At 68.2% G+C, this 53,534-nt stretch carries 61 protein-coding genes, 1 tRNA gene and 1 pseudogene (2 of these 63 cut by a window edge); 38 read left to right on the plus strand and 25 right to left on the minus strand.

Annotated features, from left to right (window positions below):
- The 10 genes and pseudogenes from NO878_RS11685 to fer form a co-directional block, all read left to right on the plus strand.
- Positions 1-165 carry the 3' portion of an ABC transporter substrate-binding protein gene (locus NO878_RS11685; protein WP_256406171.1) on the plus strand. 1,461 nt of this gene lie to the left of the window's left edge, so the window shows 165 of its 1,626 coding nt (coding positions 1,462-1,626); its start codon lies beyond the left edge, outside the window; it ends in the stop codon at positions 163-165.
- 11 nt (positions 166-176) lie between these two features.
- Entirely contained in the window at positions 177-1,124 is a 948-nt protein-coding gene (locus NO878_RS11690; RefSeq protein WP_256406172.1) for an ABC transporter permease, read from the plus strand.
- A 61-nt stretch (positions 1,125-1,185) separates the two neighbouring features.
- Positions 1,186-2,229 (plus strand): ABC transporter permease, encoded by a 1,044-nt coding sequence (locus tag NO878_RS11695; protein WP_256406173.1) that lies wholly within the window; start codon positions 1,186-1,188, stop codon positions 2,227-2,229.
- Complete coding sequence (locus tag NO878_RS11700; protein ID WP_256406174.1) at positions 2,229-3,266, plus strand: ABC transporter ATP-binding protein; 1,038 nt, start codon at positions 2,229-2,231, stop codon at positions 3,264-3,266. The genes NO878_RS11695 and NO878_RS11700 overlap by 1 nt, the downstream gene beginning before the upstream one ends.
- Positions 3,263-4,204, plus strand: a pseudogene (locus NO878_RS11705) (ABC transporter ATP-binding protein); the annotation flags it as partial. The gene NO878_RS11700 and the pseudogene NO878_RS11705, both read left to right, overlap by 4 nt.
- 71 nt (positions 4,205-4,275) lie before the next feature.
- A complete protein-coding gene (locus NO878_RS11710) occupies positions 4,276-4,752 on the plus strand; it encodes a DUF7974 family protein (RefSeq protein ID WP_256406176.1) in 477 nt (158 codons plus the stop codon).
- A gap of 34 nt (positions 4,753-4,786) precedes the next feature.
- Positions 4,787-5,398, plus strand: coding sequence for a tRNA (pseudouridine(54)-N(1))-methyltransferase TrmY (gene trmY, locus NO878_RS11715; RefSeq protein ID WP_256406177.1), 612 nt, complete (start codon positions 4,787-4,789; stop codon positions 5,396-5,398).
- Between the two features lie 48 nt (positions 5,399-5,446).
- Positions 5,447-5,519, plus strand: a tRNA-Pro gene (locus NO878_RS11720).
- Positions 5,520-5,709: 190 nt separating this feature from the next.
- Entirely contained in the window at positions 5,710-6,168 is a 459-nt protein-coding gene (locus NO878_RS11725) for a hypothetical protein (RefSeq protein WP_256406178.1), read from the plus strand.
- A 203-nt stretch (positions 6,169-6,371) separates the two neighbouring features.
- Positions 6,372-7,022 (plus strand): ferredoxin Fer, encoded by a 651-nt coding sequence (gene fer / locus NO878_RS11730; RefSeq protein ID WP_256406179.1) that lies wholly within the window; start codon positions 6,372-6,374, stop codon positions 7,020-7,022.
- A gap of 17 nt (positions 7,023-7,039) precedes the next feature.
- On the opposite strand, the gene NO878_RS11735 is transcribed toward fer, so the two are convergent.
- Together NO878_RS11735 and NO878_RS11740 are read right to left on the minus strand one after the other, a co-directional pair.
- On the minus strand, positions 7,040-7,924 hold the full coding sequence (locus NO878_RS11735; protein ID WP_256406180.1) for a hypothetical protein: 885 nt from the start codon (positions 7,922-7,924) through the stop codon (positions 7,040-7,042).
- A gap of 50 nt (positions 7,925-7,974) precedes the next feature.
- Complete coding sequence (locus NO878_RS11740; RefSeq protein ID WP_256406181.1) at positions 7,975-8,859, minus strand: hypothetical protein; 885 nt, start codon at positions 8,857-8,859, stop codon at positions 7,975-7,977.
- A gap of 92 nt (positions 8,860-8,951) precedes the next feature.
- On the opposite strand from NO878_RS11740, the gene NO878_RS11745 reads away from it, so the two are divergent.
- The gene (locus NO878_RS11745; RefSeq protein WP_256406182.1) at positions 8,952-9,569 is read left to right on the plus strand and encodes a DNA polymerase V family protein; all 618 of its coding nucleotides are present in this window, start codon (positions 8,952-8,954) and stop codon (positions 9,567-9,569) included.
- Here NO878_RS11745 and NO878_RS11750 read toward each other — a convergent pair.
- Complete coding sequence (locus tag NO878_RS11750) at positions 9,545-10,576, minus strand: disk-shape morphogenesis protein volactin (protein ID WP_256406183.1); 1,032 nt, start codon at positions 10,574-10,576, stop codon at positions 9,545-9,547. The two genes, NO878_RS11745 and NO878_RS11750, sit on opposite strands and share 25 nt — an antisense overlap.
- Before the next feature lie 132 nt (positions 10,577-10,708).
- Positions 10,709-11,641, minus strand: a complete 933-nt coding sequence (locus tag NO878_RS11755; RefSeq protein ID WP_256406184.1) for a cell division protein CdpA domain-containing protein — start codon at positions 11,639-11,641, stop codon at positions 10,709-10,711.
- 112 nt (positions 11,642-11,753) lie between these two features.
- Between NO878_RS11755 and NO878_RS11760 the strand changes: the two genes are divergently transcribed.
- Positions 11,754-13,034 (plus strand): hypothetical protein, encoded by a 1,281-nt coding sequence (locus tag NO878_RS11760; RefSeq protein ID WP_256406185.1) that lies wholly within the window; start codon positions 11,754-11,756, stop codon positions 13,032-13,034.
- Positions 13,035-13,074: 40 nt separating this feature from the next.
- Positions 13,075-13,653: an NUDIX hydrolase gene (locus NO878_RS11765; protein WP_256406186.1), complete on the plus strand. Its 579-nt coding sequence runs from the start codon at positions 13,075-13,077 to the stop codon at positions 13,651-13,653.
- 44 nt (positions 13,654-13,697) lie between these two features.
- Here the strand turns inward: NO878_RS11765 and NO878_RS11770 are convergent, their stop codons facing one another.
- Positions 13,698-15,632, minus strand: a complete 1,935-nt coding sequence (locus NO878_RS11770; protein WP_256406187.1) for an aldehyde ferredoxin oxidoreductase family protein — start codon at positions 15,630-15,632, stop codon at positions 13,698-13,700.
- A gap of 126 nt (positions 15,633-15,758) precedes the next feature.
- Between NO878_RS11770 and NO878_RS11775 the strand changes: the two genes are divergently transcribed.
- The 3 genes from NO878_RS11775 to NO878_RS11785 all read left to right on the plus strand — a co-directional run bounded on the left by NO878_RS11775 (position 15,759) and on the right by NO878_RS11785 (position 19,527).
- Positions 15,759-16,112, plus strand: a complete 354-nt coding sequence (locus tag NO878_RS11775; protein ID WP_256406188.1) for a VanZ family protein — start codon at positions 15,759-15,761, stop codon at positions 16,110-16,112.
- 54 nt (positions 16,113-16,166) lie between these two features.
- A complete protein-coding gene (locus NO878_RS11780) occupies positions 16,167-17,237 on the plus strand; it encodes an archaeosine biosynthesis radical SAM protein RaSEA (protein ID WP_256406189.1) in 1,071 nt (356 codons plus the stop codon).
- A 91-nt stretch (positions 17,238-17,328) separates the two neighbouring features.
- Entirely contained in the window at positions 17,329-19,527 is a 2,199-nt protein-coding gene (locus NO878_RS11785) for a hypothetical protein (protein ID WP_256406190.1), read from the plus strand.
- Here NO878_RS11785 and purQ read toward each other — a convergent pair.
- Positions 19,524-20,216, minus strand: a complete 693-nt coding sequence (purQ, locus tag NO878_RS11790) for a phosphoribosylformylglycinamidine synthase I (RefSeq protein WP_256406191.1) — start codon at positions 20,214-20,216, stop codon at positions 19,524-19,526. The two genes, NO878_RS11785 and purQ, sit on opposite strands and share 4 nt — an antisense overlap.
- A complete protein-coding gene (gene purS, locus NO878_RS11795) occupies positions 20,213-20,464 on the minus strand; it encodes a phosphoribosylformylglycinamidine synthase subunit PurS (protein WP_256406192.1) in 252 nt (83 codons plus the stop codon). Before purS ends, purQ begins: the two co-directional genes overlap by 4 nt.
- 94 nt (positions 20,465-20,558) lie before the next feature.
- Between purS and NO878_RS11800 the strand changes: the two genes are divergently transcribed.
- Positions 20,559-20,690: a hypothetical protein gene (locus tag NO878_RS11800; protein ID WP_256406194.1), complete on the plus strand. Its 132-nt coding sequence runs from the start codon at positions 20,559-20,561 to the stop codon at positions 20,688-20,690.
- On the opposite strand, the gene NO878_RS11805 is transcribed toward NO878_RS11800, so the two are convergent.
- Positions 20,691-21,704, minus strand: coding sequence for a phosphoribosylaminoimidazolesuccinocarboxamide synthase (locus tag NO878_RS11805; protein WP_256406195.1), 1,014 nt, complete (start codon positions 21,702-21,704; stop codon positions 20,691-20,693). It abuts the gene before it with no gap.
- Between the two features lie 85 nt (positions 21,705-21,789).
- On the opposite strand from NO878_RS11805, the gene NO878_RS11810 reads away from it, so the two are divergent.
- A complete protein-coding gene (locus tag NO878_RS11810; RefSeq protein WP_256406196.1) occupies positions 21,790-22,413 on the plus strand; it encodes a methyltransferase domain-containing protein in 624 nt (207 codons plus the stop codon).
- On the opposite strand, the gene NO878_RS11815 is transcribed toward NO878_RS11810, so the two are convergent.
- Together NO878_RS11815 and NO878_RS11820 are read right to left on the minus strand one after the other, a co-directional pair.
- Positions 22,414-22,845: a type IV pilin gene (locus tag NO878_RS11815; RefSeq protein ID WP_256406197.1), complete on the minus strand. Its 432-nt coding sequence runs from the start codon at positions 22,843-22,845 to the stop codon at positions 22,414-22,416.
- Positions 22,846-22,861: 16 nt separating this feature from the next.
- Positions 22,862-24,232, minus strand: coding sequence for a DUF7094 domain-containing protein (locus NO878_RS11820; RefSeq protein WP_256406198.1), 1,371 nt, complete (start codon positions 24,230-24,232; stop codon positions 22,862-22,864).
- 129 nt (positions 24,233-24,361) lie between these two features.
- Between NO878_RS11820 and NO878_RS11825 the strand changes: the two genes are divergently transcribed.
- The 4 genes from NO878_RS11825 to NO878_RS11840 all read left to right on the plus strand — a co-directional run bounded on the left by NO878_RS11825 (position 24,362) and on the right by NO878_RS11840 (position 28,285).
- Complete coding sequence (locus NO878_RS11825) at positions 24,362-25,552, plus strand: helix-turn-helix transcriptional regulator (RefSeq protein ID WP_256406199.1); 1,191 nt, start codon at positions 24,362-24,364, stop codon at positions 25,550-25,552.
- A 41-nt stretch (positions 25,553-25,593) separates the two neighbouring features.
- Positions 25,594-26,385 (plus strand): electron transfer flavoprotein subunit beta/FixA family protein, encoded by a 792-nt coding sequence (locus tag NO878_RS11830; protein ID WP_256406200.1) that lies wholly within the window; start codon positions 25,594-25,596, stop codon positions 26,383-26,385.
- A complete protein-coding gene (locus NO878_RS11835) occupies positions 26,382-27,341 on the plus strand; it encodes an electron transfer flavoprotein subunit alpha/FixB family protein (protein WP_256406201.1) in 960 nt (319 codons plus the stop codon). The genes NO878_RS11830 and NO878_RS11835 overlap by 4 nt, the downstream gene beginning before the upstream one ends.
- A 101-nt stretch (positions 27,342-27,442) precedes the next feature.
- On the plus strand, positions 27,443-28,285 hold the full coding sequence (locus NO878_RS11840; protein ID WP_256406202.1) for a polyprenyl synthetase family protein: 843 nt from the start codon (positions 27,443-27,445) through the stop codon (positions 28,283-28,285).
- Here the strand turns inward: NO878_RS11840 and NO878_RS11845 are convergent.
- The gene (locus NO878_RS11845) at positions 28,282-29,397 is read right to left on the minus strand and encodes a DUF373 family protein (protein ID WP_256406203.1); all 1,116 of its coding nucleotides are present in this window, start codon (positions 29,395-29,397) and stop codon (positions 28,282-28,284) included. The genes NO878_RS11840 and NO878_RS11845 overlap by 4 nt on opposite strands.
- Positions 29,398-29,478: 81 nt before the next feature.
- On the opposite strand from NO878_RS11845, the gene NO878_RS11850 reads away from it, so the two are divergent.
- Positions 29,479-29,679, plus strand: a complete 201-nt coding sequence (locus tag NO878_RS11850; RefSeq protein WP_256406204.1) for an HVO_0649 family zinc finger protein — start codon at positions 29,479-29,481, stop codon at positions 29,677-29,679.
- On the opposite strand, the gene NO878_RS11855 is transcribed toward NO878_RS11850, so the two are convergent.
- The 7 genes from NO878_RS11855 to NO878_RS11885 form a co-directional block, all read right to left on the minus strand.
- Positions 29,669-31,579 (minus strand): DUF2070 family protein, encoded by a 1,911-nt coding sequence (locus NO878_RS11855; RefSeq protein ID WP_256406205.1) that lies wholly within the window; start codon positions 31,577-31,579, stop codon positions 29,669-29,671. The genes NO878_RS11850 and NO878_RS11855 overlap by 11 nt on opposite strands.
- Before the next feature lie 40 nt (positions 31,580-31,619).
- Positions 31,620-32,168, minus strand: a complete 549-nt coding sequence (locus tag NO878_RS11860) for a GMP synthase subunit A (protein ID WP_256406206.1) — start codon at positions 32,166-32,168, stop codon at positions 31,620-31,622.
- Positions 32,169-32,214: 46 nt separating this feature from the next.
- The gene (locus tag NO878_RS11865) at positions 32,215-32,781 is read right to left on the minus strand and encodes a DUF7097 family protein (protein ID WP_256406207.1); all 567 of its coding nucleotides are present in this window, start codon (positions 32,779-32,781) and stop codon (positions 32,215-32,217) included.
- 32 nt (positions 32,782-32,813) lie between these two features.
- Positions 32,814-33,971 carry a multicopper oxidase domain-containing protein gene (locus tag NO878_RS11870; RefSeq protein ID WP_256406208.1) on the minus strand — a complete coding sequence of 386 codons (1,158 nt, stop codon included), beginning with the start codon at positions 33,969-33,971 and terminating at the stop codon, positions 32,814-32,816.
- A gap of 122 nt (positions 33,972-34,093) precedes the next feature.
- Positions 34,094-34,261, minus strand: coding sequence for a DUF8143 family protein (locus tag NO878_RS11875; RefSeq protein ID WP_256406209.1), 168 nt, complete (start codon positions 34,259-34,261; stop codon positions 34,094-34,096).
- Positions 34,262-34,471, minus strand: a complete 210-nt coding sequence (locus NO878_RS11880) for a zinc ribbon domain-containing protein (protein ID WP_256406210.1) — start codon at positions 34,469-34,471, stop codon at positions 34,262-34,264.
- A 62-nt stretch (positions 34,472-34,533) separates the two neighbouring features.
- Positions 34,534-35,493: a hypothetical protein gene (locus NO878_RS11885; RefSeq protein ID WP_256406211.1), complete on the minus strand. Its 960-nt coding sequence runs from the start codon at positions 35,491-35,493 to the stop codon at positions 34,534-34,536.
- Positions 35,494-35,661: 168 nt separating this feature from the next.
- Here NO878_RS11885 and NO878_RS11890 point away from each other — a divergent pair, with 168 nt between their 5' ends.
- Genes NO878_RS11890 through NO878_RS11900 form a run of 3 tightly spaced genes read left to right on the plus strand, consistent with a single transcriptional unit; the run spans position 35,662 to position 37,135 of the window.
- The gene (locus NO878_RS11890) at positions 35,662-36,399 is read left to right on the plus strand and encodes a hypothetical protein (RefSeq protein ID WP_256406212.1); all 738 of its coding nucleotides are present in this window, start codon (positions 35,662-35,664) and stop codon (positions 36,397-36,399) included.
- The gene (locus tag NO878_RS11895; RefSeq protein WP_256406213.1) at positions 36,399-36,752 is read left to right on the plus strand and encodes a DUF192 domain-containing protein; all 354 of its coding nucleotides are present in this window, start codon (positions 36,399-36,401) and stop codon (positions 36,750-36,752) included. The genes NO878_RS11890 and NO878_RS11895 overlap by 1 nt, the downstream gene beginning before the upstream one ends.
- A 44-nt stretch (positions 36,753-36,796) precedes the next feature.
- Complete coding sequence (locus NO878_RS11900) at positions 36,797-37,135, plus strand: cupin domain-containing protein (protein ID WP_256406214.1); 339 nt, start codon at positions 36,797-36,799, stop codon at positions 37,133-37,135.
- 7 nt (positions 37,136-37,142) lie between these two features.
- Here NO878_RS11900 and NO878_RS11905 read toward each other — a convergent pair whose 3' ends face one another.
- The 3 genes from NO878_RS11905 to pyrH all read right to left on the minus strand — a co-directional run bounded on the left by NO878_RS11905 (position 37,143) and on the right by pyrH (position 39,722).
- The gene (locus NO878_RS11905; RefSeq protein WP_256406215.1) at positions 37,143-37,316 is read right to left on the minus strand and encodes a hypothetical protein; all 174 of its coding nucleotides are present in this window, start codon (positions 37,314-37,316) and stop codon (positions 37,143-37,145) included.
- An 88-nt stretch (positions 37,317-37,404) separates the two neighbouring features.
- On the minus strand, positions 37,405-39,009 hold the full coding sequence (gene lysS / locus NO878_RS11910) for a lysine--tRNA ligase (protein ID WP_256406216.1): 1,605 nt from the start codon (positions 39,007-39,009) through the stop codon (positions 37,405-37,407).
- Positions 39,006-39,722 carry a UMP kinase gene (pyrH, locus tag NO878_RS11915; RefSeq protein ID WP_256406217.1) on the minus strand — a complete coding sequence of 239 codons (717 nt, stop codon included), beginning with the start codon at positions 39,720-39,722 and terminating at the stop codon, positions 39,006-39,008. Before pyrH ends, lysS begins: the two co-directional genes overlap by 4 nt.
- A 126-nt stretch (positions 39,723-39,848) precedes the next feature.
- Between pyrH and NO878_RS11920 the strand changes: the two genes are divergently transcribed.
- The 3 genes from NO878_RS11920 (at position 39,849) to NO878_RS11930 (ending at position 42,330) form a co-directional block, all read left to right on the plus strand.
- A complete protein-coding gene (locus NO878_RS11920; protein WP_256406218.1) occupies positions 39,849-40,631 on the plus strand; it encodes a molybdopterin synthase in 783 nt (260 codons plus the stop codon).
- 216 nt (positions 40,632-40,847) lie between these two features.
- Positions 40,848-41,102 carry a DUF7123 family protein gene (locus NO878_RS11925; RefSeq protein ID WP_256406219.1) on the plus strand — a complete coding sequence of 85 codons (255 nt, stop codon included), beginning with the start codon at positions 40,848-40,850 and terminating at the stop codon, positions 41,100-41,102.
- 100 nt (positions 41,103-41,202) lie between these two features.
- Complete coding sequence (locus tag NO878_RS11930) at positions 41,203-42,330, plus strand: site-2 protease family protein (RefSeq protein WP_256406220.1); 1,128 nt, start codon at positions 41,203-41,205, stop codon at positions 42,328-42,330.
- Here the strand turns inward: NO878_RS11930 and thiL are convergent.
- Entirely contained in the window at positions 42,327-43,196 is an 870-nt protein-coding gene (thiL, locus tag NO878_RS11935; RefSeq protein ID WP_256406221.1) for a thiamine-phosphate kinase, read from the minus strand. The two genes, NO878_RS11930 and thiL, sit on opposite strands and share 4 nt — an antisense overlap.
- Positions 43,197-43,286: 90 nt before the next feature.
- Between thiL and NO878_RS11940 the strand changes: the two genes are divergently transcribed.
- The 5 genes from NO878_RS11940 (at position 43,287) to yqeC (ending at position 46,629) form a co-directional block, all read left to right on the plus strand.
- Positions 43,287-44,321, plus strand: a complete 1,035-nt coding sequence (locus NO878_RS11940; RefSeq protein WP_256406222.1) for a lysylphosphatidylglycerol synthase transmembrane domain-containing protein — start codon at positions 43,287-43,289, stop codon at positions 44,319-44,321.
- A 40-nt stretch (positions 44,322-44,361) separates the two neighbouring features.
- Positions 44,362-44,817, plus strand: a complete 456-nt coding sequence (locus NO878_RS11945; protein WP_256406223.1) for a 30S ribosomal protein S19e — start codon at positions 44,362-44,364, stop codon at positions 44,815-44,817.
- Positions 44,818-44,898: 81 nt separating this feature from the next.
- Positions 44,899-45,258, plus strand: coding sequence for a DNA-binding protein (locus NO878_RS11950; protein ID WP_256406224.1), 360 nt, complete (start codon positions 44,899-44,901; stop codon positions 45,256-45,258).
- A 4-nt stretch (positions 45,259-45,262) separates the two neighbouring features.
- Entirely contained in the window at positions 45,263-45,883 is a 621-nt protein-coding gene (locus NO878_RS11955) for a DUF7411 family protein (protein WP_256406225.1), read from the plus strand.
- A 20-nt stretch (positions 45,884-45,903) separates the two neighbouring features.
- A complete protein-coding gene (gene yqeC, locus NO878_RS11960) occupies positions 45,904-46,629 on the plus strand; it encodes a selenium cofactor biosynthesis protein YqeC (RefSeq protein WP_256406226.1) in 726 nt (241 codons plus the stop codon).
- On the opposite strand, the gene NO878_RS11965 is transcribed toward yqeC, so the two are convergent.
- The 3 genes from NO878_RS11965 to hisS all read right to left on the minus strand — a co-directional run bounded on the left by NO878_RS11965 (position 46,626) and on the right by hisS (position 49,488).
- Positions 46,626-47,249 carry a molybdenum cofactor guanylyltransferase gene (locus NO878_RS11965; RefSeq protein WP_256406227.1) on the minus strand — a complete coding sequence of 208 codons (624 nt, stop codon included), beginning with the start codon at positions 47,247-47,249 and terminating at the stop codon, positions 46,626-46,628. The genes yqeC and NO878_RS11965 overlap by 4 nt on opposite strands.
- A 101-nt stretch (positions 47,250-47,350) precedes the next feature.
- The gene (truA, locus tag NO878_RS11970; protein ID WP_256406228.1) at positions 47,351-48,148 is read right to left on the minus strand and encodes a tRNA pseudouridine(38-40) synthase TruA; all 798 of its coding nucleotides are present in this window, start codon (positions 48,146-48,148) and stop codon (positions 47,351-47,353) included.
- Positions 48,149-48,189: 41 nt separating this feature from the next.
- Positions 48,190-49,488 carry a histidine--tRNA ligase gene (hisS, locus tag NO878_RS11975; RefSeq protein ID WP_256406229.1) on the minus strand — a complete coding sequence of 433 codons (1,299 nt, stop codon included), beginning with the start codon at positions 49,486-49,488 and terminating at the stop codon, positions 48,190-48,192.
- Positions 49,489-49,766: 278 nt separating this feature from the next.
- On the opposite strand from hisS, the gene NO878_RS11980 reads away from it, so the two are divergent.
- The 4 genes from NO878_RS11980 to NO878_RS11995 all read left to right on the plus strand — a co-directional run.
- Positions 49,767-50,762: a hypothetical protein gene (locus NO878_RS11980; RefSeq protein WP_256406230.1), complete on the plus strand. Its 996-nt coding sequence runs from the start codon at positions 49,767-49,769 to the stop codon at positions 50,760-50,762.
- Positions 50,759-51,568, plus strand: a complete 810-nt coding sequence (locus NO878_RS11985; protein WP_256406231.1) for a mechanosensitive ion channel family protein — start codon at positions 50,759-50,761, stop codon at positions 51,566-51,568. The genes NO878_RS11980 and NO878_RS11985 overlap by 4 nt, the downstream gene beginning before the upstream one ends.
- Before the next feature lie 257 nt (positions 51,569-51,825).
- Positions 51,826-52,782, plus strand: coding sequence for an AEC family transporter (locus tag NO878_RS11990; RefSeq protein ID WP_256406232.1), 957 nt, complete (start codon positions 51,826-51,828; stop codon positions 52,780-52,782).
- 84 nt (positions 52,783-52,866) lie between these two features.
- Positions 52,867-53,534 carry the 5' portion of a hypothetical protein gene (locus NO878_RS11995; RefSeq protein ID WP_379823202.1) on the plus strand. Its footprint extends 49 nt past the window's final position, so 668 of the gene's 717 nt are visible here — the first part of the coding sequence; it begins with the start codon at positions 52,867-52,869; its stop codon lies beyond the right edge, outside the window.

The following is a 53,534-nucleotide window of genomic DNA, read 5'->3' on the forward strand; positions in this document are numbered from 1 at the left end:
ATCGTCGCGGATGCCCCCGTCGCTTTCGTCCGGTTCAACAAGCGTCTCGACGCCTACCGCTCCGAGCGACTAGACGGCTTTCGCACCTACCCGCTCGATACCGGCGAGTTCACCGCTATCTACGCCCCCTGGGCCGACACTTACACCACGATGGGGGGCGGGTGATCGACCGGCCGATGTCGCTCCGACGGTACGTCCTTCGGCGGGCGCTTCTCACGCTTCCCGTGCTCTTTGGCGTCTCCGTGTTCACCTTCGCCCTCGTGAAGTTCCTCCCCGGCACGCCCGTCGACTATCTCCTCCAGTTTCAGGAGGCGACGCCCGAACTCCGGGCATCGTTGCGCGCCCAATATCACCTCGACGAACCGCTCTACCGACAGTACGCGCTCTGGCTGTGGGACGTCCTCCATCTCGACTTCGGTGACCGAGTCGTCTCCGACCGGAGCGTGCGCGCCGCGCTCGCGGCCCGCCTGCCCGAAACACTCGCCCTCGGCGGTGCCGCCCTCCTCGTTGCCCTCCTCGTCGGGGTGCCGACCGGTGTTCTCGCCGCGGTGAACCGGGGCGGGCCGATAGACGAGGGCAGTCGGATCGCCGCGCTCGCCGGCATCGCCACCCCGAACTTCTGGCTCGGCCTCCTGTTGATTCTCCTGTTCGGCGTCCATCTGAACCTCGTCCCCGTGATCCCCCCCGTCGCACCGCTTTTCGCCCCCGAATCCCTCGCCTTTCTCGCCCTGCCGGCGATCACCCTCGGCACCGCCTCGGCTGCGCTGTTCACCCGACTCACCCGCTCGGCCGTCGGCGAGGAACTCCGGAAGGAGTACGTCCGCACCGCCCGCGCGAAAGGCCTCGATGAGCGGACCGTAATCGTCAAACACGTCCTGCGTAACTCGCTGATTTCGGTCGTCACCGTCGCCGCCGTCCAGGTGGCCGTCCTCCTCGACGGTGCCGTCGTCATCGAACGGGTGTTCTCTTGGCCCGGCCTCGGCCGCCTGCTCGTCCGTGCCATCCTCCAGCGGGACTTCCCCGTCGTCCAGGCCGTCGTGTTGCTGGTTGCCGTCGGCGTCGTCGTCGCCAACCTGCTCGCGGACGTGGTCTACGCCTGGCTCGATCCGCGGATTCGCTACTGACCATGCTCGGACTCCCACTCACCGCCGACCTGTCCGCTCCAAACGCCCGAGGTGACTCCTGGTGAAGGACCCACTCGACGGCCGCGGCCGACTGCGCGTGCGAGGGTTCGACGGGACGGACGCGGCCGCGGCCACCGATACCGGCGACGATGCTGACGCCGCCCCCACCGCCGCGACCGACCGTTGGCGACGCGCCTGGAGGCGCTTCCGCCGCGACCGGGTCGCCGTCGCTGGCCTCGTCGTCATCGGGATCATGGCACTCCTCGCGATCCTCGCCCGCCCCGTCGAGGTTGGCGATGTCGTGGTCCAACCCCTCGCGCTGGCGCCGTACGACCCTGCCGCTTCGGGGGTCGCCGACCCCTACCGCCCGCCCTCCCTCTCGCATCCCTTCGGGACCGACTGGGCCGGCCGCGACGTGTTCTCCCGCGTCCTCTACGGTGGCCGGTATAGCCTCTCTATCGGTGCCATCGCCGTCGCTCTCGCACTCGCGGTCGGTGTGCCCCTCGGCGCGCTCGCGGGCTACGTCGGCGGCTGGGTCGACGAGACGATCATGCGACTGGTCGACGTTCTCTATGCTTTTCCCTTTCTCGTCCTCGCCATCGCACTGGTCGCGACCTTCGGCCAGGGGTTCTGGAAACTCGTCGGGGCGCTCGTCGCCGTCGGCTGGATCGGCTACGCCCGCCTGCTCAGAGGCGAGGTGTTGAGCGTCGTCGAACGCGAGTACGTCCTCGCGGCACGAGCGCTCGGCGTCCGCGACCGTCACATCCTCGTTCGACACGTCGTTCCTAACGCTGTCGCACCCGTCGTCGTTCAGGCGACGCTCAACGTCGGCACCGTCGTCCTCTCGGCCGCGGCGCTTGGCTTCCTCGGCCTCGGACTTCCCCCCGGTACCGCCGAGTGGGGGAGCATGCTCTCGGCCGGCCGCGATACCCTCGTCGGCGGCGAGTGGTGGGTCACCGTCTTCCCCGGTCTCGCTATCTTCCTGTTCGTCCTGTCGATCAATCTCGTCGGCGACGGCGTGCGACTGGCGCTCGACCCCGAGTCCGGCGCCGACACCTACCGTGGACGCGGCACCCACCACGACGAGCGAGAGGGGGACCGCTGATGGCGTTACTGGAAGTCGAGGATCTCGTCGTCCGCTTCTACACCGAGGGCGGCGTCGTCCGGGCCGTCGACGGCCTCTCGTACACCCTCGACCGCGGCGAGCGACTGGGCGTCGTCGGCGAGAGCGGCGCGGGCAAGACCGCCGCCGCGCTCGCGGTCCTCGGCCTGCTCGACGAGTCGGGGCGGATCGAAGGCGAGATCCGATTCGACGGTGAGTCGCTCACGGCGGCCGACGACGACCGCCTGCAGGCGATCCGCGGCGGCCGGATCGGCACCGTGTTTCAGGACCCCGAAGCGGCGCTCAACCCCGTCTACACCGTCGGCGAACAGATCGCCGAAGCGGTCCGTACCCACACCGACCGTGACGGTGCGGCCGCCAACGACCGCGCGGTCGCTCTCCTCGACCGCGTCGGCATCCCCGACCCGGCGACGCGAGCCGATCAGTACCCCCACGAGTTCTCCGGCGGCATGGCCCAGCGCGCCCTCGTCGCCATGGCGCTCGCGGGCGACCCCGACCTCCTGATCGCCGACGAACCCACCACCGGACTCGACGTGACCGTCCAGGCCCAGTTGCTCGAACTCCTCGACGACCTCGCGACCGCCGACCTCGCGGTCCAACTCGTCTCTCACGATCTTGGCGTCGTCGCCGAGTTCTGCGACCGCGTGCTGGTGCTGTACGCCGGACAGGCCGTCGAGCGCGCCCCCGTCGACGACCTCTTCTACGAGCCGAAACACCCCTACACCGCCGGACTGTTGCGGTCTGTCCCCCGAATCGGTGACAGCCGCGACCGTCTCTCGGCACTGTCGGGGACGACGCCCGACCTCTCGGCTCCACCCCCGGGCTGTCGCTTCCACCCTCGCTGTCCCTACGCCGAGGACGCCTGCACGAAACACGACCCGCCGCTCGCCGCGACCGACGACAGTGGCGTCCACCGCGCCGCCTGCCTCGCCTACACCGGCGACCTATCGGGCGAACTGACGTTCTCGGTCGACGTGGTCGACGACGATGGCGGCGCCGACGGAGGTGACTCCCGGTGACCGACCCCTTGCTCCGTGCCGAAGGACTCGTCAAGAAGTACCCCACCTCTGAGCGCTTCCTCGACCGCCTGCTCGGCAATCGGCAGTGGGTCCAGGCGGTCCAAGGCGTCGACCTGACCGTCCACGCCGGCGAGACGCTGGCGCTCGTCGGCGAATCCGGCTGTGGCAAGAGCACGCTCGGGCGCACCCTCGTCCACCTCGACGCGCCGACCGCCGGGACGGTCTCTCACCGCGGTGACGACCTCGGGTCCCTGTCGGCGTCCGCGCTCCGCGAGCGCCGCCGTGACCTCCAATACGTCTTTCAGAACCCCACCGCCAGCCTCGACCCCCGCCTCACCGTCGGCGACGCGGTCGGGGAGGCACTCGACGCCCACGACCTCGCCCCGGACGACCGAACCCGCGCTCGCCGGATCGCCGAGTTGCTGGAGACCGTCGGCCTTCGCCCCTCACACGCCACGCGCTACCCTCGGGAGCTCTCCGGCGGCCAACGCCAGCGGGTCGGTATCGCCCGCGCGCTCGCCGTCGACCCCGAGTTCGTCGTCTGTGACGAACCCGTCAGCGCCCTCGACGTCTCGGTGCAGGCGGGGGTGCTCGACCTCCTCGCCGACCTGCAAGCCGAACGCGACCTCGCCTTCCTGCTCATCGCGCACGACCTCTCGGTGGTCGAACACCTCGCCGACCGGGTGGCGGTGATGTACCTCGGCCACGTCGTTGAGCGCGGCACCGTCGACGAGGTGTTCTCGCCGCCGTACCACCCCTACACCTACTCGCTCCTCTCGGCGATTCCGGAACCCGACCCGCGGTGGGACGGCGACCGGGTCGTCCTCGACGGTGTCGTCCCCTCGGCGACCGACCCGCCCGACGGCTGTGCGTTCCACACCCGCTGTCCCGTCGCGCAACCGGACTGTGGGGCATGGGACGCCCACCCCGACCTCGAACGCGTCGACGGCGACGGTGAGCACGACCACGAAATCGCCTGCCCGTACCACGACCTGTTGGCGGAGGACGAATGACGCGCCCGCCTCGGCACGACGAGGACGACTCCACGACGCCGCGGGCGACCCGCGCTCTCGACGCCGCCAGCGCCAGCCACGCCCTCCTGCCGCGGACGCTTCGCCGGCGCGCGCTCGCCGTCGCCTGCACGACCGACCGCGAGCGCTACCCCCCCGACGACCCCGTGACCCTCCGCGTTACCGTCCACAACCGCCTCCCGATCCCTCTCAGACTGCGGACGACGGCACCCGTCCCGTGGACGTGGGCCGTCGACGGCGTGGACCGCGCCTCGACCGTCGACGACCTGCCCGGGGAGACCGGCGCCGTCGCGTTCTCCGCCCGTGAGCGAAAGACGTTCCGCACTCGATGGTACCAACGGTTCCGCGTCGCCGACGACGCGTGGGTCGCCGCCGACCCCGGCGAGCACACCCTGTCCGCCCGCCTCCTCCTCGATGACCCTCTCACCGCCTCGACGTCCGTCCGTATCGAATGAGTAGAGCCAAGACGGTCGCCTCCCCACGCCCGCCATGCGACAGTTCGTCGTCGTGGGACACGACGCCCCCACGACCCCCGAGTTCGCGCTCGACGACCTCGCCGGCGCCGCCGGTCGCCTCGACGTCCTCTGTCGGTGTGTCACCTCCGCCTTCTTCCTCTCACACGCTATCCGCGAGGACGTCCGCGTCCATCTCGTCCTCGACGACACGTTCACCGTCTCCTTCGAGGGGAGTGACCTCCGCCGACTCAACCCCGACGAGCGGAGTACGGCCGCGCTGATCCGGGGCGCCCTAGAGCGACGCGACGACGCTATCGGCCACCAGCCCGTCGAGTCCAGCCCCGGCGTTGCGCTCCGCCGCCGCGGATTCGCCGCCACCCTCGATGCCGCCGTCGACGGGCGTCACAGCGGGGACGCCACACTCGTCCAACTCCACGAGGCCGGGACCCCCGTCGTCGACTACGACCCGCCGACCGACCCTGTGTTCGTCCTCTCCGACCACCACGACTTCGCCGACGACGAGGCGGCCCTGCTGTCCGAGCGAGCCGACGCCCGCGTCCGCCTCGGGCCACAGGCGCTCCACGCCGACCACGCCATCACCGTCGCGCACAACTACCTCGACACCGGGGGCTTCCGGTCGTACTGAGTGGTGAATCACAACTGTTAAACTCGGCGCCGGCGTTCGTCCGACCGCGGGCCGGTGGGGTAGCTTGGTATCCTTCGGCCTTCGGGTGGCCGTAACCGCGATTCGAATTCGCGCCGGCCCACTTCCCGCATTCCTACATCACTTAGCGCCAGCCTTCGGGTGGCCGAAAACGACGGTCACCCGCTGTATGCCACCCCATACCCTCTTTCGTGCCAGAGACGTCACTTCTCCCTCGGCCGGACACCTTCGCTCGGGAAGGAACGGTCGCGGCCGGGCCGACCGTATTTGTGCGTCTCGACACGACACGGAGTATGGACCTGGATCGGTTCGCTGCCGACACCCCCGACGATGACGCACCGGCCGACGGAGACGTCTGCGTGGTCGCGACACAGCCGGACACCTTCGAGCGCTGTCGGGAAGGCCTGTACCCGTCACCGCAGTCATATCGGCGCACCCAGCGGTCGTTCGAGTGGATGGCGTTCTATCGGACGGCGCCAGTTTCGGCGGTGACACACTACGCGCGAGTAACCGACCGTATCGACCAGACGCGAGGCGGTCCGGGGCCGATGGACGAGAGCGACTGGGTCGCGACTATCGACCCCTTCTCTGACACCCGGGCGGTGACCGTCTTCGAGTTGGGTGACCTCGTCCCACTCGACACGCCGGTCAGCAACGACGGGACGGGTGTCCGTGGGGCGTGGTACTGTTCCATCGCCGACCTTCGAGCCGCGGAGACGCTGTCGGCACTGGCCGAGCGGGCGGAGACGTGACGGGTAACGCGCGGTGCGCACGTTTTACGGGGGCAGTGGGCTAGTCCGTCTTCTCCGACTCCGGGGCGGTGACTCGTCCTCTGTGTGCCCGGGACCCGAGAGCCAGCGGGGTGGCGGCCGGCTGGCAGGTCCATCCGCATCACCGAACAACGGCGCTCGCGGGCGATCCGTTCTTTTATTCCCCTCACGCCCAACCTCCATCCGTGGACGATCCGTTCGAGATTCTGGGTGTCGATTCGGATGCCGACGACGCCGATATCGACGAGGCGTACCGCCGTCGCGTCATGGAGACGCATCCTGACCAGGGCGGGTCGGTGCGTTCGTTCCAGCGGGTGAAAGACGCCTACGAGCGGATTCTGGCGATGGAGAACGGTGAGTCGGGGGACGCCGACGCCGACGACGCCGAGACGACCGATCACCACCACGACGCCGGGTCTCGCGTCGAGTACCTGAACTACGAGGTAATCGCCGACCGGGAGTGGTCGCTGGACGACGACGACCTGTTCGATGCCGCGGCCGACGCCGACCTCGATTCGGTGGACTACGGCGAGTTTCTGGTCGAACCCGGCGAGACGCTGCTCGAAGCCGCCGAAAACAGGGGATTCGCGTGGCCCTACGCCTGTCGCGGCGGCGCGTGTGCGAACTGCGCCGTCGCCGTCGTCGAAGGCGAGATGACCATGCCTATCGATCACGTGCTCTCGACGGAGATGCTCGACCGCGGCATCCAACTCTCCTGTATCGGTGCCCCGACCACGGCCGCGCTGAAGGTCGTCTACAACGTCAAACAGATGCCCGATCTCGACGATCTTATCCTCCCACCCTACCGGTTCGAACGGACCCAGTCGGTCGACTGAGTGCGGGCCGCAGCCGGTCAGTACCGCCGCCTGAGGGCGACGATAAGCAGCGCGAGCAGGGCAGCAATCAGTCCGAACCCGTCGCCGACGCCTGGCGTCACGGGCGCCGCGGTGGTGGTTGGCGTCGCCGTGCCAGTGGGCGTCGGTGTGACCGACGGCGTCGGTGTCGTAGTGGGTGTCGGCGTCGGTGTCGTCGTGGGTGACTGCGTCGGCGTCGCGGTGGGTTCCGGCGTCGGCGTCGCGGTGGGTGTCGGCGTGGCGCCGCTGACTCGGACCGTCGCCGTTCGGTTGCCGTTCACGAGTTCGCTCCCCGCGACAGCGACGGTGTACGTCCCCGGTGTCGGCTCCCCGAGTTCGACCACCACACGCTCGCCGCTGGTCACGATGCTCTCGTTACCCACTTCGTCTCCCAACGGCCCGCGAACAGTGACGTCCGCTCGGTCGGCGTCGTCGAAGTTGAACTGCACTCGCACGTGCATGCGCCGGAGGTTCTCGGGATCGACCGAACCATCGGTGACGATCTGTTGCTCCGAGCCGCGGACCTCCAGTCCGGCGATCCGCGGCCGGACGACCTGTATGTCGGCTCGCACGTCCTCGTCACTACTGGCGTAGTAGGCACCCGGTTGGACGCCGCCGAAGTCGGCGCTCGCCGGGTCGACGGTGACAGATTGACCTCCACCGACGGCGACGAACGTCGTTTCGTTGGTGCCGACCGTTCCCTCGCCGGTGAGCTGTGCCGACGAGATATCGAGCGTCTCGCCGACGTACACCCGCACCGGCGGGCGTGTGTCCGCTGGCTCGCTCCGCGGCTCGCTCAGCGCGACGGCCGTAGGAGCCGCCACGCCAACGAGCAGTCCCACCAGCAGGGTCCCGACTATGACCCACTCGACATCCCACCTCATCGGGTCATTTGTTAGGAAACCACACGCATAAACCTAGACCCGGTCGGCCGTCAGCGACGCCGGGCGAGAGCCGCGACCGTGAGGACGAGGGCCGCGACCAGGGCGGTGCCGACGCCGAAGCCGGGTGAGTCACCCGTTGTCGACTCGGCGGTTGGTGTCGTGGTGGGCGTCGTGGTCCGCTCGGCGGTCGGTGTCGTGGTCTGCTCGGGCGTTGCTGTCGCGGTGGGGGCCGTCGTCGTGGCGGTCGGCGTCGCGGTGGGGGCCGTCGTGGCGGTCGGCGTCGCCGTGGCAGCGTCGCCCGTGACCCGAACCGTCGCCGCGCGGGTGCCGGCCTCAACGTTGCTTCCCGTCACTGTGATCGTGTAGATACCGGGGGCGGGATCGCCCATGTCGACAGTGGTTCGTCCGCCACTCTGTGTGATCCGACTCGACGCGACCGTCTCGCCGGTGGGACCGACGACGGACACGTCGAGACGGTCGGCGTCGGCGAAGTTGTACTGGGCCTCGACCGACAGCCGCTGGAGGCGGTCAGGGGTGACCCGCTGGCCGGTTACGCGCGTCTGACGGCTGTTCCGAATCTCAAGTTGGGTTACCTGCGGGCGGACGACCCACAGGTCCGCCCGGATGTCCCGGTCGCTGTCGGCGTAGTAGGCCCCTGGTTGGACGCCGTCGAAGTCGGCGCTCGTCGGGTCGACGGTTATCGAGGAACCGCCGCCAACGGCGTTGAACGTCGTGTTGTCGGTGCCGACCGTTCCCTCGCCGGAGAGTTGGATCGACGAAATGTCGAGCGTCTCGCTGACGTACACCTTCACCGGGGGTCGAGTGTCGCCGGGTTCGTCTCGGGGCTCCGTTACCGCCGCCGCCGGGAATGCGACCCCGGCGGCGACGATGATCACGAGGAGAGCCACCGCGAACCGCGTTGCAGTGCGTGTCACTTCTGTGAGGAGTATCCCCGAGATAATAAACGAGCCGGTTAGGTGGGTAGAGCGGGAGGAAGGCTAAATACGTGGGGCAAAAATCCGGAACTATGGACTGTCCGCAGTGTGACGGGACGCTCACCACGTACGCTCTGGGCGGACAGGAGGCGTCCGTCTGCGAGGACTGCGGGTACGTCGGTATCCTCGCCGAACACCGTGGCGAATCCCGTCAGATCGAATCGTGGGACGATGCTCTTCGTCGGTTCTACCGCGCCCACGATGCCGACGCGGACCCCGGCGTCGAACTCCGACCGCCGCTCTCCCGCCCCTCCGAGGGGGCGAGCGACGAATCGTGGGACGACGCCCTTCGCCGGTTTTACGAGCGACAGACGAGCGACGACGAGGACGGAGCCGAGACGGCCGAGCCGAGTGCGGAGACTGAGGACGAAGAGCGTGCGGAAGGCGATTCGGACGGAGACGAAGAGCGCGAGGACGCCGATTCGGACGGAGACGAAGAGCGCGAGGACGCCGATTCGGACGGAGACGAAGAGCGCGAGGACGCCGATTCGGCTGGGGAGGCGAAAAAAGGGCAACACGATGCGACCGAGTCCGACGAGACGGGTCGCGCCGACGACGCATCGACGGAGACGTCGGCTGCGGGGACCGACGAGGACGGCGACGCCGACGGCGCGACGACGCGGACTCAGTCCTCGGCGGGCGACTCCTGAGCCTGCCGGTCGCCGTCGGTCTCTTCTTGCTCCTCGTCGGAGCGTGCGGCGACGAGCGCCCCACGAGCGACGCTGTAGAGCGGTTCGTCGACGCTCTGGACCTCGCTGATCGAGAACGGGATCGAGGCGTCACGCAGGTGGTCCTCGAACAGTTTCTCGAAGCCGCGGGGACTGGAGGTACCGCCGGTGACGACGACGGGCACGTCGAGATCCTCTTCGACGTCTTCCTCGTCCACCTCGCGGGCGATGTTCTCGATAACGTAGTCGAGCAGGTTCTCGTAGTAGATAGCCAGCGCCCCCTCGACACCGCCCACGTCGGTGCGGAAGTCGAGTTCGAAGTCGTCCTCTTTGATCGAGGTGACCTTGTCGACGGGGGTGCCCGTCGCCTGTGCGGCCTGTTCGTCGATCCAGTCGCCCCCGCGGGCGATGGAGAACTTCATGACCGGCACGGCGTAGTAGGACAGGCAGACGTTGGTCATACCCGCGCCGAAGGAGACGCCGAGGCCGGTGAAGTTGTGATTGGCGAGTTCGGAGTAGATGACCGCCATCCCCTCGTTGATGGGTTCGGTCTCGTAGCCCATGTCGCCGAGCATCGACTCCAAGGTCTTCTCGTGATAGAGCGTCGAGAGGTCGGAGTCGATGGGGTCCGCGGGCGAGGAGAAGTAGAGACGCTCGCCGGGGTGGTTGGGCTGGCCGACTACCTGTTCGGTGATGAGTTTGATCATCGGAATCGCCGACGACTCCTCCGAGGAGAGGATGCCGTGTTGCATCGGGCGGCGCGTCTCCTCGTTGAAGATGTTCGCGAAGTTGAGGGCGTCGTCGCCGACGACGTACACCTTGTCGTCCTTCCGAATGTGGAGGACGTCGCTCCGCGAGAGCATCTGCTCTGCCATATCGGAGTATTCGATTTCGACGAAGGAGTTGCGTTGCTGGACGAAGACCGTCTCAGCCCCTTCCTGCTGTGCCGAGATGAGGTTCATGGTGCCGACGTCTAGGCCTTTGGCCATACGCGTGTGATGCCTCGTCGCCATCATAAACGTTCGCCCAAGTGTCCGACCGCTTACCTAGGTCTGACGGGCGTCAGACGCCCCAAATCGTCCCGTTCGACGACGGTCGGCATCGCCGGATAGCTCGACGGCCTACCGCGAGAACAGCCCTTTCGCTCGGTCGACGATGCCCTCCTCCTCCTCGGTCGCGACCTCCTCGGCCTGTTGCTGTTGTCGGAGTTCGGTCAGCGCGGCCGTCTGGTCATCGACGCCCGTCGAGGCGTCCGTCTCCTGTTCACGACCCTGGAGTTTCCGCAGGTTCGAGAGTGCGTCGTCGACGCCGTCTCCCGACGACCGCACAGTCGTCGCCTCGGCGTTCTCGAACGCCTCGCGGTCGATTTCGACGTCGGTGTCGGTGTCGAACTCTAGGCGCTTGGTCTCGGTCCGACTGACGCCCCCCCACGACAGGTCGGCATCGGCCATCGCCTCGTCGATGTCGCGTCGCACCTGCTCTTCCGACACCGTCTCTCCGCTGGCCCCCGCCTCCGTTCCGGCCTCGGCTCCGCTTGCCGTCGTGGCGCGCATCTCGGCCGCGCGCTCGCCCGGTGACGCGCGCTGGACTTGGTGGCCGACGAGCGCCGCCCCCGTTGCCCCCACGACGGCGACGAGGCCGACGGCGTAGACGGCGATGATCTGTGCGCTGTAATCCGGCGCCCGTGTGACGTTCCAGTTCATCGGATACACCGAGACGAACGCCGCGACGGCCGCGAGACAGACGACGAGGCCCCCAACTGCGGCGTACCGCATCCGCTCGTCACCCGGCAGGAGAACGACGATGCCGAGCAACAACACCGGGAATCCGCCGGCCGAGGCGACGACTGCTACCTCCCGGAGCGCGAACGCCGTATTCCCCGGATCGCTGGCGAACGCCGACAGGAAGAACACGACGATGCCGACGGCGCCGAGCGCGATGCCGCCGAAAAACAGCGCGAACCCGAGATAGACGTCCGTCTCCGTCTCTGGGTCGCCGATGTATCGACCGTACCACTCGAAGAGTACGTTGTCGGGGGGGCCGTCCATGCTCATCAGTGACCGTTACAGGCTCAACCCATTTCACTGTTGGCGCCCCGTCTGACGCGGGTCTGACGCCGTATCCGAAGGCTTATCCGCAAACTCACCGACGGCGCACGTAGAGCAGATGCCCTCCCGGTTCGATCCCGACATCGACTACGGCAACGCACTCATCGCTCTGGGCTGTCTGTGCCTGTTCGCCACGGTCGTCCTGGGAATCGCCCTCGCCCCGACCGGCACGACGAGTGCCGACCCCGCCGCACAGCCCGCCGACGGCGAGCGAACCATCCTTCTCGGCGTCCAGGGTGTCGGGAGCTACGTCGAAGGCGGCTCCGTCCGGCTACTTTCGGGACCCGAGGAACAGTGGCGAGAGTCCTCGGCCGACGTCTACTTCGACGTGACGCGTCTCGACAACGGATCGGTGGTCGCCGGCTACATGGCTAGTGGCTACGAGAACTGTGGCCCCTACGAGTCACCCTGTCACCGCACCGGGTACCGGATCATCGACCCTCAGCCCACCCCCGAGGTGGTCGCCGAGTGGTCGTTCCCGGTGCGCAACCGGGTCGCCAGCGAGGTCCACGACGTCGAACCCCTGCCCGGTGGCGGGTTCGTCCTCGCGGACATGGAACACGAACGGATCGTGATCGTCGAGAACGGCGAGGTGGCCTGGGAGTGGCAGGCGAGCACCCGCTACGAGGCCCCGGACGATCCGACGCGGAGCGACTGGCTCCACATCAACGACGTCGACCGCATCGCCGAGGATCGCTTCCTCGTCTCGGTTCGTAACGCAAACCAACTGCTCGTCCTCGAACGCGGCGAGGGGGTCGTCGAGGTGATCAACGCGGACCGTGACGACGCCACCGACGACGACGGACTCGTGGGTGATCCGGACGTCATCCACCAGCAGCACAACCCACAGTGGCTTGGCGACGGCGCCGTCCTCGTCGCGGACAGCGAGAACCACCGGGTGGTCGAACTCCACCACACCGAGAGCGGCACCTGGGAGCCGGTTTGGGTTCTCGAAGGCGCCGGTGGACAGCGATTCGACTGGCCCCGGGACGCCGACCGACTCCCCGACGGAACCACGCTGATCACCGACACGCGCAACGCCCGCCTCGTCCAGGTCAACGAATCCGGGCGCGTCGTCTGGGAACACCAATTCGACTACCGCACCCTCCCCTACGAGGCTGACCGTCTGCCGCCCGGTGAGACCGTCGGCGGGCCAACTTACGGTGACGCCGACACCGTCGCCGCGGTCGGCGGGCACGTCCCCCTCCTCACCCCCTTGCTTCGCCTCCTCAGCGCCGCCGTCCGGCTCCCCCGCTGGGTCGGCGAGATCCACCTCCTCGCCACCCTGTGCTCGCTCGGCCTGATCAGCGCCGGCTTGGTCGTCCGGTGGCGCGACTAGCTGCCCGGACGCTTTTGCACCGCCCCGTCCACGCACGTACATGGACGACCTGGCGTGGGAGACGACCGACTCGACTATCGACTACACCTGCCCCGGCTTCGACGTGCGCCGCGACGACGTCCGCCTGCCCGACGGCACCGAGACCGACTTCCACTACGTCGACGAACCCGCGGCCGTCGTGGTGTTACCGTTCACGCCCGGCGGCGACGTCGTGGTCATCGACGAGTGGCGCCAGGCGGTCGGCCGGGTGAATCGCGGCCTCCCGGCGGGGACCGTCGAAGCCGACGATCCGGCCCTGGCCGCGGCCGCGCGCCGGGAACTCCGCGAGGAGACGGGCTACGAGGCCGACACGACGACACACCTGTTTTCGGCCGAGCCGACGAACGGCATCGCCAACTCCGTCCATCACTACTTTGTCGCCCGCGACTGCGTTCCCGTCGGTGAGCCTGATCTCGATTTCAACGAGAGCATCCGCGTCTCGACGACCGGCTACGACGACCTGCTGGCGGCGGTCCTCGACGGAGAAGAGCGCGAGGACGGCGTCCGTGACGGCCGCACGGTCGCCGCCGTCACGGGCTACGAACTCCGCCACGGTGCCGGCCGCGAACCGTCGCCGTAGGCGCCGCTACACACCGAGAAAAAACGGAGAAGTCGTGGCGATGCTCAGTCGTCCGCCGGGGCCTGGCCGCTGGAGCCGGAGACGCCCGTGCCGGGGCCGAGGTCGATGTCGAGTCGTTCGAGCGTCTCCTCGGTGACGACACCGTCCTCCCAGCCGCGGTGGCTGTAGTACTCCTCTTTCATCGAGGCGAGGTCGCAGAGTTCGCCCTCGGAGCCACCCTGACCGGGGATGGCCTCGTCGTCGCCCTCAACGAACCGCCCCGGCAGCGAGTCGTCGTCGCCGTCGAAGCCGGTGAGGTTGTTGAAGTAGCGTTCGAGGTTGTACACGCGCTCGCCGGCCGTCATGAGCTCGTCCTCGGAGAGGTCGAGACCAGTCATGCCGTTGTACTGCTTGACGTACTCCTCGATACCTTCCGCGAAGGCGTTGAACTTGCAGATGTCGAAGGAGTCCGAGATGGCGTGGAGGTCCTGGAAGGTGGCACACAGCTCGCCTTTGCCCTCTTCCTCGTAGGGGTCGACCTTCTCCGGGATGCCGAGAATCTCGGCGGCCGGCGTGTAGCCGCGCAGGTGGCAGGCACCGCGGTTCGAGGTGGCGTAGCCGATGCCCATCCCCTTCATACAGCGCGGGTCGTAGGCGGCGATGGTCTGGCCCTTGACGTCGAGGCGGCACTCGTGAGCGTCCACCTCGTCGGCAGCGCGCTCGGGGCCCTTCGCGAGGAAGTCGCCCAGGTCGCTGTTGCGGTGGGCGACCTCCTCGATGAGGTCGATCATGTGCTCCTTGTCGCCCCAGTCGATCTGCTCGTCGAGGTCGTCGAGGTAGCCCTTCTCGCTCATCTCCATCGCCATGGCGAACATGTTACCCATGTCGATGGTGTCGATGCCCATGTCGTTACAGCGGTCGATCATGACCGCGATGGAGTCTCGGTCGTCGTTGGCGGAGTTGGTGCCCAGCGCCCAGGCACTCTCGTACTCGTAGGACTCCATCTGGACGTTCATGTCCTGGCCCTTGTGCTTGTAGTTGACCTCGACCTCCTTCTTACAGGCGACCGGACAGGAGTGACAGGTCGGCTCGTCCACGAGGATGTTCTCGCGGACGTTCTCGCCGCTGATGCGCTCGGCGACGATGTCGGTCCCTTCCTCGTCGTTCATCGCGAAGCCGGAGGTGTACTGGCCGTTTTTGGTCGGGTGGCCGTCCATCTCCTCCGTGATGTTCATCAGGACGTTCGTCCCGTACATCGAGAGCGCGCCCTCGTTGGGCGCGGTGACGTCGGACTCCTGGATGACCTGCATCGCCTGCCGGACACCCTCGCCGAACGTATCGGAGTCGGCGGGCTTGGGCATGTCCGTCCCCGCTTTCACGACGACGGCCTTGACGCCCTTGTTGCCCATCACCGTGCCGGTGCCACCGCGGCCCGAGGCACGGTCGTCCTCGTTGACGATACAGGAGTAGCGAACCTCGTTCTCGCCGCCTGGCCCGATAGCCATACAGGAGAGGTTCTTCCCGTAGGAGCCCTCGATCTCCTCTTCGATGATCTCCTGTGTCTCCTGGATGCCCTTCCCCCAGAGGTGCGAGGCATCGCGGAGTTCGAGTTCGCCGTCCTCGACGACGGCGTAGACGGGGTCGTCCGCCTGGCCATCGAAGACGATGCCGTCGAAGCCGGACCACTTGAGTCGGGCGCCGGACCAGCCACCGTGATGGGAGTCCGTCACCGTCCCCGTGAGCGGGGACTTCGTACAGATTGCGATCCGGCCGCTCATGACCGCCTGGGACCCCGTGAGTGGCCCCGTCATGAACACGAGTCGGTTGTCCGGGCCGAGCGGCTCGACGTCCGGACCGGCGTCGAAGACGTACTTCACGCCGAGTCCGCGGCCGCCGATGTACTTTTCGGCGTCCTCGTCGTCGATGCCTCGATACGAAACATCGCCACCGTCGAGGTCCACGTGTGCTACGTGATCCCTGAATCCACCTAAGTCTGTCATGGTAACGTACGTTAGTTTATTACACTTCCAAGCTGTTAGTCGTTGCTTCGGCAGTGTAACTGTGATCGGTTACGCCGATTCTTTGTATCGCCATTCTGTGCCGACAATGTGGCACGAGTTCCTCGATTGGACACCACAGTCGCCGTCGCCATCCTCGGTGCCTCGGTGCTGAATCCACGGTGGATCGGCCCGTCGGGGCCGGAGACAGTCCTCGGCCTCGCGGCGTGGCTCCACCTCGTCGGCTACGCCACTCTCGGCGCTACACTTCGCCCCCGCTTCTCGCCGGGGTGGTGTGGCGCGGCCGTCGCTGTCGTCCTTGTGACCGGCTACGGCGCCGGCATCGAGTGTCTGCAGTCCTTCCTCACCTACCGCACCGCCAGCGTCCTCGACGCCGCGATCAACGGGTTCGGGGCCTCACTCGGTGTCGCCTTCTGGCACGGGATCGAACGATGGCGCGCACGCGGCCAAGCGGAGTCCTGAGGCGGTCGACCCACCCCGAAGCCGCTTTACGCGTCGGTCGGCTACCGGTCGGTAATGAGTCAGCCGAGCCCGGAGGTCTACGAACGGGGGCGGGGAATGGACGCCCACAACCAGGTAATGCGGGAGATTCGCGCCCAGAAGGAGGAGACCTACGACCCACACGAGCCGACCCGTGTGTGGCTCGACGAGGACAACACGCCCGACGGCGTCTACCGGTCGTTGACGATCATCCTCAACACCGGCGGCTGCCGCTGGGCGCGGGCCGGCGGCTGTACCATGTGTGGCTACGTCGCCGAGAGCGTCGAGGGCGGGTCGGTCGCCCACGACGCCCTGATGGATCAGATCGAGCGCTGTCTCGAACACGAGCGCGAGAACGCCGACGACCCCGCCGACCTGATCAAAATCTACACCTCCGGCTCGTTCCTCGACGAACGCGAGGTTGGCGCCGAGACCCGCCGTGCCATCGCCGAGACCTTCGCCGACCGCGAGCGGATCGTCGTGGAGTCGCTTCCCGACTTCATCGACCGCGAAAAGCTCGCGGACTTCACCGACCACGGTCTCGCCACCGACGTCGCGGTCGGCCTCGAGACGGCTACCGACCGCGTCCGTCACGACTGCGTAAACAAGTACTTCGACTTCGACGACTTCGTGGCGGCGACCGTGGAGGCCGACGCCGCCGGTGCCGGCGTGAAAGCCTACCTCCTGATGAAACCGCCGTTCCTCACCGAACGCGAGGCCGTCGAGGACATGGTCGAGTCGGTTCGCCGGTGTGCGGAGTACTGCCACACCGTCTCGATGAACCCCTGTAACGTCCAGCGGTACACCATGGTCGACGACCTCTACTTCGAGGGGGGCTACCGGCCGCCGTGGCTCTGGTCGGTCGCCGCCGTCCTCGAACGGACGGCCGACGCCGACGCCATCGTCGTCTCCGATCCGGTCGGCGCGGGGAGCGACCGCGGGCCGCACAACTGTGGCGACTGCGACGACCAGGTCCAGCGGGCGATCAAGGACTTCGACCTCCGCCAGGACCCCGCGGTGTTCGATCAGGTGTCCTGTGACTGCGAGGCGACCTGGGAGACGGTGCTTGACGCGGAGACGAGCTTCGCGATGCCGCTGACGCGATAGCGCCACAAGAGCTATTCTCGGCCGCTCGCAGATGGGGGTATGTCTCTCGCATCGCCGGCCGTCCCGGCGGGTACGACACCGGGTGAGTCGCATGGCCGACGGTGACGCCGGGCTTCACCGCCGTCGTCTCCTCGGCGTCCTCGCCGGCGCGAGCGTCGGATCGCTGGCTGGCTGCCCTGCGCCCGACGGCGACGACTCCGATGCCGACACCCCTGCCCCCACGACGACCCCCGACCCGGAGACGGCCCGGCGACTCGCCGAACGGTTCGCCCCGACCCTCGCCTTCGACGCCGCCGAACGGTGGTTCCCGACCGACCCGCGGCCGTACGCGACCGAGCGGGACGGCGAGACGGTCGTCGACGGCTTTGCCGCCCTCGACGGCTACACCCGCGCCGCCGCCGAGGCCGACACGCCCCCCGATCCGACCGTCTTCTATCACGTCGTCGAGTACGAGGCGTCACCGCTGGCGGTCGTCCAGTACTGGGTTTACTCGGCGTTCGACCAGTTCACGACCAACTTCCACTGGCACGACTGGGAGGTGTTGCACGTCTACGTCGACACCGACGCCGACGACCCACAGCTGTTCGTCGCGAGTTCACACTCCACACGGGTGCCGAACAACGAGTTTCTCGACCCGCCACCGGACCGAGTCCCGCGGATCCTCTCGGAACTCGGCTCACACTCCAGTGCCCTGTCACTGAACGACCGCCGGGACAGCTTCCAGCGGCTGCCGCTCGACGACCTGCCAGCCGACATCACGAATCGAGCGGTCGGACTCGTCGAGCAGTTGGCGGAGCTTCCGGCCGCCTACGGCCTCCCTCGTGACGAGGGGTTGCGGCTCCCCTACCTCGTCCCGGAGGTCGACGGAGCGCCCCTGTACGACCACGAGCGACTCCCGGCGGTCGACCGCGAGGCCCTCGTCGACGAGGCGCTAACGGTCCGGTCGTTCGACGCGCTGTCGACCCCGCCGTCGGACCTCCCGGCCCGCGAGACGGCCCTCGTCTTCGGACCCGCTACGGGTACGACCCCCGACACGGACGCCGACGTCACGTACGACCTCGTCTCGACGACCGAACTCGAGGATATCGCGGCCTTTACCGGCCCGCAGTTGAGCTTCGAGTTTGCCGTTCCCGAGTTCGCCGAGGACGCCGTCGCGAGCCACATCTCCACGGCCGGAACGCCATGGCGTCAGGACCGCTACGACGACCCTGCCGCCGACATCACGGAACCGGTCCACCGGGCGGCGCTCGCCGACCGGTACGACGCCGTCGACCCACCCGGCCCTGTCAACGATGTCGTGGCGACGGTCACCGAGGTGGTGCGGTCGGCGGACGCCCCCGACGGCGCCGGGGTGACGACGACCGAGACGGCACTGGAGGCCGTTGCCCTCCTTCGGAGCGACCCCGTCGCCGCCCCAACATTTCGCGGTGTGGCGATGCTCCGCGGCGTCGAGACCGGGTCACACCGGTTGGTGGTCAACGGCGCCGGCCTCGCCCCGCACGCGGAACCGGTTGAGGTTGGCGGCGACGGGGACACGCCCGCCGACGTGACCGCGAGCGACACCCCGACACCGACCGCTACCGGCACCGACGGCGTTGGCCGGACGGCCACGCTTGCCGGCGTCGGCGGCGAAATACCCCTCGTCCCCCGTGACGAGGCGACAAAACTCGAAGTCGACGCCGAGGGCGCCGACACCGAACTGACGGCGCTTGCCGTCGACGACGACTTCGGCGGCCGCCTCTACGAGGCGCCGCTGGCGGACTCCGACGCCGTCTACGTCCACCGCGGCGGCGCTTACACGACCGAGGTCCGGGACACGGACGACGCCGTCGGCGCTTTCCGGGTCAACCCTGCCGTCGATGACGCCGACCCAGTTCGGATCGACCGCCCGCGAACCGGCAAGGCGTCGCTCGCCTCGTTCGTCGCCACGATCACCGAGGAGACGGCCGAGCAGTTGGCGTCGCTCGGCGACGAACGCGACTCTCCCGGCGGTGGTGGCGGAAACGGGCACGGAGCCAGCGCCGGCGAAACCAGCACGCTCGGTGGCCTCCTGCGGGCGATGGAGGCAGTCAGCGGCGCCGCCTCCCGGGCGGCCGAGCGGGCCAAAGGGGGTGACCGCGGGGGCGCCGACCGCGCTCTCGAAGCCTTAGCCGCAAACCTCCAACGCGTCGTCGAGCGGTTCGACGGCCTCCGGGAGACGCTTCCCGACCCCGCCGCGGCGGCGGCCGACCGGCGCTTCCGACAGGCGCAGCGGCGCACCGAACAGGCCGCCGCGGCCGAGAAACTCTAAACGGTCGTGGTCGTCCGCTCGAAGCCACGGAGGAGGCCCGTGCCGTCCGTCCCGCCGAGGTCCGGGAGCGTCGCCCGCTCCGGGTGGGGCATCATCACGGCCACCGTTTCCTGACTGCCGAGGACCCCGGCCACGTTGTCCCGAGAGCCGTTGGGATTGGCGGCGTCGGTGACGTCGCCGTCGGCGTCGCAGTACCGCAGCAAGATCCGATCTTCCTCGACCAGTCGGTCGTAGGTGTCGTCGTCGGCCTCGAAGCGCCCCTCGCCGTGGGCGATAGGCAGTTCGAGCACCGCCCCTTCGTCGTACGCCGCGGTCCACGGCGTGTCGGCGTTCTCGACGCGGACGTGAATCCGCTCACACTGGAAGCGCGCGCTCCGGTTGACCGTGAACGCCCCAGGGGTCAATCCCGCCTCACAGCCGATCTGGGCGCCGTTGCAGACGCCGAGTACCGGCAGTCCCTCGGCCGCAGCCTCGCGGATCGACGCGAGGATCGGGGTGCGACCCGCCATGGCGCCCGCCCGGAGGTAGTCGCCGTAGGAGAAGCCGCCGGGAAGCATGACGCCGGTCGCGTCGTCTGGCAGTCCGTCCTCGTACCAGACGCGTTCGGCGTCGATCCCGAGATGCGAGAGGGCGCGCACCGAGTCCCGGTCGCAGTTGCTCCCGCCGAACTGGATCACCGCGACGGTCATCGATCCTCGACCGCGACCTCGTAGTCGTGGATGGTCGGGTTCGCGAGCAGTCGCTCGGCCATCTCGTCGGCGCGGTCGGCCGCCTCCTCGGCCGACGCCGCGTCGAGGTCGATTTCGAACCGGTCGGCCGACCGAAGGTCGTCGAGGTCGAACCCGAGCCGTTCGAGCGCGCGCTGGGTCGTCTCCGCCTCGGGATCGAGGACGCCCCGCTTGAGTCGGACCGTGACCGTGGCGGTGTACTCCGTCATCAACCGATCCTGCGCGGCCGTGGGGGAAAGCCGTTTTGGAGTCGCCGCCGCGTGCGTCCGGTTCCTATACGTGCCTGCCGCCGCTACGGCCCGTATGTCCGTCCGTGGCGTCGATGTGTTCCACCACCTCTTTCTGGTGATTCTGTCGGCGCTCGCCGGACTCGTCCTCTATCGGTTCGTGACGCTCCTGATTACCGACCTTCCGTGGCCCGCCGCGCTACCGTAGTTACAGGTCGCGCACGGCGTCGACGGCGCCGCCGATGTCCGGCGCGTCGAACCACTCCCCGCCGGTGTAAGCGTTCGCCCCCGCCGCGTACATTTCGGCGACGGTTTCGATCACGCCGTTTGGCAACGGCTCGGGGTCGACCGCACAGAGCGTCCGCCAGTCGGCTACCCCCTGCTCGTCGGCCGCGGCTTTCGCCTCGCCGACCGCGTCGACCCACTCCGGGTGGTAACGCTTGTAATACTGGCGCACCACCTCCTTGGACACCTCCTGACCGCCGTAGGCAAAGCGGTTCTCGTCGAACGTCCCGACCACGTCCGCCACCTTCAGGGTGCCGTCGACGTAGCAACACTCGATCTTGCCGTCCTCGTGGACGAACCCCGTTTCGCTCGCCCGCCCGGTGACGACCTGGTTTACCTCCCGGGCTAAGTCAGCTAGAGCATCCACGTCGGCTGCGCCGGCGATCCGATCTGCCTCCGTGCGGTCGAGATAGCGGTCCTGCTCCTCGTATTTCGTCGAGAACTCGACGACCGGTTCGGGCAGGTCGACCGGTTCGTCCGGCCACGCGGACAGATCGAGACCGTAGTCACCCGGTTCCCCTCGGGACCGCAGGCTCGATCCGACGGGAACCGTGTTGCGGAAGACGATTTCCAGTGGAACGAGGTAGTTCTCGCCTGCCGCCGCGTGGAAGGCGTCGTAATCGTAGGCTCCGTCGGCGAACGGCAGGTCGGGCACCTGCACGAGTTCGATGGCGAGTTGGCGTGGCGGGTCGTCGCGGTCGGCCAGCGCCACGGCGTCCGGGCCGACGCCGCGGTAGTGGGTGGCGACGCCTGCCTCCTCCAGCGCCTCGAAGTTGAACGCTCCCATGGTACAGAGGCTCTGCCCCTTCTCCGGAATCGCGTCGGGCATCGGTCCCCAGTCGAAGACGGAGTAGTCGTCGGTGAAGGCAAACCGCCCCCGGCCAGTCGCCGTCGCCGTCGGTTCGCGCTCGACGCGGAACTCCTTGACGCTCGTCATGTCGGGAGTGGCGCGCGCCGCCGGCAAGAACCTTTCCGGTTCGAATCCCCACCGTTATGCCGATAGAATCCCAACCCGGGTTTAAATGGGCATCCTCGAAGACAAGTCCCGGGCCCGGCTGTTCTACAAGTACCTCTCGACGGTGTACGACCGCGTCAACCCGTTCATCTGGAACGAGGAGATGCGCGCCGAGGCGCTCGAACTCCTCGATCTCGACCCCGACGACCGGGTGCTGGACGTGGGCTCTGGCACCGGTTTCGGCACCGAGGGACTGCTCCAGTACACCGACGACGTCCACGGACTGGACCAGAGCATCCACCAGATGGAGAAGGCCTTCGCGAAGTTCGGGCGCACCGACGAGGTGAACTTCTACCGTGGCGACGCCGAGCGTCTGCCCTTCGCCGACGACAGCTTCGACGCCCTCTGGTCGTCGGGGTCCATCGAATACTGGCCGAATCCGGTCGACGCCCTCGCGGAGTTCCGGCGGATCGTCAAGCCCGGCGGCCCGGTGTTGGTCGTCGGCCCCAACTACCCCAGTAGCACGGTGTTCCAGCGACTCGCCGACGCGATCATGCTCTTCTACGACGAGGAGGAGGCCGACCGGATGTTCGCCGAGGCTGGCTTCAACGACGTGGAACACGTGATGATGGGGCCGACCTACAACCCCGAGATTGCGATCACGACGCTGGCGCAGGTTCCCGAGTCCTGATCAGGCGGTCACCGAGAGGGTGACGAGGCGTCGACCGCCGCGGCGCAACTCGACGGTCACGCGGTCACCGGCGTCGACCGACGGCCGGTTCGTCGACGCGACCCGGAACGACGCCCGCTCGCCGGGGTCCCAGGTCGGATCGGCGCCGGCGTTGAACGGCCCGGTCGGCCCGGAGTGGAACCCTCGCGCCGAGAAGAACGGCACCGGGGGTTGGTGAGTGAGCGGCGTGCCGTCGACGCGGACCCGGACGGTCAGGCGGCCCACGTCGACCGCGTTCCCGCCGCGGTTGGTGAGGCTGATCCGATCCCCCTCGACCGCGAGGGTCGGAGCGACGGTCGCTGAATCCGTGGGAAGCATCCCGAGCGAGACGCCAACGACGGCAAGAGCGAGGACGACGGCGACGGGGAGACCCGCCGCAATCCGGACGGCCATGGGCCGCTTGCCCTCGTCATCGGGGATGAAGGTTCGTGGCAGGTGGTGGTGTCGTGGTCAACGCCGTGTCGGTCGGCGTCCCGTTGTCGCCATCCCCGTCGTCGGATCGGTCGGTCATCACCACTCGTGGGGGATCGCCCGGTCCGACGACGGTGCTGACGTTCTCTCCACGAGCTTCGACGACGACGGTGTACTGTCGGTTGGGTGAGACCGTCCAGAGCGTGCCGTCGGCTCCGGTCGTCCCGATCCGCTCCGGCGGGGTTGGTCCCGCCTTGATCCGGACGGTGGCGTCCACGGGGTCGCCGGTCGTCGGATCGCGGGCCTGCACCTGCACCGGACCGCCTGGGTAGGTGTGGTTGACGACGAGGTGGACGTTCTCGCCGGTCGCTTGGAGGCGCCGATCTGCGACAATCGTCGCCAGCGGGTGGCGCTGGTGTTCGGCGTAGACGATCCGCGCGTCGCTGTCGACGAACGCCGTCAGGTCGCCCCGACTGTGGCCGATTCTGACGGGGTAGGTTTCGCCGCCGCCGAACACCTGCGTCTGTTCGCGGGTCGTGTTCCAGATCACCGGGTAGCTGTCGGCAACGATGTCGAGGGCGACTTCGAGTTCGATGGTGTCGCCGGCGCCGTTTCGGAGGTCGCCGCGATATGCCTCCCGGAGATACGCGTCGCCGACGACGGCCGAGACGACGACGCTCTCCGATCCGGTCGCCACGTAGAACCGGTGCGGATCGGCGTCACCGTCGAGCACCGACCGGGCGTGTGCCCGAACCGGCCCGTCGAACGCCGAGAGGCGGTTGCCGATAGAAGCCAACCGCCCGCGGTCGATGTCGAACCCACGGGTGTCGGCCGCCAGCCCCTCCAGTCGCGTCCGTCGGTCGTTGAGTTCCTCGGCGACGATGCTAATCCGGACCAGGGCGACCAGCAGTTCTCGGGCGGTCAACGCGCCTTGGCCGTAGCCCTCGACCGCGGCGGTCTGTCGGTCGTCGAGTTCGTCCACCGACGATTCGAGGGTCTGGAGCGCCGTTCGCAGGCGTTCGCGCCGCAGTTCCGTCGTCTCGGCGCGCTGGACGCGTTCGACCATCCCGAGGGTCCGGAGTCGCTCGGTCGTCGCGTTAGCCGAGAGGCCGACAGACGGACCGAGGTCGACGTAGTGTCCGTCGACTCCCGACCGGTCGACGGCGCCAGCCGGCACGTCGAGAACGCTGATCTGCTGGAGGCGGGTGTCGTTGCCGTCGGTCTGGGCGACGGGCGGGTCGCCGAGCGCCGGCAACGACCCGTTCCGCGCCGCGGATCGCTCGACGGCGGCGGGTGCCCCGAGGCCGCCCGCGGCCCCGACCGCGGCGGAGAGGAGGAGGGCAACCACGAGGACGGGGAGGGCTCTCATCGGCCGACGGTACAGCCGCCTGCTACTAAAACCCCGCCTTCCGTCTCACGTCTGACGCCCGCTATCTTGCCGACAGGGCCTCTCTGACGATGGAAAGCGTTTTCCCGTCCCATCGAGACGCAGGAAGTAATGCGGATCGCCGCGTCCCTCCTCGCCCTCCTGATCCTCCTGTCCGGGGCGTTCCCCGCGGTTGCCGTCACCGGGACCGACGCCCCGAGCGCGACGGATCTGGGGGGTGTCGCCACGCTGTCGCCCGCCGACCGTCCGGCACTCGCGGGTCCGGCCCTCGCCCGTATCGACGACCCGGCGGTCACCGAGATATATCTCGCTCCCGACCCCGAGGGAGACGCCCGCTGGACGGTTTCGCTCCGGTATAACCTCTCTGCCGAGGCCGACCGGGCGGCGTTCGAACGCTACGGGCGGGCGTTCGAGGCCGGCGACGTCGATGTCGGCCTCGACGCCGACTTCTTCCGGACGCTCGCTGGCGAGGCGAGTCGGGCCACCGGTCGAGAGATGTCGATCCGGAACCTCCGGCGTAACGCCACCGTCGACAACGGCACCGGCGTGGTGAGCCTCTCGTTTACCTGGTCGAACTTCGTCACGGCCACCGAGGATGGGTTCGTCGTCGAGGATGCGGTGCTGATGCCCGGTGACCGAAGTTGGCTCGCCTCCATCGAACCCTCGCAGCGACTGGTCGTCGAGACGCCGGCCGGGTATCGGGTGACCGACACCCGGTTCGGTCTCGACAACGGATCGGTCGTCGTCGAGGGGCCACACACCTTCGAGGAACCGTTGACCATCTCCTACCAGCAGACCGCGCCGGAGAATCCGGACGAGGAGTCGCCGCCGTGGGCGCTGATCGGCGGCGCCATCCTGATTGGGCTGGGACTCGTCGTCGCCGTCTTCGTCCGCCGCGGCGACGGCTCGGCGAGTTCGACGGCCGGCCGGGAGACTGACACTACCGCAGCCGAGGCCGAGGGCGACGCCGGTGAGCGCCCACCCGAGACCGACGCGGGGACGCCGACGGCCGACGACACCACCGAGACGGCCGACGACGCCGCCGAGGGCGACGCCGACGAGGGGACAGACGCCGAGGCGGCCGTCGACCCCTCCTTGCTCTCCGACGAGGAGCGCGTCGAACGCCTCCTGAACGAGAACGGGGGCCGGATGAAACAGGCGCGGATCGTCCGCGAGACCGGGTGGTCGGACGCCAAGGTCTCCCAACTGCTCTCGACGATGGCCGACGACGGTCGGGTCGAGAAGCTCAGGCTTGGCCGCGAGAACCTCATCTCGCTGCCGGACGAGGACCCGGAAACGTAACTCCGGAAAACGTTTACTCCCCGCCCCGGAAGGGATCGATCATGAAGGTTCTCGTGACCGTCAAGGAGGTCGCTAACGTCGCCGACGACTTCGAGATTGAGGGGTTGACCATCCCGGAGCAGTTCCTCGAATACGACCTCAACGAGTGGGACGACTACGCCGTCGAGGCCGCGGTCCAAATCGCGGAGGACCGCGACGAGGACGTGGAGGTCGTCGCTGTCACGGTCGGTCCCGAGCGGAGCGAGGAGACGGTTCGCATGGCGCTGGCGAAAGGCGTCGACCGCGCGGTCCGGGTCTGGGACGACACGTTGGCCGAGGCGGCCCTGGTCGGCCCGACCGCCATGGCGCGTGTCCTCGCGGCTGTCGCCGAGGCGGAGGACCCGGACCTCGTCCTGTCGGGCGTCCAGGCAGCCGACGACGGCTTCGGCGCGACGGGCGTCGCCCTCGCGGAACACCTCGAATACGCGTGGGCCGCGGTCGTCAACGACCTGGAACTCGACGACGAGACGGCGTCGGTGCGCCGGGAACTCGAAGGCGGCGTCGAGGAACTTACTAGCGTCCCGCTCCCCGCGGTTCTCACGATCCAGACAGGGATCAACGACCCGCGGTACGCGAGCCTGCGGGGCATTAGACAGGCCCAGCGCAAGGAACTCGACGTGCGAACACTCGCCGACCTCGGCCTCGATCCGGCGGTTCTCGACGACGACCTGACGCTCACGGGGCTGGCACGGCCCGAGAGCGAGTCGGACGCCACGCTGTTCGAGGGGAGCGCAGCGGACACCGCGGATGACCTCGAGACCGTCCTGCGGGACGCGGGGGTGAGCGCGGAATGAGCGACGGCGACGTACTCGCCGTCGCGGAGCACCGGCGCGGCGAACTCCGCCCCGTGAGCTACGAACTGATCGCCGCGGGGCGTGACCTGGCGGCCGACCTGGGCGGCGACCTGCACGTCGCCGTGATCGGCGGCGACGTGGACAGCTTCGCCGAGCGGGTGAACCGTGCGGGCGCCGACGTCGTCCACACCGTCGACGAGGGCGAGGAGTTCAACCACGACGTCTACGCGGCGGCGACGACGGCGCTGTTCGAGGCCGTCGACCCGAGCGTCCTCCTCCTGCCCAACAGCGTGAATGGTCTCGATTACGCCCCGGCGGTGGCGACGCGACTCTCGATCCCGCTGGTCAGCGACGCGGTCGACCTGACGGTCGCGGACGACCTCGTCGTCACCCGCGAGACGTACGGGTCGAAGGTGGAGACGACGGTCGAGGCGACCACGCCCGCCGCCGTGACGATCCGCGACGCCGAGTGGCCGTCCGTCGAGGACCCGGGCGACGCCACCGTCGAACCCTTCACCGTCGATATCGACGCGCCGTCGATCCGCTCGACCGTCCGCGGGTTCGAGGAGGTCGGCGCCGGCGACGTCGACATCGGTGAGGCCGAGTTCATCGTCTCGGTCGGCCGGGGCATCGACGAGGAAGCGAACCTCGAACTGGTCGAGGAGTTGGCCGACGCGCTGGATGCGACGCTCGCGGCGTCGCGGCCCATCGTCGACAACGGCTGGCTACCGAAAAATCGGCAGGTCGGGCAGTCCGGCGCGGTCGTGACACCGAAGGTGTACCTCGCACTCGGCATCTCCGGGGCGGTCCAACACGTCGCGGGCATGAAAGGCGCGGAGACGATCATCGCCGTCAACACCGACCCCGACGCCCCCATCTTCGACATCGCGGACTACGGCGTCGTCGGCGACCTGTTCGAGGTCGTTCCGGAACTCATCGAGCGGTTCGAATCGTAGGACGCCATCGGACGGCCGCGGGACCGCGGTTGGGTGTGCCGACTGGGTCGAACGCTACGGGAGCGTCACGTACTTGCCGTGCCCGCCCCTTCAATCGGGCAATGGAGTATCTGGATCGGCGGGTCGGCTTGGTGAACGACCGCCTCGAGTCGCTCATCGAGGCGGTCGAACCGCCGGAACTCGCCGCGGAACTCGAACACGTCGCCCTCGCGGGCGGCAAGCGCGTCCGGCCGGCGGTGACGGTGTTGACCTGCGAGGCGGTTGGCGGAGCGCCGGCCGACGCCGTCGAGTTCGCCGTGGGGATCGAACTCGTCCACAACGCCTCGCTGGTGATCGACGACATCATCGACCGCTCGGACGTGCGCCGCGGCACGCCGAGCGCGTGGGAGGCGTTCGGCTACGGCCCCGCTATCGTCGCCAGCGACGGGCTGCTCGGCGAGGCGTTCGCGCTCTTTTCGGAGGACGAACGCGCGATGCGAATCGTCGCCGAGGCGATGGTCGAACTCGGCGAGGGTGAGGCGACGGAACTGGTCGCCCGCCCCGAGACAGAGGCCGAGTATATGGAACTCGCCCGGCGCAAGACGGGTGTCCTCTTCCGGGCGGCGGCGGAACTCGGCGCGGTCGCCGGCGGCGCCGACGCCTTCACCGTCGAGTCCCTGGGTGACTACGCCGAACGGGTCGGCGTCGCCTTCCAGATCCGCGACGACGTACTCGACGCGACCGCCGACGCGGACGCGCTAGGCAAGCCGACGGGCCAGGACGCCGAGATGGACCGCCCGTCGCTGGTCCAGGTAACGGGGCTCTCGCCCGACGTGGCAAACGAGCGGGCGCGCCGGCAGTCGGATCGGGCGCTGTCGGCGCTGGCCGCAGCCGACACCGAGGACGTCGACGCCGTCGACTACCTCCAAGACCTCGCGGAGTTCGTCGTCGTTCGGGACCGCTAGGCGGGGTCGGCGCCCGTCGGATACCGCGACTCCGCGACCGCGAAGGTGAGTGTGCTGAGAACGCCGAGTAGCGTCCCCACGACGAGCGCAACCGCGAGATCGGTCAGGGTCAGCGTCGCCATCCCCTCGACGGGGGGCAACAGGAACCCCGAGACGGCATAGAGGACGACCGCGATGGCGGCGACGTAGAAGGGGGCGTTCAGATAGCGCCACTTGAAGCGCTCGGCGAGGTACTCGTCGGTCACCTGCCCCAGACTGCTGGTGATCCCCGCGGCGGCGAACCACTGGATCGCGCCGTTGACGAGCGCAGCGAGTACCGTCACCGCCGAGGGGTTCCCGGCGATGCCGCCCTCGACAGTGTGGAGCGTCGAGACGCCCTCGGCGCCGCCCACGACCAGGAGCGCCGCGGCGACGACGTAGGTGATGATCGTCACCCGGCCGGCATAGAGGACGTTCCGCACGCGGTCGGCGGCCTCGTCGACCGTCGATTCGAGACCGAGACCGCGGAACAGCGTATAGAGGCCGAGCAACGCGGAGATGACGCCGAGGACGGCTGCCCCCGGCACGTCGAAGAAGGTGGCGATGGTGACGAAGGGGTAGATCAACAGGAGGATACCCAGTGGCACCAGCAGGGTCCCCCGTGTCTCGGGGTCCGCGAGCACCTGCTTCATCGTGTAGTACATCGATTCCAGATTCTGCGCCTGGCGGACCACAACCCGCCGGACGCTGTCGATGGGCACCCGCGAGCGAATGACCGGCAACACCGACTCGTCTTGGGCGCCGTCGGTGATGACGATGGCCCGCACGGACTCGCCGGTCGAGAGTCCCGCCAGCACGCGGTCGACCTCCTCACCGACCGCCCGAGTGGCCCGCACCTCGCTCCCCTGAACGCCGGTGACGGCTGCCACCTCCACCTCTTCGCTCTCCTCTCGGCGGAGGTCGTCGAGTACGTGAAGCCCCTGGAACATGACGTTCACGTCGGAATCTTCGGGGTCTGCCGTGGCGAGGTGGACGGCCGCGTCTCTGACGGCGTCCCGACCGACGACCGGTGTCTCGATGCCGGTCTTGCGACCGAGGTCGTCGTCGAGGTCCACACAGAGCACCAGGAGCACGCCACCTCGTATGCAACCCTGATATTTGCCTCTTCGGGACGATCCAAAGAATTAACACGTCACTTAGTCAATTGGTAACGTATGTCAACCACGAACCGATCCGGGTCGACACCCTTCGCTCGACTCCGGGCGCACCTCGAGGCGTCGCGGGCGGCGTGTCCGGCGTGCGGGTTCGAGGACCCCGAGGCCGAGTGGCGAGCGACCACCACGGGTCGCCGCATCGCGTACCGGCACCGCTGTCCGAGTTGCGACGCCGTCGACGAGCGCGCACTCACCCTGTAAGGAAGAAGATCAGGACGCTGACCGTCATCGCGACGATGATGATGACTGCGGCGAGCGCCCCGCCCATCGAGACGAGGGCGTTGGCGTGGCTGGCGAGAGTCTCCGTGCGGTCGTTACCGAACACGGTCACCGACGCTCGTTCGGTCGCCATCCCCGCCGCGACCGGTTCGAGGTCGGTGACAGCCTCGTCGACCAACCCCTCGATCAGCGCGACGAACTCGCCGTGATCGATGGCCGACCCCACCTGGTTGTCCGCCTCGACGCTGTTGACGATGTGTGTGTCGGTGGTCATCACCTCCACGGCGTCAATCGGGTCGCGGGCGGTCACCGCGTCGACCACCCGTCCCCGGAGACCGGGCACCATGTTGTTGCCGTCGACGAGGACGTAGGCCGTATATTGTCCCTCGACTTCGGCGACCGCGACCCGCACTCCGAGAGGGCCGATGCCGTCGAGCGGGTCCCACGGTGTCCGGTCCCAGGCGATGCCGAGGCGGAGCGGGCCGCGTGGTTCCTCTGCTAGTTGCTGTCCCGTGTGCCTGGCCGCGCTGATCATATCGAAGGCGCGCTCGCTGCCGGGCGTGACGTGGCCCAGGTCCTCGCCCTGGAGACCGTTGTTGGAGTTGTGGGCGTCGACCAACAGGACGTCTTCGAGGCCGACAGTGCGGGCCTCGGCGGCCGCCGAGAGGCCAACGCCGTACTCCACGTCGTCGGCAAAGCCCGGGGCGTAGGTGGCGACCAGCAGCGCGTCGTCGCCGAAGCCCTGGCCGAGCATCGACGCCTCGCCCGAGGCCGTGCGGACGCTCTGTGTCGCCTCCTCGGCGTACGTGATCCGGTCGCCCGCGGCGTCGATGGCGTCGAGGATGGCATCGACCTCGCGTTCGGTCACGAGGTTGAAATCGTGGCCAGCGGTGGCGTGGGGTGGAAAGACCAGCCCCTCGGTGTGTTCGGCGACGCGGACGGGGAAGTTCCCGCCCCCGATCTCTCCCATCGGGCCGGGGTGGATCATCGGCAGGACGAACCGCGCCTTCTGGGTGCCGTCGGGCCGCTGGAAGGACAGTACCGTCACGGGGACGACTGCCTCCTCGCCCAGTTTCTCGAAGAAGTCCTCGAGTTCGCGCGACCCCTCGGCGACGTGGCCGACGAAGCCCCGGATGAAATCGAGGACCGAGACGCCGAGGCTGCGCTGCCACGGGCGGTCGATCACTCGGATGAACGTATAGACGGCGCCTGCGTAAATCACGCAGGTGACCGCGAGCAGTTGGAAGTGTCCGGCGTCGAGGATCCAGAGTTCCGGCGGCGCCTCCGAGGCCCGCGAGAGGTAGGGCATCAGGTAGGCGTCGACGAGCGGACCGCCGAGTTCCAGAAACCGGACGGTGCCGCTGTAGACAAACAGGAAGAGCGCGGAGACGACCGTCTGGAGGCTCGCGGGCACCGCGGCGATCAGGAGCGAGGACTGCGAGACGGCCATGACGACCAGCAGGCGGAAGGCGAAAATGGAGGCCAGCGCGATCACTAGGGCGTCGTAGACGAACGTCTGTCCCAGCGGCGTCACCTGCGAGACGATGCCCGCGACGATGACGATGGCCACCAGGATGACCTCACAGATCAGCGCCAGCAGCGACGACCGGTTCGGGGTGAGTTTGCCGCCGACAGCGCGGTCGACGCCGGTCGTCCCCACCGAGGCGATGACCGTCGGGAGCCCGATGAAGAAGATGCCCTGCCAGGCGTCACGGCCGAGGATGAGCAGGTTCCGCCACGTCGGCGACGTGGTCCCCGAGTCGAAGGCCGCGATGCCGGCCATCGCGGCGATCACGAGCGCGAATCCGAGGCTGGCATACCAGCTGGGCGCGGTGAAGATATACCGCGAGAGGTCCGCCAGATCGGACTGGGTCGCCGTCATCAGTCGGCCGGAGGATGCGGGGCTTGGTAAATCCCCATCTTCACTCGCAGCGAGCGATGAAGTTCGCGAACACCTCGTCGCCCTCGGCGGTGTGGGCGACCTCGGGGTGCCACTGCACGCCGTACAGATCTCGGTCGGGGGCGCTCATCGCCTCGATTTCGCAGACGTCGCTGGTCGCGGTGTGGGTAAAGCCCGTCGGGAGGGCGGTCACCTCGTCGGCGTGGCTCGCCCACACTCGTGTCTCGGGGGCGAGCGAGCCGATCAGCGGGTCGCCCTCGTCGACGATCCGGACGTCCACGTCCGCGTAACCGCCGTACTCGCCGGAGCCGACCGACCCGTCGAGTTCCGTGGCCATGATCTGCATCCCCAGACAGATGCCGAGGATCGGCACGTCAAGGTCGAGGTACTCCCCACAGCGGCCGATGCGGTCCATGTCGGGTCCCCCCGAGAGGACGAGCCCGTCCGCGTCGAGGTCGCCCGGCGGCGTGTCGTTGTCGACGATTTCGGTGTCCACGCCCGCGTCGCGGAGCGCCCGGCGCTCCAGGTGCGTGAACTGCCCGTGGTTGTCGACGACGAGGATCCGAGTCATTACGACCGGATAGGCCGGTAGCGCCTAAAAGATGACCGGAACCGGTTCACTCCCGGTCGTCTCGTTCGGCCGCCGTCTGGAAGCCAAACTCGGCTTGCTCCTTGCTCCGGCGTTCCTCGCGGGCGGCCAGCGCCTCGGCGTCCGGGTTCACGTCGTCGTCGACGCGCGCCCATCCGGCGTGGACCTTGGCGTGACACCACCGACAGAGCGCCACCGTAATCTCGTGAGCGGGGTCGCCGTCCTCGTCGTCACCGCCGTACGACAGGTGGTGTTCCTCCAGTAACGGCCGCGTATCCGCGTGGGCCATCCGAACCTCTTCGAGTCCGCAGCGACGACACTCCCGACCGTCGGTCGTCGAGCAGTAGTGGGGACAGTCCCGCCAGTCGTCGTCGCCGGCGGCGAGACAGTCGTAGTCGTCGTCGCGACGGTCGGCCGCGAAGGCGAGGTCGTCGTCGGCCTCCGGCCGACTGCCCGAGGGACTGTGTCCCTCGCTGTCACCGGCCCGTTCCAGCGCGAACCGACAGCGGCCGTCAGAGGTCAGGTGATCGCACCGTCCGGCGTGGGCGTAGGGGTCGTCTACGCCCACCGACGTGCCCGTCGGCGTCCGCTCCATGGGTCACGGTCGGGAACCCACGGGCAAGAACCCTACCCCTCGTAGCCCGCGTACTCCATCAGCTGCGCGAAGACGTCGGAGTCCATCGCCGACTCGTAGACGATGCCACCGACCATTCCGCCGGGGTAGGCGTCGCCGTTCATCGCGTGGCTCACCTTGTGGCAGTGCATGAGGTAGATGCCGGGGTCGGCGTCGGCCTCGAACTCGATGGTCTTGCGCTCCGCGGGCGCTATGTTGAGGATGTCCTCCTCGTACTGGGCGGCCGCCGGAATCTGCGAACCGTCCTTCTCGACGACCCGGAACCGGTGGTTGTGGGTGTGGATCGGGTGGTTCATGTAGCCGTTGTTGGCGTAGTGGATCCGCACCGTGTCGCCCTCGCTCACCAACACGGGAGAGCCGTCCTCGGGGTGGAGCGTCCGCGGCGCGGACCGGCCGTTGATCGTGAACACGTCCGGCTGGCGGTTCCGCGGGCTGTAACTCACATCCTGCCCCGCCATCTGCCGGTTGAGCCGGGAGTCCCAATCTTTCACCGTCATGAACAGCTCCTGATCGGCAGGCTCGTACCCCTCGGGATCGACCCGGAAGATTCCGTACATCCCCATGTCGATGTGCCGGTGGGTCTGGTAGTGACAGTGATAGAGGTGGGTCCCCGGAACGTTCGCCGGGATCTGGTAGGTGTGTTTCTCCCCCGGTTTGACGGTAATCCCCGTCGTCGTCGGGACGCCGTCGTTCTCCCACGTCTTGCGGACGCCGTGGAAGTGGACGGTGTGGGGCATGCTCGCGTCCGTATTGTCGAGGGTCACCTCGATGTCCTCGCCCTCGGTCGTCCGGATAATCGGACCGGGAACGCTCGGCTCACGGTCGTCGGCCTGCCACGCCCAGACCCGCGGCAGTTCCACCGGGCCGCCCATCGCCTCGCCGGGATGGACCGGCAACCGCGAGGAGACCGAGCGGAGCGTCACTTCGTTGTTCTGTTCGGTCACGTCGACGACCTGTGGCTTGCCTGCGTCGGGGAGACCCCCGCCGCTTTGCTGTGCTGCCGTTGCCGTCCCCGTCGATCCAGGGGACCCGCCGTCGTTGTTCATCGGTGCCGTACAGCCGGCGAGACCGAGGACACCGGCCGTGCCGGTCGCCTTCACGAACTGCCGACGCGAGAGGTCCGTCCCGGGTGCTCCGACGTTGTCCGTCATACAACTATGCGTTGCCGGAGTATCCACAAGTCGGGTTCGTCGGTTCCCGTCGGTCGGCAATCGCGTCGGCGGATCCCGAATATGTTCGGATCCGACGTGGGGGGTGTGGTTCGCCGCCCGACTCACCGCCGGTCGCGCTCGTCGACGTCGCGGCGGGCGACGCGCTCGGCGGCCTCGCGGTCCATCACCGCACGGTCGTCGTGTTCCGCGCGGACGAGTCGGTACAGGACCAACGGGGCCGCCACGCCCGCCACGAGGACGAACGTGAGAACGACCGCCGTTCCGAACATTTAGCCCAGGAACACGTCGACGATGTCGCTTCCCGTCGACCCGGTGTCGCGGTACAGTTCCGAGTAGCCGCAGTTGACACACGACACCACTCGGAAGGAGTTGGTCTGAATGTCGAACATCTTGCTGAGGCCGCCGCCCGTGGTGGAAATCTTCCCTACGTCGGTTTCGGTGTGGCCACACTTCGGACAGCCGCGGTCGTCTCGTTCCATACGCACCGTTGGTGAGCCGTCGGACAAAGAACCGCCGTTGACTCAAAGACGCGTTTGGGCCTTCAGCTGTACTGCTCGTAGATGCTGTCGGCGTCGTCGGCGTTCCGCGAGGCGAGATACCGCAGGTCCTCGGCCACCGACTCGAAGGCGTCGGCCCGCTCCGGGAACTCGTCGAGGAGTTCGTCGAGGCGATCCTCGGCGTCGTTCAACACGTCGTAGGACCGGTCGGCCGTGTCGGCGGCCCGGTCGGTTCGGTTGTCGTCGATTTCGTCGCGTGCTCGCGACAGCAGCGTGAGTCCGTTCCGGATGTCCTCCGCGTCGTCGGCGAGGGTCGTGAGGATTTCTGCCTCGTCGCCCAACTGGGCCACCTTCTCGCTGTACTCGTCCTCGCCGATAGCCTCGACGGCCGCCGCGGGTGACGATCCCTCCGTCTCGGTCCCGATGGCGTCGATTGGTTCCGCGATCTGATCGGCGGCGGTCCCGACCCGTTCGACGTCGTCCTCCGCATCGTCTAGGTCGCTGTCGTCCATGTGGGTGTACGCCTCGGTGATTGCGTCGTGTCCCTCGATGAGCCACGACTGAGCGTCGGTGGCGTGCGTGAGGAACTGCTGCATGGTGTCGATGGCGTCGATGGTCTGTTGCTGTTCCTCGGTCGTCGCCTCGGCCTCTGCCTCCACGAGCGTCCGCTGGATGCCGTCGAGTTGGAGGAGCACCTCGCGTGCTCTGAACGACTCCGTCTCGGCCGTCACCGACAGGAGGTCGCCGGTGACTCCGTCGGTGTAGACGTAGACGGCCTCGGAGAACTGTCCTTGTGCGGTGCTGATCAACTCCGCCGCAGCCTCCGACGCCTCCGGTTCCGGCGTGGCCGTCGCCGTGGGCGTCGCGGTTGGCTCTGGTGTTTCGGTGGCCGTCGGTTCAGGCGTCTCGGTCGGGGTCGCCGTGGCGTCCGAGTCGCTCGGCTCTCCGCCGAAGCAACCGGCCACGAGGGGGGTCAGGGCGACGAGGAAGGCACGTCGATCCATGCTCGCCCCTGTGGTTTCGTCTCAGTAAAACGTATCGATGCTGTCAGACGTGTGTAGGACGTGAAAAGCCCGATTTCGAATGTCCGAACCGCTCTGTGCGACGTGCGTCAGACACATATCAGATTTAGATAAAAACATATACGTCGTCGTCGCCGTCAAATCCCTACGATGACCCTCCAGGACTCGTCCGCGGAACGCGACGGCGCCGGGGCCCGGGCCGCCGCCGTCGTCGTCGCGCTTCTCGTCGTCGACGCCGCGTGGAATCTCTCGCTCAATACGCTGCTCGTCCGCTCCGGGGCGGCCGAGACTCTCGGCACCACGTTCGCGGTGACCCTCCCGCTCACCACGCTGGGGGCAGTCGGGGGCCTTGCGCTCGCCTCCGTCGCGGGCCTCGTCCTGCTCGCGGCGCTGGCGCGGGTGTTCGCGGACGGTACCGGTGCTCTCGGGGGTGGCGAGACGCTCGTCGAGACGCTCGCAGCCTACGCCCGGGCCGTCGTCGTCGGCGTCGTCGGTGTCGTCGCCGCCGGTGTCGGTCTCGCCGCTCTCGTCGTTCCCGGACTGGTCGTACTCGTCCACCTGCCACTGGTGTTCGTCGCCGTCGCCGTCGACGGTGACCCCATCGCCCAGGCGGTCGACCGCACCTGGACGCGTGCCGGGGGCAACCGCGCCCGGATCACAGCCATCAGCCTCGCCGTCGTCGCCGTCCCCCTCGCGTTGGCCGTCGTCGCGACTCTCACTGCCATGCTCTCGCCGGTCGTGGAGTTCGCACTCGGTGTCGTCGTCACCGGCGCCGCGGCCGCGGCGGGTGTCGCTGCGTTCACCCGCATCGCCGCCTCGCTCAACGGGTCCGGGACCGGTTCGACACGCACCGACCGGGTGAATCCGGCCGCCTCCGGACGGCTCTAGTGCCCCGGGTCGTCCACCGTCCCGCCGACGGCGACGACCGAGTCCTCGCCGCCGACGCCGCCGTCGCTGACTCCCTCCTTGCGCAGGCCCGTGGTCTCATGTTCCGTCGCTCGTTTCCCGCCGACGCCCTCGTCTTTCCCTTCGACGGCGTCGGCGCCCGCACGCTCCACATGGTCGCCGTCCCCTTCGATATCGACGCCATCTGGCTCCGCGATGGCCGGGTCGAACGTGTTTCCCGCCTGTCGGCTTGGACCGGCCTCGGCCGTGCGCCCGCTGACACCGTGATCGAACTTCCTGCCGGCGTCGCCGACGGGGTGAGCACGGGCGACGGAATACGGATCGAAGGGCGCTGACGCCCGGCCGGAGATTTAAGCCCGCCGTGGTTCTCCGGGCGTGTATGGAGATCCGATCCATCGGCGACGCGGAGACGACCGAAGCGGTCGCCGACGTCCACCTCTCTCAGTTGGCGTCGGGCGAGAAGATGAGCGTTCAAGAGTTCACCATCGACGCCGGCGCGACGGTGCCCGAACACAGCCACCCGCACGAACAGGCGGGCCTCGCCACCCGCGGAGAGGTCGTCTTCATCCTCGACGGCGAGGAACGGATCGTCGGCGCCGGCGACACCTACGTGATCCCCGGCGGCGAACCCCACGCGGTCGAGAACCGCGGCGACGAACCCTTCGAGGGCGTCGATATCTTCAGCCCACCACGGACCGACCCCGACTGGCAGGACTGACCCCTCCTTATCCGCCGCCACCCGCGACGCCGCTCCCGATGGCGGCACCGCAGTCGCTACACGCGACGACGTAGAACCGCTTAGACGACCTGAACAGGCCGGCCATCTTCGAGTCCAAGTCGACGAACTCGACGTCCGATTCCGCCGCGATGGTCCCATCACACTCCGGACAGTGAACCATATCCGGCACGACGATACGGCTGTGTAAGTGTCTTCTCGACGGTGAAATCCACGTCGTACCTTCCGTGACGGCCGCCGGGACGCGGGGGCTACCCCTCGCGCCGGAGTCGTTTCACGACGAACGACTCGTCGAGTTCGCCGAGGAACTCCCCGAGACGGGGGCCCTCGGTGTCGTCGAAAAAGAGGCGGTAGCCCGCCGCGAAGAAGTCGCCGACCTCGACCCCGTGCTCGCGGGCCGTCTCGTACATCTGTCCTTGGATCGTCTCGCCGTCGTGCCCCTCGGCCACGAAGTCCGCGAGCGCCGTCAGCGCGGCGGCAGTGTCGGCGTCGAAGTCCGTCTCGGGCAGATCCGCCTGCAGGCGGTAGTTGTACGCGTTGTCCATCCGCTCGGCCCAGGTCCGGGCCCGTTCGACGCGGCCGAGGGCTTCCTCGACCGCCCACTCGGGCGTGTCGTCGTCGAAAAAGCCCTGGTTGCGGGCCATCCGCACCCGGAGGTCGCGGTCGTCGGTCATTCCGAGGACGGCCGCGAAGGTGTAGGGCAGGCGCACCCGCTCCGGTCGGACCTCGTCGACGACGAACGGGTAGGCGCGATCCGCCAGCGGCTTCAGGTCCGCGTCGGTCTCCTCGCCGAAGTACACCCGTTCGAACCGGTCGAATTCGTCGACCAAGAGGTCGATCCGCTCGGTGTCGAAGTCCTTGGCCCGTTGTGGGTTGCGGACGAAGAAATAGCGAAGGACCGCTGGTTCGAGGAGTGCGAGCACCTCGTCGACCGTGACGACGTTGCCCGCCGACGAGGAGAGGGGTTCACCGTCGAGCGTGAACCACTCGTAGGTCATGGGCACCGGCGGTTCGGTATCGAACACCTGCCGGGCAATCTCCTGCCCGCTCGGCCACGATCCCTCGGCGTGGTCCTTTCCGAACGGTTCGAAGTCGACGCCGAGGACCCGCCACTGGGCGGGCCACTCGAAGCGCCACGGGAGCTTTCCCTCCCGGAACGTGGCCGTCCCCTCGTGCCCACAGCCCTCGATGTGGTCGCCGCCGGCGTCCAAGCCTGAACAGACGTAGTCGACCGTGCCGTCGTCGAGGTCGACGCCGCGTACGTCTTGGGTGAGTCGACCGCACTCCGAACACTGCGGCATGAAGGGCACGTAGTCCTCGCCGACGCCGTCTTGGTACGTGGCGAGCAGTTCGCGGGCGCGGTCGGCCTTCGCCAACACCTCGCGGGTGACCGCCTCGAACTCGCCGGACTCGTAGAGCGCGGTGTTCGACACCATCTCGACGGGGACGCCGACGGCCTCGGCGCTCCGGGCCAAGAGATCCGTGAAGTGGGCGCCGTAGGAGTCACTCTCGCCGAAGGGGTCCGGGATGTCCGTGTACGGTGTGCCGAGATTGCGGCCCAGCGCCCCGGCGTCCACCTCGCCTAAGCCGACCAGATTCCAGTCCGAATCGGCCAGTCGACGGGGGACCCCTCGCAGGGCGTCGCGGTCGTCGCTGGTGAACACCTGTCGTACCTCGTGTCCTCGCTCCCGGAGGACCGCGGCGACGAAGTATCCGCGCATGATCTCGTTGAAGTGGCCGAGGTGCGGCACCCCCGAGGGCGAGACACCGCCTTTGATGACGACGGGGTCGTCCGGGTCGCGGGACTCGACCTCGTCGGCGATATCGTCGGCCCAGAAGGCGTTGTGGTCGCTCATCGGTTCCAGCCGTCCGGATCCTCGGTACAGCCCTCGGGTACCACGTCCGTCCCGGTGTGTTCCCCGCGGAGGACGGCCGCCTCGATCCGTTCGGGATCGGTCCCGTCGAGGACGACCGTCCGCATCTTCGAGCGTTCGATGAGTTTCGCCGCCAGCAGGTCGACGGGCGCCGAGGCGCCGGCCCCGCGGCTCATGGGGGCGATCAGATCGACGAGTTCCGACCCCGTGAGCCGGCCGTATTGCTCGGCCTCCGGATCGGTGTCGGGGTCGGCGCTGAAGACGCCGTCGACGCTGGTGGCGTAGACGAGCAAGTCGGCGTCGACGTACTCCGCGAGCGCCGCGGCCACCGCGTCGGTGGTCTGCCCGGGCATGACCCCACCCATGACGGGCACGTCGCCCCGCCGCAGCGCCTCGCCGGCCTCCTCGTAGTCGTGGGCGGGCGAGGGCGCGGACAGTCCGTCCAGAGCCGCGATCAGCAGGCGGGCGTTGATCCGGGTTACGTCGATGCCGAACTGATCCAACTGTACCTCGTTGGCGCCGAGTCGGCGTGCCGTCCCGATGTACTCGCGGGCGACCCCGCCACCCCCGACCACCGCGCCGACCTCGCAGTCCTCCCCGACGAGTGTTTCGACTGCCGCCGCGTGGCCCGCGACGCGGTCGGCGTCGAGGTTCGGCGCGAGGACACTCCCGCCGATAGAGATCACGACTCGCATTATTCGTCCGGTAACCACGAGGCCGGCTTAAGGGTTGTCAAGCCGCCGAGCGTGCGTGAATCGTCCGCGTGGACCCGGTTCGCACCATCGAGTCACAGTTAAGGGTCCGCGTCCGCTTTTCGACGTATGAAGACGCTCAACATCGTCGGCCCGGGTGCCGTGGACCTGGCTGACCGACTCGTCGCCCGACTCGACGGTCGTGTCGCCACCGTCGAGACCCTCCCGGAGACTGCCGCCCGCGACACCGACGCCAGTGCGGCCTACGGACTCTCGACCGACGGATCGTGGATCGGCGCCGGCGACGGCGAGACACTCGACGGCCTTCTCGACTCGCTGACCCCCGACTACGACGTCGCTCTGACGGTTGGCTTCGCGGACGCCCGCCTCCCGACGGTCGCCGTCGCTGACGCCGAGGCGGCCGGCGAGATTCGGCACACCGTCGCCGAGGCCGTCGAGGCCGCCCTCGATCCGATCCTCGATGTCGTCGACGACCTCGAACCGCGGATCACGCTCGAATCCCTCGTTCGGCGGGCAAAGGCGTCGCCACAGGCCGACCGTTCCGGTGCCATCGCCACCTTCACCGGGCGCGTCCGGGTGAAAGACGGCGAGGACGACACCCCGACCACGCATCTGGAGTTCGAGAAGTACGAGGATGTCGCCGCCGACCGGATGCGGACCATCCGCTCCGACCTCGAAGCTCGCGACGGCGTGTTCGAGGTGCTGATGCACCACCGGACCGGCGTCATCGGCGAGGGCGAGGACATCGTGTTCGTCGTGGTGCTCGCGGGACACCGCGAGGAGGCCTTCGATACCGTCGAGGACGGCATCAACCGGCTCAAGGACGAAGTCCCTATCTTCAAAAAGGAGTCGACAACCGACGAGGAGTTCTGGATCCACGAGAAGGCCTGAGCGGCTCGACCCACCCGACCGCTCCGGAAGATAATTATCAACACCGTATTTGGAAAAAGAAACGACGAGCGGAGCCGATAAACTGTCTCACGGCTTGGTAAAATGTTTTGAATGTTTTGCAAAACCGGGCGAATCGGTAAAACTGCCCGAACTGCTCCGAACGTTCCTCCCTTTATAACACCTTCCGGGCTGTACGGATGATTGAGGCGAAACCCAATGAGCGCAACCGCAGATCCCTCCCCCGACTCCGACGACAGTGCGTCCAAAGAGGAGCGGCTCAAGCAGTACCTGCTCTCGAAAGCCCAGGACGGTGAACACTACTTCAAGAGTAAGTTCATCGCCGACGAGGTGGACCTCTCGCCCAAGGAGATTGGTGCCCTGATGGTCAAGCTCCGCGATTCGGCCTCCGACCTCACCGTCGAGAAGTGGTCGTACACGAGTGCGACCACGTGGCGAATCGAGGCCGTCTGATCGGCCGTCCCCGTCCCCGCTGCGCCATCGCCACCCCGCCTGCCGTCCGGTCCAGCTACTGTCACGGGTTTTATACCGCTGAGCGCGTTAGCCCACGTCGATGGACGGAGCCGATGGGCCACCGTCAGCAGCCCTCGAAGCGGTGTTTTACGTCCGCGAAACCGACCGTGACGGTGACCGCGTTCGCTACTACGGCGAGCCGCTGGTTCCGAAGGGGTCGCTGGCCAACGAACTGCAGGACCCGTTCCGCCGTGCCGGCTACCGTGTCGACATTGAGGCGGGACGCGAACCCTGGGAGACAGCCGTTGTCGCCACGCCTGCGGACGGCCGGATCGACGGGGTACCGTGGACGAACCTCGCGCTCTTTGCCGCGACGGTCGTCTCGACGCTCCTCGTCGGCGCTGCGGCCTGGTACTACATTCCGCCCGCCGACCTCCTCGCCAACCCACTGCTCGCCCTCCAGGCTTGGCCGTTCACCGCCGCGGTACTCGGCGTGTTGACCACACACGAACTCGGCCACTACCTCGTCGGGCGGTACCACGGTGTCGACGTCTCCTTACCCTATCTCATCCCCTTTATCGTCCCCTTCGGGACACTCGGTGCCATCATCCGGATGCGCGGGCGGATGCCCGACCGCAAGACCCTGTTCGACATCGGCGTCGCCGGCCCGCTGGCCGGCCTTATCGCCACCGTCGTCGTGACCGCGATTGGGCTTTCACTCGATCCGATGACCGTCCCCCAGCGGGTCATCGACGCCCCCGGCCAGGTCATCATCTTCAACAACCCGCCGCTGCTCGACCTGATCGCGGCGGCGCTTGGCCGCCCGACGAGCTACGCCGACCCGACTCGGACGGTCCACCCCGTCATCATCGGCGGCTGGGTCGGGATGTTCTTCACCGTGCTCAACCTGCTTCCCGTCGGGCAACTCGACGGCGGACACATGGTCCGGGCGATGCTCGGCCGCCGGCAGGAGACGGTCGCCTCCCTCGTCCCCCTCGTGCTCTTCGCTCTCGCGGCCTACCTCTACTTCGTGCGAAACCTCGGATTCAACGAATCCGTCGGCCTGTGGGCCGTCTGGGGGCTGTTCGCCTCGTTTATCGCGTACAACGGTCCCGCCAACCCGGCCGACGAGTCGCCGCTCGGCTGGAAACGGCAGCTTCTCGGGCTCGTCACCTTCGCTCTCGGGGCGCTCTGTTTCCTCCTGGTCCCGATCCAGTTGCTCGGCTAGTGGGTGTAGCCCCGATCCGGAAGTGACTCGCCATCGGCGACGACCGCCCCGTCGGTCACGCGACCGATCCGTGTCACCGGCACCGATAGCCCGTCCCGCGCTTCGTCCAGCCGCGCTGGGGAGGCGGTGAACACGAGTTCGAAATCCTCACCGAAGAACGCCGCCAGTTCCCGACGGTCGGCGGCGTCCGCGGCGACGGCGTCGACGCTCGAATCGACCGGGAGTCGGTCCCACGAGATCCGCAGTCCGCAGTCGCTGGCGGCGGCGAGTTGGTGGAGCGAGCGTGCCAATCCGTCCGAGGAGTCCATCATGGCGGTGGCGACCGGCGCGAGCGCTCGTCCGGCATCCACCCGCGGGGCAAACCGGAAGAGTTCGTTTCCCCGGTCCGCGTTTCCGGCCTCGAACTCGCGGATCGCGGCGGCGCTCCGGCCGAGCGCGCCCGTCACGTAGACGGCATCGCCGGGTGTCGCCCCACTCCGATAGACGGGACTCGTGACCCGCCCCACGACCGCTCCGGCGACGGTAAACTCGTCGTGGTCGTCGAGGTCACCGCCGACGTATCGGGCGCCGACCGTCTCGCAGACGTCGGCCGCGCCGTCGACGAACGCCGCCACCTCCGTGGGATCGAACTCGGGGGCGCCGTAGGCGGCGACGGCAGCCGTCGCCGCCCCGCCCATCGCGGCCACGTCGGAGAGTGACGCCCCAATCGTTCGCCAACCGGCCGTATACCGGGTCACACCCGCCGGAAAGTCTGTCCGCTCGTGGAGCATGTCCGTCGTCAGGACCAGCCCGTCGATCACCGCCGCGTCGTCGCCCGCCTCGCCGACGCGGTCGGCGAGGGCCGCCAGCGCGCTCCGTTCGTCCATAGCCCGCGTTGGCGGTGCCGGCTCAAAAACCCCGACACCGCTCGGTGTCGATCCGGTGGGTTAATGTCTCGGCTCCCCCTCCGCGGGGACATGGCTGGCGGACGCACTCGGGCGACCGTCCTCGGGTTCGCCGGCGCGCTCGCCGTCTTCGCCGTCCTGTTTTCGGTCGCCGGCGTCGAAGACCTGCTCGCGCAACTCGCGGGCGCCGACCGCCGACTCGTTGGACTGGTTCTCCTGGCCACCCTCTGCTGGCTGGCGGCTTGGGGCCTCGCACTCCGGGTCGTCCTCGGCGTTCTCGGCATCCCGCTGTCGGTACCGCGGGCCCTCCTCGTGTTCACCGGCGCGATGTTTGCCAACAACGTCACGCCCTTCGGTCAGGCCGGCGGCGAACCGATCACCGCGCTCCTGATCTCGCGGGTGGCCGACACCGAGTACGAGACGGGACTGGCCGCTATCGCCAGCGTCGATACGCTCAATTTCGTCCCCTCCATCACTATCGCACTCATCGGTGTCGGGTACTACGTCACCGAGGCAGCCCTCGGAGCCAGTCGACGCCTCGAACTCGCCCTCCTCGCGGTGGTCGCCCTCGCCGCCGGCGTTCCGGCGCTCGTCTATCTCGGCTGGCGGCACCGCTACCGACTCGAAGATCGGATCGTCGGCGTCCTCACGCCGCTCGCCGGTCGGGTGGCGAGTCACGTTCCGCGCGTTCCGGAGCCGACCGTCGAGGGCGTCGAACGACGGATCAACGGGTTCTTCCGCGCCATCGAGCGTGTCGCGGCCAACCCTCGCGGCCTCGCGCTCGCCCTCGCGCTCTCCGCAGTCGGCTGGTTCTGTCAGATGCTTGGCCTCTGGCTCGCCTTCCAAGCCGTCGGGACACCGATTCCCCTCTCGGCCGCCCTATTCGTTGTCCCCATCGGCGCCATCGCGGGCGTCACGCCGCTCCCCGGCGGCGCCGGCGGTATCGAGAGCGTTCTCGTCGTCCTGTTGGTCGCCGCGCCGCTCGCGGGGGTCACCGAACCCGTTGCGCTCGCGGCCGTCGTCGTCTTCCGGGGGATGGTCTACTGGACGCCGACGGTCCTCGGCGGCGCTGCGACCGGCGCTCTGGGCCTCCGCTCGCGGGGCTAATACGATGGGTTTAAACGCCGTCCGCGGGAAGCCTGCGCCAATGGTAACCCTCTACGACGTGCCGGCGGACGCGCTCATCGACGAGCTCGCTGACCGGCTCGCCGACCGTATCGAGGAGCCCGCGTGGGTAAACTACGCCAAGACCGGTTCCAGCAAGGAACTCCCGCCCCAGCAGGACGACTTCTGGCCCGTCCGCGCCGCGAGCCTCCTGCGGAAGGTGGCCGTTGACGGTCCCGTCGGCGTCGACCGACTGTCGACCGCCTACGGCGACCGCAAGCAGGGCTCGACCCGCTACCGCGTCGCCGCCAAGCACACCGAGGCTGGCAGCAAGAAGATCATCCGGACCATCCTCCAGCAACTCGAGGAAGAGGACCTCGTCTCGACCGCCCAGGGCGAGGGCCGCGTCGCCACGCCCGACGGACAGAGCCTCCTCGACGAGGTGGCCGCCGACGTGCTCGAGGACCTCGACCGACCGGAACTCGAGAAGTACGCGTAGACACGGACCACTCCGAGGCGGTCGGTCCCGACCCCCTCGGCCTCCGAAATCGTTTTCACCGTTTCGACGGAATTTGTATCCATGAGTGGTAACCCTGACGACGAACGGATCGAAGAGCTTCGCCAGCAGAAGATGCAGGAACTCAAAGAGCAGGCCCAGGAGGGGGGCGCCGACGGTGAGCGGGCCGAAGCCCAGCAGGCCGCCCAACAGCAGGCCGAAGCGCAGAAGCAGGCGCTGCTGAAACAGCACCTCACCGACGGCGCGCGTCAGCGACTCAACGCCGTCGAGATGTCGAAACCGCAGGTCGCCGAGAAGGTCGAACAGCAGGTGGTCGCCCTCGCCCAGAGCGGGCGCATTCAGGACCGCATCGACGAGGAACAGATGCGGAAACTGCTGAAGGAGCTTACCCCGGACAAGAGCTTCGACATCCGCCGCCGGTAAGCGAATGGACGCCGCCGTGCTGTTCAGCGGCGGAAAGGATTCGGCGCTCGCGGCGCTCGTACTCGACCGGTTCTACGACGTGACGCTGGTCACCGGCACCTTCGGGATCACCGACGACTGGCGGCACGCCCGGACGGCAGCCGCCCGACTCGACTACCCCTTCCGAACCGTCGACCTGGACCCCGCCGTCGCCGACGATGCCGTCGAGCGCATGCGCTCGGACGGCTACCCCCGCAACGGCATCCAGCGTGTTCACGAACACGCCCTCGAACGCGTCGCCGCCTGCGACGTGACCGCCGTCGCCGACGGCACCCGCCGCGACGACCGTGTCCCGACCGTCGACCGACCGACGGCACGGAGCCTCGAGGATCGCCACGGGGTCGACTACTTGGCTCCCCTCGCCGGGTTCGGTCGCGGGGCCGTCGACCGACTCGTCGACGCCCACTTGGATGTCCGAGCCGGCCCGAGTGAGGCGGTTGGACGGGCCGACTACGAGGCCGAACTCCGCGCTCGCCTCGCTGACCGGGCCGGTCCCGACGCCGTCGAATCGGTGTTTCCCGCCCACGAACAGACGGTCGTCCGCGGGCGACAGGCCGGCGGAGCGAGTGGCGATACGCCGAAGTGACTGGGCGCGAAAGCGGGGCTATGGACCTCATCGAGGCGCTGTCGGCCGACGCGGAACTCGTCTGTGTCGTCGGCGCCGGCGGCAAAAAGACCACCCTCTATGCCTTGGCCGCCCGCCTGGAGCGTGCCGTCGTGACCGCGACGGTTCGCATCCCCATCTTCGACGACCACGTCGCCGCGGTGCGTGTCACCCGCGACCCCGTCGGGACGCTCTGTGACGCCGACGCGGCGGCCTGGCCGCTCGGCCTCGTTCCCGCACAGGAGCGCGACGACCGCTATCTCGGCTACGACCGCGAAACCGTCACCGCCGTCCGCGCGGCACACGACGGACCGGTCCTCGTCAAGGCCGACGGGGCGCGAACCCGGATGCTCAAGGCACCAGACGAGCGCGAACCGCAGGTGCCCGCGACTGCCGACACCGTGATCCCCGTCGCTAGCGCCCGCGTCGTCGGCAAGCCGCTCACCGACGACCACGTCCACCGTCCGGAGCGGGTGGCCGCCCTCACGGGTCTCGCCCGCGGCGACCCCATCGGTCCCGAGGACGTGGCGACGGTCCTCGCCAGTCGAGCGGGTGGGCGCAAGCGGGTGCCGCCGACGGCGACGGTCGTCCCGCTGGTGAACATGGTCGACGACGACGATTTGGCGGCGACCGGCCGCGAGATTGCCGCGGCCGTCCACGACCGTGCCGACGTTCCCCGGGTCGTCCTCGCACGGATGGCCGACCCCACGGTCGTCGACGTGGTCTAATCCTCCTCGCCCAGGCGTCGCTCGGCGTCGACGAAGTCCGCCCGCGTGTTACAGTTCTCGAAGGTGCGGGGGTGCCCGTGCTCTCGTACCGCCTCGGCGTCGACGACGACAAAGTCCAGTTCGAACAGCGGCGCGACGATCCGCTCTTCGCCCGCGTCGAGGGCTGCTTCGCAGGCTTCGGCCATCGCCGTCGCCCGGTAGACCGCGTGAGTCGTCTCGAACCACTGTGCCGGCCGGGGGACGGCCGCGTCGTGGCCCGTCGCTCGCTCGAACAGGTACGCGACAAACTCGGGATCGACGAAGGGCATGTCGCAGGCGACGACGAAGGCGTACTCGCCCGCGGCGGCGTGAAGCCCTGTCGCCATCCCCGCCATCGGCCCCTCGTCGGGATACTCGTCCTCCGCGAACGTGACGGGGACGGCCGCCCCGTCGAGTGCCCTGTCTATCGCCGGCGTCTGCTCGGCCCGACAGTTGATCACGGCGTCGTCGACGACAGGGGTGATTCGGTCGATCACTCGCCGGATCATCGGTGTCCCCGCGAGGTCGGCGACCGCCTTGTCACCGTCATCGAACCGCGTCGACCGGCCGCCGGCGAGTACGACGGCAGTACGCTCGGGCATGCCGCCGGCTACGCGACCCCTCCATTTTACGTCGTCGGGTAGCACCCCCCTGTGTCGTCGGCTTGTGCGGACTGCGCCGTCCCTACTCCTCGTCACCCCGTTCACTCGATTCCGTCACACAGGCTGTCGACGACCCGTGCGACGGTCAGCGCCTCGATGCGTCGCTCCCCGAAGACCCCGCGTGCGCTCTCGACGGCGTCGGGGTCCGAGACGAAGGTGACCCCCGGATAGGTCACATCCGTGAGGACAAGCGGCGTCGCCGGCGCGGTAGCCACCCCTTCGGGGCCGTCGAGCGGTTCGGGACCGAGGACGCGACCCACCCGCTCGGGGTCACTCTCGCCGGCACCGACCGCCCGCACCAGCGACGCGACTCGGCGGACCATGTGCCGCGTGAACCCGCCTGCGGTCAGCGTCAACACGAGGAAGTCGCCGTCCCGCTTGCCACTCGCGTCGAGGCGACGGACGGTCCCCGTGTCGTCGGTCGTGAGGTTGTGGAAGTCGTGTTCACCGGTCAGGCGGTCCAGCGCCTCGCCGGCCCGGTCGTCGTCGAGTGTCGGGGCGTACAGGTGATACCGGTAGCGCCGGCGGCTGGCGTCGTGGGTGGCGTGGAAGTCGGCGGCGACGTCCGCGCTCGCCCACGCTCGGACTGTCGCGGGGAGCGTCCCGTTCAGCGCCGCGGGCGAGAGCCAGTCGGGGGCCTCGAAGGCGACGGTCTGGGCGAGCGCCGAGACGCCGGCGTCGGTTCGCCCCGCAGCGGCGTAGCCCGGCGGTGGCGACGCGATATCGAGGTCACGCAGGGCGTCGAACACGGCATCCTCGACGGTCGGGCGGTCGGGCTGTCGCTGGAACCCCGCGTACGGGCGGCCGTCGTACGCGATCCGAAAGGCGCGTTTCGGCATCGACGGGGATGAGTCGGGCCGACAGTTAAATCGCCGGTCCGCTACGCGAAGTCGTCGTAGGTCGGCCGGTCGTGGTCGCCCGGGAAGGCGTCGACGGGCGCCGTCGTCTGGTCGCCGCTTTCCATCTCCTTTATCGTCACCTCGCCGTTCTCTAAGTCGCGCTCGCCGACGATGACGACCGTCTCGGCGTTGACGCCGTCGGCGTAGGACATCTGCGCGCCGAAGCTCCGCCCCGCGAGGTCCGTCTCGACGACATGGCCCCGCCCCCGAAGGTCACGGGCCACCCGCGCGGCCGTCCCTCGGGTGTCGCCCACCGAGAGGACGTAGTAGTCCGTCGTGAGCGCCTCCTCGGGCCAGACGCCCGCGCGCTGGAGGAGCAACGAGAGCGTGGCGTGGCCGGGTGCGACGCCGACCGCGGGGGTCGGCTGGCCGCCGTAGCTCTCGATTAGGTCGTCGTATCGGCCGCCGCCGAACACCGCCCGGGACACCTCCCCCTGCGTGTCGAAACACTCGAAGACGGTGCCGGTGTAGTAATCCAGCCCCCGGGCCGTCTCCAAGGAGACGGTGCAGTACTCCCGGACGCCGAAGTCCGCGGCGGCCGAGAGGACGTTCTGCAGATTCCCCACCGCCGCCGCCACGTCGTCGGTGCCGGCAAAGGCCGTGAGGTCGTCGAGGTCGTCGGTCGCCAGCAGGTCGTCGAACTGCTCGGCCTGATCGTAGGAGAGCCCAGCCTCGTGGAGCAGGTCGTAATACTGCGCTGGTTCGATCTTCTCGGACTTGTCGACCGCGCGGATCGCCGCCCGCAGATCCACATCGGCGTCGAACGCCCGGAGCAGGCCACCGAGGATGTCGCGGTGAGAGACCCGGAACTCGAAGTCCTCAGCGGAGAGACCGAGGGCAGTCAGCGCGTCGGCCGCGTACGCCAGAATCTCCGCGTCGGCCGTCGGCTCCGCCGATCCGAACACGTCGACGTTCGTCTGGTAGAACTCGCGGAACCGCCCCTGCTGGACCTGTTCGTACCGCCAGAATGGCCGCGTCGACACCCACTTGATCGGCTTCTGGAGTTCCTGACCCTTCGCGACGACCATCCGCGCGACCGTCGGCGTCAGCTCCGGCGTCATGGCGACGTGGCGGCCGCCCTTGTCCTCGAAGGCGTACAGTTCGTCGACGATTTCCTCGCCGCTTTTGTCCGTATAGAGGTCGACAGCCTCCAGCGTCGGGGTGCCAATCTCCCGGAAGCCGTACCGCCGGGCAGTCTCCTCGAGTCGGTCGGCCACCGCCCGCCGGGCGGCCATCTCCTCGGGGTAGAAATCGCGGAACCCCTTCAGTCGGTCGTACATACCGCGTCGTTGGCGAAGGCCGCGCTTGAAACCTGTCCTTTCCGATCTGCCGAACTCCGCGGTCGACGAGTGTCCCGACGGCCGTGCCGAACACGCGGCGTGTGTTCACCGGCAGTGAGGGTACACGACCCGGCTGGATCGGTGAGAGAGCCACCCAGTGACACGCCCTGCGACGGCCGCGCCGAGGCGAGAAGCAGACGAACTGGGATGCTCGGGAGTGTCTGAGGGGGGATTCGGACCGGTATTTTCAATCGCTTGGACACGAAGGCGAGTGAACAATGAGTGACCGTGCCGTCGAACGGGGAGGGCATGATCCGGCTGTCGATGTCCCGACGCTCCTCGGAGACGACTACGAAGCGTTCGAGGCGATTCTCTCGGGCGAGGACGCCGGGCCGGTTGCCGTCGTGGGCGAGCCTTTCTCCGGACGCGGGTCGGTCCTAGACCGTGCTGTGCGGGCGCTGGACGCAACTCGTGTCAGTCTCGACCCGGGCGATGGGATCGACCACATCCGAGCACAACTCGACGGAGCGCCGGTCGTGATCGAGGACTGCCAGCACCTGTACGAGCGTCGCATCGGCGGATTCGAGAAGCTGTCCGCGTTTCTCGACGATCTGGCGAGCGTCGACGCGCCAGTGGTGACCGGCTGGAATCGGTACGCGTGGGCGTATCTCGCGGCAGTGCAGGCCCTCGGTCCAGCGTTTCCCGTCCGCGTCGAGGTCCAGTCCCTTTCGGCGGACCGGATCGCCGAACTCGTGTTAGCTCGGTACGACGAGATGCCGGCGTTTCTCGCAGACGACCCCGAGCAGAGCGGGTTGGCCGTCACGACGCGTCACGAGCTTGGTTGGCGGGACTGGTCGGTGTCGGTGCCGATCCCGACGCTCGACCCCGTCGCTGTCAGAAGCCTGTTTTCGGACAGCGATCCGGATCCAGCGGACGTAACGTTCGGCCGGCTCGCTGCGGTTTCGAACGGGAATCTCGGTGTCGCCACGGCGATCTGGGAGGCTCGCCACGGGTCGGAGGTCCGCCCGAGCGACATCGCCGTCCCGACGTCGGACCGGGACCTGAGCCGTGAGGAGGCGTTCTGTCTGCGGATCGTCCTCGCGAAAGAGCGGGTCGACCGGGCACAGCTCACGGATATCGTCGACGAACTTGACCGGGTCCTCGGGCGCCTCTCGCGCGACGGCCTCGTCACGGTTGAGGATGGTCTCGTGGAACTGGTCCCGGCGGCGGTACCGACCGCCGTCGCGACGACTGAACGGGGGCGGATACTGTGATCGCACTTCAGGTGCTGGTGGACCTCGGACTCGACCGAGAGACCCTCGTCGGGATCGCGGGGGTGCTCGTGGCCGCGTATCTCGCCAGCCGGGTCGTCGGGTATGCGCTCGTCGCGGTCGCCGAGCGCAGTCCCCGCCGGCGGATCAGTATCAAGATGCTGGTCCCAATCACGCGATTTCTCATCTACGGGGCCGCGGCGTTTCTGGTTCTGGGACCGTTGCTCAGACTTTCGAGCGCGCAGTTACTCGCCGCGTCGGGACTGCTCGGGGCGGCCGTCGGCTTCGGTCTCAAGGATCTCCTCGCGGGGATGATCGGCGGACTGGTACTGATCACCGAGCGTCCGTATCAGGTCGGTGACAAGGTCACCATCGACGGCGACTACGGCGAAGTGACCGATATCGGTCTCCGGGCGACGACGCTGGTGACGCCGGACGACAACGCGGTCAGGATTCCGAACGCCACGCTGTTCACCGCGAACGTCTCGAACGCCAACGACGGCGATCCGGAGATGATGGTCGTCGTCGAACTCGCGGTCACCGCCGGAACGGATGTCGACCGGGCGAGTGTGATCGTCGAGGAAGCCATGGTGACCTCGAAGTACGTCTACGTCGATGACGACCACCCATTTGCGGTCCTCGTCGAGGACGAAACCTACCACCGGACGATCCGTGGCAAGGCGTACGTCGCCGACCTGCGCGACGAGTTCGCGTTCGTCTCGGACGTGACAGAGCGCTCGATGGCCGCCTTCGCCAGCGAAGGGATCGACATGCCCGAGGCACCCGTACACGTCTCCGAGGACCGCTGACTTGCCTGTCGCCTGCCGGGGTCGTCAACCCGAAGCGAGTGTCTCGAATGTCGATTCCGGAGTTGATGACTCCGCCGCCCTGGCTGGATGCACGCTCGAATCCGGCCACACTCCCGGTCACACCGTCCCGCGGCCGACCGTCGCCACACCACCGAACGATACTGCGCTCGACGGCCTCTGACGCGCTCGTCGCATTGAAACCGGAAGCGCTTGCTCCCATACGGAGGTTGAGACATCCGGCTGTCGACCCGGCCGGTATGTCGCTCGTCTCCGCATTCACGTCGGCCATCCTCCCTATCGTCTCGGTGATGGGACTCGGCTACGCGTTCGCGTCCGTCCTCGACGTCGACGTCGACTCGCTCAACGACGTCGCTCTCTATCTCTTTCTCCCCGCGCTCATCTTCCACAGCATCGTCACGACGACGCTCTCCGGCGATACCGTCGCGCTCATCTTCGCCGGGGTCGGGCTCTTCGTCGCCGTCACGATGGGGCTGGTCGAACTTCTCGACCGACTGCTGGGCGTCCCCGAACCCTACCGGAGCGCGGACGTCCTCGCGGGAGCGCTCCCCAACGCCGGCTTCTACGGCATCCCACTCGCGGAGTTCGCCTTCGGCGACGTGGGCCGGACGACAGCCGTCATCTACATTACCGCTCAGGCGTTCCTGATGTACACCCTCGGCGTTTACGTCGCTTCCCGCGGCGGCGGCGACGCCGGTATCGGCGCGGTCAAGGAAATCTTCCGCCTGCCGCTCGTCTACGCCATCGCCGCCGCCGGCGCCGTTCGCCTTCTCGGGGTCGCCCCGCCAACTGACGGGACGTTCATGTCCACTGTCGGCCTCGTCGGCGACGCCTCCATTCCCCTGATGCTCGTCATCGTCGGCATCCAACTCTCCGGCCTAGAGTACGGGAACGTCCGCCGGGTGATCCGCCCGTCGATTGTCAAACTCGTCGTCGCACCTCTGACCGGTCTCGCCGTCGCCCTCGCCCTCGGAAAGTTCGACGATATTGCCGTTGCCCGCGTGTTCGTCCTGCTCTGTGCGACGCCCGTCGCGCTCATTCCCCTCGCGCTCACCCTCTCGTACAGCGATGTCGACGACCGGGACGGCCTTTCGGCCTCCGAATATCTCACCATGACAATCTTCGTCACGACGGTCGCCAGCGTCCCGGTGTTGACCGTCCTGATCACGCTCCTGCAGGACGGCGCCGTGCTGTGATTGCCTGAACGCTTTTGCTCGTTCGGTTGCTCTCCGCGCACGATGTCAACGTCAGGTTCGACCGTCCGCGGTGCGATCAGGGGTATGGGTCAGCGAGCCAACCCGGCTTTCGCCGTCGGCGCCGTCGCCGTCCCCGCGGTCGCGCTCCTCTATGCCCTCCTTTTCGCCCCCGTCGTCCACCATATCTACGTCCACGTGATGGCGGGCGTGCTGTGGACGGGTATCGACCTCTTCATGGCGCTCGTCCTCGGCCCCGTCCTCGGAGGACTGTCCGTCGAGGCACGCGCCAGCGTCTTCCGTCGGTTCACCCCCAAGATGGCCTTCCTCATGCCGTCGCTCGCCTTCGTCACCATCGTCGGCGGCGTCACCCTCGCCGAACGAGTGGGCGTCTTTCCCCACGCGAGACCGTGGACCGCCCTCCTGACGCTCGCCACCACCGTCCCCGCGCTGCTCCTTCTCGGCTGGCAGTTCGACGCCCTCGACGACCCCCGGTGGATCGTCGCCTTCGCCGTCTCGCTTCTCGGCGGCGGCGCCTATCTCGCCGTCACCGCCGACGCCTTCGGGATGACCTCTCCGACGATTCTCGTCTCGCTTGCCATCGTCACCGTCCTCTCGGTGCTCGGATTCGGCGTCCTCCTGCCCGGTGAGGTTCGTATCTACCGCCAACTGGCCTCGGGCGATCCCGATCCGACCGTGATCAGTCGGATCGGGATGCGAAACGCTCGCCTGAGCGGCGTGCAGGGGCTGTTTCA

Source organism: Haloplanus ruber (assembly GCF_024494725.1).
Lineage (GTDB): Archaea > Halobacteriota > Halobacteria > Halobacteriales > Haloferacaceae > Haloplanus > Haloplanus ruber.

What these genes read in the sequence shown, in the direction of transcription:
- NO878_RS11870 (WP_256406208.1), bottom strand. Translation starts at nt 33,971, where the DNA reads ATGACGGACAACGTCGGAGCACCCGGGACGGACCTCTCGCGTCGGCAG.
- NO878_RS11760 (WP_256406185.1), top strand. Translation starts at nt 11,754, where the DNA reads ATGCCCTCCCGGTTCGATCCCGACATCGACTACGGCAACGCACTCATC.
- NO878_RS11990 (WP_256406232.1), top strand. Translation starts at nt 51,826, where the DNA reads ATGTCGCTCGTCTCCGCATTCACGTCGGCCATCCTCCCTATCGTCTCG.
- purS (WP_256406192.1), bottom strand. Translation starts at nt 20,464, where the DNA reads ATGACGGAGTACACCGCCACGGTCACGGTCCGACTCAAGCGGGGCGTC.
- NO878_RS11820 (WP_256406198.1), bottom strand. Translation starts at nt 24,232, where the DNA reads ATGAGAGCCCTCCCCGTCCTCGTGGTTGCCCTCCTCCTCTCCGCCGCG.
- NO878_RS11880 (WP_256406210.1), bottom strand. Translation starts at nt 34,471, where the DNA reads ATGGAACGAGACGACCGCGGCTGTCCGAAGTGTGGCCACACCGAAACC.
- NO878_RS11980 (WP_256406230.1), top strand. Translation starts at nt 49,767, where the DNA reads ATGAGTGACCGTGCCGTCGAACGGGGAGGGCATGATCCGGCTGTCGAT.
- NO878_RS11840 (WP_256406202.1), top strand. Translation starts at nt 27,443, where the DNA reads ATGGAGTATCTGGATCGGCGGGTCGGCTTGGTGAACGACCGCCTCGAG.
- pyrH (WP_256406217.1), bottom strand. Translation starts at nt 39,722, where the DNA reads ATGCGAGTCGTGATCTCTATCGGCGGGAGTGTCCTCGCGCCGAACCTC.
- hisS (WP_256406229.1), bottom strand. Translation starts at nt 49,488, where the DNA reads ATGTACGACCGACTGAAGGGGTTCCGCGATTTCTACCCCGAGGAGATG.
- NO878_RS11940 (WP_256406222.1), top strand. Translation starts at nt 43,287, where the DNA reads ATGGCTGGCGGACGCACTCGGGCGACCGTCCTCGGGTTCGCCGGCGCG.
- trmY (WP_256406177.1), top strand. Translation starts at nt 4,787, where the DNA reads ATGCGACAGTTCGTCGTCGTGGGACACGACGCCCCCACGACCCCCGAG.
- NO878_RS11890 (WP_256406212.1), top strand. Translation starts at nt 35,662, where the DNA reads ATGACCCTCCAGGACTCGTCCGCGGAACGCGACGGCGCCGGGGCCCGG.
- NO878_RS11850 (WP_256406204.1), top strand. Translation starts at nt 29,479, where the DNA reads ATGTCAACCACGAACCGATCCGGGTCGACACCCTTCGCTCGACTCCGG.
- NO878_RS11825 (WP_256406199.1), top strand. Translation starts at nt 24,362, where the DNA reads ATGCGGATCGCCGCGTCCCTCCTCGCCCTCCTGATCCTCCTGTCCGGG.
- NO878_RS11900 (WP_256406214.1), top strand. Translation starts at nt 36,797, where the DNA reads ATGGAGATCCGATCCATCGGCGACGCGGAGACGACCGAAGCGGTCGCC.
- NO878_RS11920 (WP_256406218.1), top strand. Translation starts at nt 39,849, where the DNA reads ATGAAGACGCTCAACATCGTCGGCCCGGGTGCCGTGGACCTGGCTGAC.
- thiL (WP_256406221.1), bottom strand. Translation starts at nt 43,196, where the DNA reads ATGGACGAACGGAGCGCGCTGGCGGCCCTCGCCGACCGCGTCGGCGAG.
- NO878_RS11785 (WP_256406190.1), top strand. Translation starts at nt 17,329, where the DNA reads ATGGCCGACGGTGACGCCGGGCTTCACCGCCGTCGTCTCCTCGGCGTC.
- lysS (WP_256406216.1), bottom strand. Translation starts at nt 39,009, where the DNA reads ATGAGCGACCACAACGCCTTCTGGGCCGACGATATCGCCGACGAGGTC.
- NO878_RS11855 (WP_256406205.1), bottom strand. Translation starts at nt 31,579, where the DNA reads ATGACGGCGACCCAGTCCGATCTGGCGGACCTCTCGCGGTATATCTTC.
- NO878_RS11955 (WP_256406225.1), top strand. Translation starts at nt 45,263, where the DNA reads ATGGACGCCGCCGTGCTGTTCAGCGGCGGAAAGGATTCGGCGCTCGCG.
- NO878_RS11945 (WP_256406223.1), top strand. Translation starts at nt 44,362, where the DNA reads ATGGTAACCCTCTACGACGTGCCGGCGGACGCGCTCATCGACGAGCTC.
- NO878_RS11725 (WP_256406178.1), top strand. Translation starts at nt 5,710, where the DNA reads ATGGACCTGGATCGGTTCGCTGCCGACACCCCCGACGATGACGCACCG.
- NO878_RS11750 (WP_256406183.1), bottom strand. Translation starts at nt 10,576, where the DNA reads ATGGCCAAAGGCCTAGACGTCGGCACCATGAACCTCATCTCGGCACAG.
- yqeC (WP_256406226.1), top strand. Translation starts at nt 45,904, where the DNA reads ATGGACCTCATCGAGGCGCTGTCGGCCGACGCGGAACTCGTCTGTGTC.
- purQ (WP_256406191.1), bottom strand. Translation starts at nt 20,216, where the DNA reads ATGACCGTCGCGGTGATCCAGTTCGGCGGGAGCAACTGCGACCGGGAC.
- NO878_RS11780 (WP_256406189.1), top strand. Translation starts at nt 16,167, where the DNA reads ATGAGTCAGCCGAGCCCGGAGGTCTACGAACGGGGGCGGGGAATGGAC.
- NO878_RS11810 (WP_256406196.1), top strand. Translation starts at nt 21,790, where the DNA reads ATGGGCATCCTCGAAGACAAGTCCCGGGCCCGGCTGTTCTACAAGTAC.
- NO878_RS11950 (WP_256406224.1), top strand. Translation starts at nt 44,899, where the DNA reads ATGAGTGGTAACCCTGACGACGAACGGATCGAAGAGCTTCGCCAGCAG.
- NO878_RS11925 (WP_256406219.1), top strand. Translation starts at nt 40,848, where the DNA reads ATGAGCGCAACCGCAGATCCCTCCCCCGACTCCGACGACAGTGCGTCC.
- NO878_RS11745 (WP_256406182.1), top strand. Translation starts at nt 8,952, where the DNA reads ATGGACTGTCCGCAGTGTGACGGGACGCTCACCACGTACGCTCTGGGC.
- NO878_RS11905 (WP_256406215.1), bottom strand. Translation starts at nt 37,316, where the DNA reads ATGGTTCACTGTCCGGAGTGTGATGGGACCATCGCGGCGGAATCGGAC.
- NO878_RS11830 (WP_256406200.1), top strand. Translation starts at nt 25,594, where the DNA reads ATGAAGGTTCTCGTGACCGTCAAGGAGGTCGCTAACGTCGCCGACGAC.
- NO878_RS11805 (WP_256406195.1), bottom strand. Translation starts at nt 21,704, where the DNA reads ATGACGAGCGTCAAGGAGTTCCGCGTCGAGCGCGAACCGACGGCGACG.
- NO878_RS11965 (WP_256406227.1), bottom strand. Translation starts at nt 47,249, where the DNA reads ATGCCCGAGCGTACTGCCGTCGTACTCGCCGGCGGCCGGTCGACGCGG.
- NO878_RS11690 (WP_256406172.1), top strand. Translation starts at nt 177, where the DNA reads ATGTCGCTCCGACGGTACGTCCTTCGGCGGGCGCTTCTCACGCTTCCC.
- NO878_RS11710 (WP_256406176.1), top strand. Translation starts at nt 4,276, where the DNA reads ATGACGCGCCCGCCTCGGCACGACGAGGACGACTCCACGACGCCGCGG.
- NO878_RS11800 (WP_256406194.1), top strand. Translation starts at nt 20,559, where the DNA reads ATGTCCGTCCGTGGCGTCGATGTGTTCCACCACCTCTTTCTGGTGATT.
- NO878_RS11700 (WP_256406174.1), top strand. Translation starts at nt 2,229, where the DNA reads ATGGCGTTACTGGAAGTCGAGGATCTCGTCGTCCGCTTCTACACCGAG.
- NO878_RS11835 (WP_256406201.1), top strand. Translation starts at nt 26,382, where the DNA reads ATGAGCGACGGCGACGTACTCGCCGTCGCGGAGCACCGGCGCGGCGAA.
- NO878_RS11770 (WP_256406187.1), bottom strand. Translation starts at nt 15,632, where the DNA reads ATGACAGACTTAGGTGGATTCAGGGATCACGTAGCACACGTGGACCTC.
- NO878_RS11815 (WP_256406197.1), bottom strand. Translation starts at nt 22,845, where the DNA reads ATGGCCGTCCGGATTGCGGCGGGTCTCCCCGTCGCCGTCGTCCTCGCT.
- truA (WP_256406228.1), bottom strand. Translation starts at nt 48,148, where the DNA reads ATGCCGAAACGCGCCTTTCGGATCGCGTACGACGGCCGCCCGTACGCG.
- NO878_RS11735 (WP_256406180.1), bottom strand. Translation starts at nt 7,924, where the DNA reads ATGAGGTGGGATGTCGAGTGGGTCATAGTCGGGACCCTGCTGGTGGGA.
- NO878_RS11865 (WP_256406207.1), bottom strand. Translation starts at nt 32,781, where the DNA reads ATGGAGCGGACGCCGACGGGCACGTCGGTGGGCGTAGACGACCCCTAC.
- NO878_RS11765 (WP_256406186.1), top strand. Translation starts at nt 13,075, where the DNA reads ATGGACGACCTGGCGTGGGAGACGACCGACTCGACTATCGACTACACC.
- NO878_RS11885 (WP_256406211.1), bottom strand. Translation starts at nt 35,493, where the DNA reads ATGGATCGACGTGCCTTCCTCGTCGCCCTGACCCCCCTCGTGGCCGGT.
- NO878_RS11875 (WP_256406209.1), bottom strand. Translation starts at nt 34,261, where the DNA reads ATGTTCGGAACGGCGGTCGTTCTCACGTTCGTCCTCGTGGCGGGCGTG.
- NO878_RS11930 (WP_256406220.1), top strand. Translation starts at nt 41,203, where the DNA reads ATGGACGGAGCCGATGGGCCACCGTCAGCAGCCCTCGAAGCGGTGTTT.
- NO878_RS11860 (WP_256406206.1), bottom strand. Translation starts at nt 32,168, where the DNA reads ATGACTCGGATCCTCGTCGTCGACAACCACGGGCAGTTCACGCACCTG.
- NO878_RS11755 (WP_256406184.1), bottom strand. Translation starts at nt 11,641, where the DNA reads ATGAGCATGGACGGCCCCCCCGACAACGTACTCTTCGAGTGGTACGGT.